The 57,671-nt window shown below is 49.6% G+C and carries 57 protein-coding genes and 1 riboswitch (2 of these 58 running past the window's edge); of the genes, 8 read left to right on the top strand and 49 right to left on the bottom strand.

All coding sequences use genetic code 11. The features are described 5' to 3' along the window. The 5 genes from QQK89_RS25000 to QQK89_RS24980 form a co-directional block, all read right to left on the bottom strand. A protein-coding gene (locus QQK89_RS25000) for a sensor histidine kinase (protein ID WP_284241436.1) crosses the window boundary here: on the bottom strand, positions 1-165 show its 5' end (the start). Its footprint begins 1,125 nt before the window's first position; the window shows 165 of its 1,290 coding nt (coding positions 1-165); it begins with the start codon at positions 163-165; the stop codon falls past the left edge of the window. A 34-nt stretch (positions 166-199) separates the two neighbouring features. Next, the gene (locus tag QQK89_RS24995; protein ID WP_284241435.1) at positions 200-850 is read right to left on the bottom strand and encodes an amino acid ABC transporter permease; all 651 of its coding nucleotides are present in this window, start codon (positions 848-850) and stop codon (positions 200-202) included. A 30-nt stretch (positions 851-880) separates the two neighbouring features. Then, positions 881-1,534, bottom strand: coding sequence for an amino acid ABC transporter permease (locus QQK89_RS24990; RefSeq protein WP_284241433.1), 654 nt, complete (start codon positions 1,532-1,534; stop codon positions 881-883). A 74-nt stretch (positions 1,535-1,608) separates the two neighbouring features. After that, positions 1,609-2,457, bottom strand: coding sequence for a glutamate ABC transporter substrate-binding protein (locus QQK89_RS24985; protein ID WP_284241432.1), 849 nt, complete (start codon positions 2,455-2,457; stop codon positions 1,609-1,611). A gap of 40 nt (positions 2,458-2,497) precedes the next feature. Continuing rightward, positions 2,498-3,226, bottom strand: coding sequence for an amino acid ABC transporter ATP-binding protein (locus QQK89_RS24980; RefSeq protein WP_284241431.1), 729 nt, complete (start codon positions 3,224-3,226; stop codon positions 2,498-2,500). Between the two features lie 302 nt (positions 3,227-3,528). Between QQK89_RS24980 and QQK89_RS24975 the strand changes: the two genes are divergently transcribed. From QQK89_RS24975 to QQK89_RS24965, 3 genes are read left to right on the top strand one after another with little or no spacing between them, the layout of a single operon-like run. Next, positions 3,529-4,788, top strand: a complete 1,260-nt coding sequence (locus QQK89_RS24975) for an ABC transporter substrate-binding protein (RefSeq protein WP_284241430.1) — start codon at positions 3,529-3,531, stop codon at positions 4,786-4,788. A gap of 29 nt (positions 4,789-4,817) precedes the next feature. Then, positions 4,818-5,780 (top strand): carbohydrate ABC transporter permease, encoded by a 963-nt coding sequence (locus QQK89_RS24970; protein ID WP_434481764.1) that lies wholly within the window; start codon positions 4,818-4,820, stop codon positions 5,778-5,780. A gap of 14 nt (positions 5,781-5,794) precedes the next feature. Then, positions 5,795-6,619 (top strand): carbohydrate ABC transporter permease, encoded by an 825-nt coding sequence (locus QQK89_RS24965; RefSeq protein ID WP_284241429.1) that lies wholly within the window; start codon positions 5,795-5,797, stop codon positions 6,617-6,619. Between the two features lie 52 nt (positions 6,620-6,671). Here QQK89_RS24965 and QQK89_RS24960 read toward each other — a convergent pair whose 3' ends face one another. From QQK89_RS24960 to QQK89_RS24930, 7 genes are all read right to left on the bottom strand, one after another. After that, positions 6,672-7,628 carry an NAD(P)H-dependent flavin oxidoreductase gene (locus tag QQK89_RS24960; protein WP_284241427.1) on the bottom strand — a complete coding sequence of 319 codons (957 nt, stop codon included), beginning with the start codon at positions 7,626-7,628 and terminating at the stop codon, positions 6,672-6,674. Further along, entirely contained in the window at positions 7,625-8,464 is an 840-nt protein-coding gene (locus QQK89_RS24955; protein ID WP_284241426.1) for an SDR family NAD(P)-dependent oxidoreductase, read from the bottom strand. Before QQK89_RS24955 ends, QQK89_RS24960 begins: the two co-directional genes overlap by 4 nt. Before the next feature lie 180 nt (positions 8,465-8,644). Next, positions 8,645-8,806, bottom strand: a complete 162-nt coding sequence (locus QQK89_RS24950; protein WP_284241425.1) for a hypothetical protein — start codon at positions 8,804-8,806, stop codon at positions 8,645-8,647. Next, positions 8,803-9,183 (bottom strand): FAS1-like dehydratase domain-containing protein, encoded by a 381-nt coding sequence (locus QQK89_RS24945; RefSeq protein ID WP_284241424.1) that lies wholly within the window; start codon positions 9,181-9,183, stop codon positions 8,803-8,805. Before QQK89_RS24945 ends, QQK89_RS24950 begins: the two co-directional genes overlap by 4 nt. Continuing rightward, on the bottom strand, positions 9,180-10,331 hold the full coding sequence (locus QQK89_RS24940; protein WP_284241423.1) for a thiolase family protein: 1,152 nt from the start codon (positions 10,329-10,331) through the stop codon (positions 9,180-9,182). Before QQK89_RS24940 ends, QQK89_RS24945 begins: the two co-directional genes overlap by 4 nt. Then, positions 10,328-11,797 (bottom strand): class I adenylate-forming enzyme family protein, encoded by a 1,470-nt coding sequence (locus QQK89_RS24935; protein WP_284241422.1) that lies wholly within the window; start codon positions 11,795-11,797, stop codon positions 10,328-10,330. The genes QQK89_RS24940 and QQK89_RS24935 overlap by 4 nt, the downstream gene beginning before the upstream one ends. A 213-nt stretch (positions 11,798-12,010) precedes the next feature. Next, positions 12,011-13,567: a HEAT repeat domain-containing protein gene (locus QQK89_RS24930; RefSeq protein WP_284241420.1), complete on the bottom strand. Its 1,557-nt coding sequence runs from the start codon at positions 13,565-13,567 to the stop codon at positions 12,011-12,013. Positions 13,568-13,718: 151 nt separating this feature from the next. Between QQK89_RS24930 and QQK89_RS24925 the strand changes: the two genes are divergently transcribed. Beyond that, positions 13,719-14,609, top strand: a complete 891-nt coding sequence (locus QQK89_RS24925) for an AraC family transcriptional regulator (protein WP_284241419.1) — start codon at positions 13,719-13,721, stop codon at positions 14,607-14,609. On the opposite strand, the gene QQK89_RS24920 is transcribed toward QQK89_RS24925, so the two are convergent. From QQK89_RS24920 to QQK89_RS24850, 15 genes are all read right to left on the bottom strand, one after another. Continuing rightward, on the bottom strand, positions 14,606-15,157 hold the full coding sequence (locus QQK89_RS24920) for a VanZ family protein (protein ID WP_284241418.1): 552 nt from the start codon (positions 15,155-15,157) through the stop codon (positions 14,606-14,608). The two genes, QQK89_RS24925 and QQK89_RS24920, sit on opposite strands and share 4 nt — an antisense overlap. 10 nt (positions 15,158-15,167) lie before the next feature. Next, positions 15,168-16,520, bottom strand: a complete 1,353-nt coding sequence (locus QQK89_RS24915; RefSeq protein ID WP_284241417.1) for a HAMP domain-containing sensor histidine kinase — start codon at positions 16,518-16,520, stop codon at positions 15,168-15,170. Continuing rightward, on the bottom strand, positions 16,517-17,212 hold the full coding sequence (locus tag QQK89_RS24910) for a response regulator transcription factor (RefSeq protein ID WP_284241416.1): 696 nt from the start codon (positions 17,210-17,212) through the stop codon (positions 16,517-16,519). The genes QQK89_RS24915 and QQK89_RS24910 overlap by 4 nt, the downstream gene beginning before the upstream one ends. A 114-nt stretch (positions 17,213-17,326) precedes the next feature. Continuing rightward, positions 17,327-18,268: an EamA family transporter gene (locus tag QQK89_RS24905; protein WP_284241414.1), complete on the bottom strand. Its 942-nt coding sequence runs from the start codon at positions 18,266-18,268 to the stop codon at positions 17,327-17,329. Positions 18,269-18,348: 80 nt separating this feature from the next. After that, positions 18,349-18,453, bottom strand: a riboswitch (purine riboswitch). Positions 18,454-18,570: 117 nt separating this feature from the next. After that, positions 18,571-19,434 carry an RNA polymerase sigma factor SigJ gene (gene sigJ / locus QQK89_RS24900; RefSeq protein ID WP_284241413.1) on the bottom strand — a complete coding sequence of 288 codons (864 nt, stop codon included), beginning with the start codon at positions 19,432-19,434 and terminating at the stop codon, positions 18,571-18,573. A gap of 41 nt (positions 19,435-19,475) precedes the next feature. Beyond that, positions 19,476-20,672, bottom strand: coding sequence for an NAD(P)/FAD-dependent oxidoreductase (locus QQK89_RS24895; RefSeq protein ID WP_284241412.1), 1,197 nt, complete (start codon positions 20,670-20,672; stop codon positions 19,476-19,478). 124 nt (positions 20,673-20,796) lie between these two features. Continuing rightward, entirely contained in the window at positions 20,797-21,117 is a 321-nt protein-coding gene (locus QQK89_RS24890) for a DUF1048 domain-containing protein (RefSeq protein WP_284241411.1), read from the bottom strand. Between the two features lie 12 nt (positions 21,118-21,129). Continuing rightward, complete coding sequence (locus tag QQK89_RS24885) at positions 21,130-21,477, bottom strand: DUF1048 domain-containing protein (protein WP_284241410.1); 348 nt, start codon at positions 21,475-21,477, stop codon at positions 21,130-21,132. Continuing rightward, the gene (locus tag QQK89_RS24880) at positions 21,474-21,782 is read right to left on the bottom strand and encodes a PadR family transcriptional regulator (protein WP_284241569.1); all 309 of its coding nucleotides are present in this window, start codon (positions 21,780-21,782) and stop codon (positions 21,474-21,476) included. Before QQK89_RS24880 ends, QQK89_RS24885 begins: the two co-directional genes overlap by 4 nt. Before the next feature lie 164 nt (positions 21,783-21,946). After that, on the bottom strand, positions 21,947-22,711 hold the full coding sequence (locus QQK89_RS24875) for a helix-turn-helix domain-containing protein (RefSeq protein WP_284241409.1): 765 nt from the start codon (positions 22,709-22,711) through the stop codon (positions 21,947-21,949). A gap of 61 nt (positions 22,712-22,772) precedes the next feature. Further along, entirely contained in the window at positions 22,773-24,533 is a 1,761-nt protein-coding gene (gene abc-f / locus QQK89_RS24870) for a ribosomal protection-like ABC-F family protein (protein ID WP_284241408.1), read from the bottom strand. Positions 24,534-24,932: 399 nt separating this feature from the next. Further along, positions 24,933-25,694 carry an SDR family NAD(P)-dependent oxidoreductase gene (locus tag QQK89_RS24865; RefSeq protein WP_284241407.1) on the bottom strand — a complete coding sequence of 254 codons (762 nt, stop codon included), beginning with the start codon at positions 25,692-25,694 and terminating at the stop codon, positions 24,933-24,935. Then, positions 25,684-26,679, bottom strand: coding sequence for a DUF1835 domain-containing protein (locus QQK89_RS24860; RefSeq protein WP_284241406.1), 996 nt, complete (start codon positions 26,677-26,679; stop codon positions 25,684-25,686). Before QQK89_RS24860 ends, QQK89_RS24865 begins: the two co-directional genes overlap by 11 nt. 327 nt (positions 26,680-27,006) lie before the next feature. Further along, positions 27,007-27,423, bottom strand: a complete 417-nt coding sequence (locus QQK89_RS24855) for an NUDIX hydrolase (protein WP_284241403.1) — start codon at positions 27,421-27,423, stop codon at positions 27,007-27,009. A gap of 126 nt (positions 27,424-27,549) precedes the next feature. Beyond that, on the bottom strand, positions 27,550-28,374 hold the full coding sequence (locus tag QQK89_RS24850; protein ID WP_284241402.1) for a phytanoyl-CoA dioxygenase family protein: 825 nt from the start codon (positions 28,372-28,374) through the stop codon (positions 27,550-27,552). Between the two features lie 127 nt (positions 28,375-28,501). On the opposite strand from QQK89_RS24850, the gene QQK89_RS24845 reads away from it, so the two are divergent. Further along, positions 28,502-29,395, top strand: coding sequence for a helix-turn-helix transcriptional regulator (locus tag QQK89_RS24845; RefSeq protein ID WP_284241401.1), 894 nt, complete (start codon positions 28,502-28,504; stop codon positions 29,393-29,395). Between the two features lie 39 nt (positions 29,396-29,434). On the opposite strand, the gene QQK89_RS24840 is transcribed toward QQK89_RS24845, so the two are convergent. From QQK89_RS24840 to QQK89_RS24755, 18 genes are all read right to left on the bottom strand, one after another. Continuing rightward, positions 29,435-30,283: an ATP-dependent DNA ligase gene (locus tag QQK89_RS24840; RefSeq protein ID WP_284241400.1), complete on the bottom strand. Its 849-nt coding sequence runs from the start codon at positions 30,281-30,283 to the stop codon at positions 29,435-29,437. Between the two features lie 93 nt (positions 30,284-30,376). Next, positions 30,377-30,598, bottom strand: a complete 222-nt coding sequence (locus QQK89_RS24835; RefSeq protein ID WP_284241399.1) for an alpha/beta-type small acid-soluble spore protein — start codon at positions 30,596-30,598, stop codon at positions 30,377-30,379. Positions 30,599-30,626: 28 nt separating this feature from the next. Beyond that, positions 30,627-31,328, bottom strand: coding sequence for a YetF domain-containing protein (locus QQK89_RS24830; protein ID WP_284241398.1), 702 nt, complete (start codon positions 31,326-31,328; stop codon positions 30,627-30,629). Positions 31,329-31,454: 126 nt separating this feature from the next. Further along, positions 31,455-32,258: an SDR family oxidoreductase gene (locus QQK89_RS24825; protein WP_284241397.1), complete on the bottom strand. Its 804-nt coding sequence runs from the start codon at positions 32,256-32,258 to the stop codon at positions 31,455-31,457. 86 nt (positions 32,259-32,344) lie between these two features. Continuing rightward, positions 32,345-32,572: a hypothetical protein gene (locus QQK89_RS24820; protein WP_284241396.1), complete on the bottom strand. Its 228-nt coding sequence runs from the start codon at positions 32,570-32,572 to the stop codon at positions 32,345-32,347. Between the two features lie 108 nt (positions 32,573-32,680). Beyond that, a complete protein-coding gene (locus QQK89_RS24815; protein WP_434481760.1) occupies positions 32,681-32,881 on the bottom strand; it encodes a DUF2188 domain-containing protein in 201 nt (66 codons plus the stop codon). A gap of 38 nt (positions 32,882-32,919) precedes the next feature. After that, a complete protein-coding gene (locus tag QQK89_RS24810) occupies positions 32,920-35,226 on the bottom strand; it encodes an ATP-dependent DNA helicase (protein WP_284241395.1) in 2,307 nt (768 codons plus the stop codon). A 108-nt stretch (positions 35,227-35,334) separates the two neighbouring features. After that, a complete protein-coding gene (gene nagZ / locus QQK89_RS24805; RefSeq protein WP_284241394.1) occupies positions 35,335-36,555 on the bottom strand; it encodes a beta-N-acetylhexosaminidase in 1,221 nt (406 codons plus the stop codon). A 90-nt stretch (positions 36,556-36,645) separates the two neighbouring features. Further along, complete coding sequence (gene ppsA, locus QQK89_RS24800) at positions 36,646-39,261, bottom strand: phosphoenolpyruvate synthase (RefSeq protein ID WP_284241393.1); 2,616 nt, start codon at positions 39,259-39,261, stop codon at positions 36,646-36,648. Between the two features lie 196 nt (positions 39,262-39,457). Continuing rightward, positions 39,458-40,150: a copper homeostasis protein CutC gene (locus tag QQK89_RS24795; RefSeq protein ID WP_284241392.1), complete on the bottom strand. Its 693-nt coding sequence runs from the start codon at positions 40,148-40,150 to the stop codon at positions 39,458-39,460. 38 nt (positions 40,151-40,188) lie between these two features. Next, positions 40,189-41,505, bottom strand: a complete 1,317-nt coding sequence (locus QQK89_RS24790) for a DUF4179 domain-containing protein (RefSeq protein WP_284241391.1) — start codon at positions 41,503-41,505, stop codon at positions 40,189-40,191. Then, a complete protein-coding gene (locus tag QQK89_RS24785; RefSeq protein ID WP_284241390.1) occupies positions 41,489-42,034 on the bottom strand; it encodes a sigma-70 family RNA polymerase sigma factor in 546 nt (181 codons plus the stop codon). The genes QQK89_RS24790 and QQK89_RS24785 overlap by 17 nt, the downstream gene beginning before the upstream one ends. A gap of 158 nt (positions 42,035-42,192) precedes the next feature. Further along, positions 42,193-43,263, bottom strand: a complete 1,071-nt coding sequence (locus QQK89_RS24780; protein WP_284241389.1) for a polysaccharide pyruvyl transferase family protein — start codon at positions 43,261-43,263, stop codon at positions 42,193-42,195. Positions 43,264-43,282: 19 nt separating this feature from the next. Next, positions 43,283-44,416 (bottom strand): glycosyltransferase, encoded by a 1,134-nt coding sequence (locus QQK89_RS24775; protein ID WP_284241388.1) that lies wholly within the window; start codon positions 44,414-44,416, stop codon positions 43,283-43,285. Beyond that, on the bottom strand, positions 44,406-45,134 hold the full coding sequence (locus QQK89_RS24770; protein ID WP_284241386.1) for a glycosyltransferase family 2 protein: 729 nt from the start codon (positions 45,132-45,134) through the stop codon (positions 44,406-44,408). The genes QQK89_RS24775 and QQK89_RS24770 overlap by 11 nt, the downstream gene beginning before the upstream one ends. 30 nt (positions 45,135-45,164) lie before the next feature. Next, a complete protein-coding gene (locus QQK89_RS24765) occupies positions 45,165-45,356 on the bottom strand; it encodes a hypothetical protein (protein WP_284241385.1) in 192 nt (63 codons plus the stop codon). Then, a complete protein-coding gene (locus QQK89_RS24760) occupies positions 45,353-45,733 on the bottom strand; it encodes a hypothetical protein (RefSeq protein ID WP_284241384.1) in 381 nt (126 codons plus the stop codon). Before QQK89_RS24760 ends, QQK89_RS24765 begins: the two co-directional genes overlap by 4 nt. A gap of 160 nt (positions 45,734-45,893) precedes the next feature. Continuing rightward, positions 45,894-46,115 (bottom strand): hypothetical protein, encoded by a 222-nt coding sequence (locus QQK89_RS24755; protein WP_284241383.1) that lies wholly within the window; start codon positions 46,113-46,115, stop codon positions 45,894-45,896. Between the two features lie 163 nt (positions 46,116-46,278). On the opposite strand from QQK89_RS24755, the gene QQK89_RS24750 reads away from it, so the two are divergent. The 3 genes from QQK89_RS24750 to QQK89_RS24740 are packed head-to-tail and all read left to right on the top strand — an operon-like array spanning position 46,279 to position 50,045. Next, positions 46,279-47,739 carry a spore germination protein gene (locus QQK89_RS24750; RefSeq protein WP_284241382.1) on the top strand — a complete coding sequence of 487 codons (1,461 nt, stop codon included), beginning with the start codon at positions 46,279-46,281 and terminating at the stop codon, positions 47,737-47,739. A 33-nt stretch (positions 47,740-47,772) separates the two neighbouring features. Continuing rightward, positions 47,773-48,921 carry a Ger(x)C family spore germination protein gene (locus QQK89_RS24745; protein WP_284241381.1) on the top strand — a complete coding sequence of 383 codons (1,149 nt, stop codon included), beginning with the start codon at positions 47,773-47,775 and terminating at the stop codon, positions 48,919-48,921. A 35-nt stretch (positions 48,922-48,956) separates the two neighbouring features. Then, positions 48,957-50,045 carry a GerAB/ArcD/ProY family transporter gene (locus tag QQK89_RS24740; RefSeq protein WP_284241380.1) on the top strand — a complete coding sequence of 363 codons (1,089 nt, stop codon included), beginning with the start codon at positions 48,957-48,959 and terminating at the stop codon, positions 50,043-50,045. Positions 50,046-50,117: 72 nt separating this feature from the next. Here QQK89_RS24740 and QQK89_RS29685 read toward each other — a convergent pair whose 3' ends face one another. The 4 genes from QQK89_RS29685 to QQK89_RS24710 all read right to left on the bottom strand — a co-directional run. Further along, positions 50,118-53,324, bottom strand: coding sequence for a fibronectin type III domain-containing protein (locus tag QQK89_RS29685; protein WP_349816746.1), 3,207 nt, complete (start codon positions 53,322-53,324; stop codon positions 50,118-50,120). A gap of 189 nt (positions 53,325-53,513) precedes the next feature. Then, entirely contained in the window at positions 53,514-56,168 is a 2,655-nt protein-coding gene (locus tag QQK89_RS24720) for an NPCBM/NEW2 domain-containing protein (RefSeq protein WP_284241379.1), read from the bottom strand. Between the two features lie 227 nt (positions 56,169-56,395). Continuing rightward, positions 56,396-57,487: a GerAB/ArcD/ProY family transporter gene (locus QQK89_RS24715; protein ID WP_284241378.1), complete on the bottom strand. Its 1,092-nt coding sequence runs from the start codon at positions 57,485-57,487 to the stop codon at positions 56,396-56,398. Beyond that, on the bottom strand, positions 57,484-57,671 hold the final stretch of the coding sequence (locus tag QQK89_RS24710; RefSeq protein ID WP_284241377.1) for a Ger(x)C family spore germination protein. The gene runs 973 nt beyond the window's last position; only the last 188 of its 1,161 coding nucleotides appear in the window; its start codon lies beyond the right edge, outside the window — the gene reads right to left on this strand; its stop codon occupies positions 57,484-57,486. Before QQK89_RS24710 ends, QQK89_RS24715 begins: the two co-directional genes overlap by 4 nt.

Raw genomic sequence — 57,671 nt, 5'->3', positions numbered from 1 at the left:
ATAAGACAGATGGTTCATTAATAGAAGCAAGAACAGAAAGACGCTGCTGCCAAGTCCAAAACGAAAGACTTCGCCCATGAACGGGTTGATCTTGAATTCCCCGGCAACCGCCACTACGATAGCAAACACGGTGATCTGCATACTTTCGGATTTAGAGATGGCCATAGGAATGACTCCTATCCGGGAGTTTTAAGGCCGTTTACCCCCATTTATTTTCGAGACGCCTCGCCGCAAGCGACAGCGCGTAATTGACTGCGAAATACATCATGGCTATAAGCGCAAGAATGGGTATCGTATAATTGTAATTTTGCGCGATAACAATCTTCGAATTGTGCATCAGCTCAGGCAGCGATATGACGATGGCGAGCGACGTATCTTTGAGCAGAGAGATGAATTGGCTCACGATCGGCGGCACCATACGCCTGAGGCCCTGAGGGAGCACGATATGCCAGACCGTTTGCGTGTAAGTAAGACCTGAGGAACGGGCTGCTTCGACCTGTCCTCTCGGGATGGAGTTAAGGCCGCTGCGCACGATTTCCGAGATCATGGCAGCTTCGAATAAGGCCAGACCAACAATAGCCGAGCTCATGACGCTTAGCTTGATACCGACATCCGGCATCGCGAAATAGGTGAAGAACAAGATTAATAGCAGCGGCAAATTGCGGATAAACTCGACGATCACGCCGAGGATGCGGGATACGACCGGAATTCGCATATAGCGAAGCGTTCCGGTAATGCTGCCCAGCACGAAGCTCAGCACGATTGCCACGAAAGCAACCCAGAGCGTAATGCCGAAGCCTTTCAATACGAAGATGAGATTATGGTAAGTAAAAGCACCAGCAATGTCCATCCGCCAATCCTCCTAATCGTTCAGACTTTTTTATTCGTTCTTAGCCAGCTTTCGTTCTAGCTGCAGCGCCGCGAAGCTTAAAGGAAGGGTCAATACGAGATACAAAACCGCGACGAAAATATAGGTGTCGAACGTTGCGTAGGTCTTGCTTGCCACCTGATCGCCATAATACATGAGGTCAAATCCGGCGAAAACGCCAAGAATCGACGAATTTTTAACGAGGTTAATGAATTGGTTGCTAAGCGGCGGAATGACGATTTTAATCGCTTGCGGAAGCACGACATGCCGCATCGTCAGCATGTACGTTAATCCCGATGCTCTGGCTGCCTCCGTCTGTCCCGATGGGATGCTCATAATCCCCGCCCGGATCGCTTCGGCAACAAATGCGGCGGTATAGACCATAAGCCCGGCCGTGCCGCAGATGAAGCCGCTTAACGTGACGCCAAGCGAAGGCAAGCCATAATAAAAGACAAACACGACCAAGAGCAGCGGGATATTCCGCACAAACTCGACGTAAGCTGTCCCGATCCACCTGAGTGGCTTGACCGATGAAATGCGGAATACGGCAATGATAGTCCCAAGAGCGAAGCTGCCGACTAGCGCCAAGATACTCGCCCAGATCGTGTTGCCAAACCCTTTCATATAAATTCCGAAATGATCCGTAAATATCGATAGGTCAGGCATGTAATCCCCTCCGTTATTCCAGATATGCAGAAGATGGGTGGCTTAGCGCCACCCATCCCGGTCCTTGCAGACTTCTATTCACCGGACGGGGACTTGCCGATCCATTTCTCATAGATCTTGTCGTACTCCCCGCTGTCATGCAGCTTCTTCAGTCCTTCGTTCACGCTGTTCACCAGATCCGTCTCGCCTTTCTTGATCGCGATGCCGTACGGCTCGTCAGTGAACGGCTCCCCGACCACCTCATAGCCGGGATCCTGGACGGCCATGCCGTACAAAATCGCGTTGTCGGTCGTCAGCGTATCCCCTTGACCGGCCTTGAGCGCGCTGAACGCATCCTGGTAGTTGTCGAACTCCAGGATCGTCGCGTCCGGTACCTTTGCTTTGATGTTGTCGACGGATGTCGAACCTTTTACGGCTAATACTTTTGTACCTTTTTTGATGTCGTCAATGCTCTTGATTGGACTTCCTTTCTTCACCAGAAGGGACTGGCCGGCCTTGAAGTACACGTCGGAGAAATCGACTTCTTTCTTGCGGTCTTCCGTAATCGTCATCGTAGCGATAATCATATCGATATCGTTGTTGTTGAGCATCGGGATGCGCGTCTTGGAAGTAACTTCCTTCAGTTCGATTTTGGTCTCGTCACCGAGGATCTCCTTGGCCAATGCCTTGGCGATATCTACGTCGAAGCCTTCAACGTTGCCGCTTGCAGGATCCTTCAGGCCAAACAGCTTCGTGTCGTATTTGACGCCAACAACAAGTTTGCCTCGGCTCTTTATTTCGCCAAGCGCTGAGGACGCTTCGGAATTCGAATCCCCGTTAGCGGTATTGCCGTCCCCTGCCCCATTATTGCCGCATCCGCTCAATAGCGCGGTAGCAAGGAAAGCCATTGCGATGCCTACCGTCATCCAACTCTTTTTCTTCATTGCCTCTTAACCCCTTTCAAACATCGAATAATTAATGCCATTAATGGCGTAGCACGCGATTGAGAAACAAACGCGCCCTCTCTTCTTGAGGCTGTTCGAAAAATTGCTCCGGAGGAGAAATTTCAACAATTTGCCCTTTGTCCATAAAGACGACGCGGTCCGCGACTTCCCGCGCGAATCCCATCTCGTGCGTAACGACAACCATTGTCATCCCGTCATGCGTCAAAGTTTTCATGACATCTAGCACTTCGCCGACCATCTCCGGATCAAGCGCGGAGGTCGGCTCGTCGAAGAGCATGATCTTGGGCTTCATGGCAAGCGCCCTGGCGATCGCCACCCGCTGTTGTTGACCGCCGGACAATTGTGAAGGATACGCGTTCTCCTTGTCCGCGATCCCGACTTTCTCTAAGTACATCCTGGCCGTGTCCGCCGCTTGCGGCTTGGGGATCCCTAGTGCCTTAATTGGAGCCAGCGTAATATTATCGATCACTTTCATATGGGGATACAGATTGAAATGCTGGAACACCATGCCAATTCCCCGGCGCAGCTTATTAATGTCGGTTTTACTATCGGTGACATCGACTTCGCTTACGATGAGACGGCCGCTCGTAATCCCCTCGAGCCGATTGATGCAGCGTAGCAGGGTGCTTTTTCCCGAGCCGGAAGGCCCAACCACAACGACAACTTCACCTTGGGCGATTCGAAGATCGATGCTCTTAAGCACATGAAAGTCGCCGAAATGCTTCTCCACTTGCTGAAATTCAATCAACGTCATCCCCCCTTTCCGTATTAGACAACTATAACGAAAACCTACGGGATCCTAACCAATCCGATATTTTTTTCTACAATTTTTGATTAAAACTAACCCAACATCCACCTTTAAGACCATAATCCCAGACGTCAAATAATCGGGTCTGGGCGATGTCCTACCATCGTCTCGTTTTGCTGGGAGCGAGTTCCAAAATGAATTTGATGCGTCTATAATGTTCCCTATGACAAACGCATTTCAAGGTTTTCATGAGGTGGTGATTGGCTGCAGTACCAAAATACCGTGATGGGAGGCCGAAAACGATGACAAAATACCGAGCATTGTCGATGTGTCTATTGCTTCTAGTTTTCATGGTTACCGGATGTTCTAGCGGGTCTTCATCCAACAGCAAAGTGAAAACGCTTACCCTTTGGTACTGGAACCGGAGTCTGGACGATAACTTGATTAACGAGGTCCAGAAGCAATTTCCGGGCATTCGAATCAACGCCCAAAAGATCGGGGGCGACTTCAAATCCAAGCTCAAGACGACGCTTGCTGCAGGCGGCGGCGGCCCGGATATCGTAGCTTTTAACGATTGGGTCACTGAGCTGTTCCCTAGCGCCGACCGATTCTACAACTTGTACGATCTCGGAGCGAAGGACATCGAGAAGGATTACTTGGACTGGAAATGGCAGCTTGGGGTCACGCCTAAAGGCGAAATGATCGCGATGCCGATCGATACGGGGCCGACAGCTCTCTTTTACCGGGCGGACTTGTTTAAGCAAGCCGGACTGCCTACCGATCCCGAAGAAGTTCATCGGATGATGGGCACTTGGGAAGATTACTTTGCCGCGGGCGAGAAACTTCAAAAGGCGTTAGGCGGCAAAGTGAAGCTGCTTGACAATATCGGACAGGTATATAACCAGATCAATTCGCAGTCGGATAAAGTTTATTTTGATAAGAACGAGAATTTCATTGGCGAAGATCCTTCCTCTTCTATGAAGAAAGCTTGGGACCTCGCGGTAAAAGCATCGCAAATGAACCTTCTGGCAAATGCGGGCACGTTCTCTACAGAGTGGAATGCGGCGATGAACAACGGCAAGATCGCATCGTTTGTTGGCGCCGTATGGAGTAAACAAATTTTGATGGATGCCGCTCCTGATACGACGGGCAAATGGCGTGTTGCCAGAGCGCCTGGCGGAGACGGCAATAACGGCGGATCTTTCCTTGCCATTATGAAAACAAGCAAATATCCGAAGGAATCTTTCGAGGTGATGAAGTGGCTCTTGAATCCAGATAACCAAGAGACTAGCTTCAAGACCCTTAATCTGTTCCCTTCCGCAACAAAGGCTCTTGATTCAGATGCCATGAAGAACAAAGAAGAGTTTTTCGGCGGACAAGCAACCGGCGAGATCTTTACCGAGTCCGCGCGCAACGTGAAGCCTTCTTATTTCGGAACGAAATATTCCAATTTGAACGGAATAGTGAACCGCGAGCTGTCATCGGTTGCCCTGGAAGGCAAGAACCCCGATAAGGCTTGGAAAGATGCGTTAGCCAGAGTGAAGAAGGAGCTGCTGCGTTAATACCATCCCGGCAATGGAGGTAGAATCTTATGAGTCAACCGTTACAGCAACGTACTCAATTCGATCCCGGCAGCTCCTTGCAGGTCCCGGAGCGCAAGCGTGGATTGGCAACTGAAATATGGAAGCACCGAAAGCAATACTTGGCCATTTCTCCTTTCTATATCTTGTTTGCCGTCTTTGGCTTATTCCCGATTCTGTTCTCGATGTATCTGTCCTTCCAGAAATGGGACGGTATCGGCGTCATGACTTTTAATGGCGTTAATAATTATCAATTTATGGTCACCGATCCCGAATTCTGGAAAGCGGTAGGCAATACGCTTCTAATCTGGATTTACTCGACCATCCCAATGTTGTTCTTTGCTCTTATTATTGCGTTTCTGCTGAATGCGTCGTTCGTGCGCTTCCGCACCTTCTTCCGAATCGGTTACTTCTTGCCCAACGTCACTTCGCTCGTTGCGGTAGCCATTGTGTTCAGCACCGTATTCTCCAACAATTACGGGCTGCTGAACTACATCCTGTCCCAGTTCGGAGCAGACCCGGTGGAATGGCTGAACAAAACCTGGGGCATCCAGCTCGCGGTATCCATCATGGTGATTTGGCGCTGGGTTGGGTACAATGCCATCATCTATTTAGCAGGTCTTCAGAGCATTCCTACCGTTCTCTATGAGGCTGCCAAAATAGACGGAGCGACCGGCATCCAGTCGTTCTTCCGCATTACGATCCCGAATTTGCGGCCGATCATTCTCTTTACCGTCATTACTTCGACCATCGGAGGCATGCAAATCTTCACCGAACCGCAGGTGCTCGTCGGCAACGACGGCGGCGTTAGCGGCGGAGGCTTGACCATCGTTCTCTACCTGTACCGGGAGGCATTCGTGAACAATTACTTCGGCTACGGTTCTGCCGTTGGCTGGGGCATGTTTATATTGATTGCTCTAATCTCCCTTATTAACTGGCGGGTAGTTCAGGGCGGCGGTGCCAAAGATGAATAAACGAGGTGATACGCATGGTTAAGAGGAAATCTGCTCTTCTGCTCTATGTCGGGCTTTTTATCGGACTAATTGTTTCTATCTTTCCTTTTTACTGGCTGGCCGTCATGGCCACGCGTACGACAGCGGAGATTTACAGCTTCCCGCCCAAGTTTTGGTTCGGGACGCATCTGATAGACAATTTGACGCGGGTATTCGATAGCGTGGATTTCGTCGGCGCATTTCTCAATTCGCTGTTTGTGGCTACCTGCAGCACCGTACTAGTGTTGTTTTTTGATTCACTGGCGGGGTTTACTTTCGCTAAATTCAACTTTCCGGGCAAAAAGTGGCTCTTTGTCCTGTTGCTCGCCACAATGATGGCTCCGTCGCAGCTCTCGCTGGTGCCTTCCTTCGTCATTATGGCGAAGTTCGGATGGGTAGGTTCTTTCAAAGCATTGATTATTCCCGGCATGGCCAATGCATTCGGCATCTTCTGGATCCGCCAATACGCGCAGGAATCCGTTCCATCCGAATTGCTCGATGCCGGACGGATCGATGGTTGCGGTTTCTTCCGGCTCTACTGGAACGTATCCCTCCCTATCCTTCGCCCGGCGCTATCCTTCCTGGGAGCCTTTACTTTCATCGGTTCCTGGAACGATTATCTCTGGCCGCTGATCATCTTGAATGACGAAAAAAAGTTTACGCTTCAGGTGGCGCTATCCTCCCTGAACGGTATTTATGTCACCGATTATGCCATGATCGTAGCGGGAACGCTGCTCGCGGTTATTCCGCTCATCGTCTTGTTCCTGTTCGTCAGCAAGCAGTTTATTTCCGACATTGCGGCTGGCGCGATCAAGAGCTGATTCATTTAACCAAAGAAACGCTGCCAAGTCATTTGGCAGCGTTTCTCTTTGATTACTTCCATGTTCCCCTAATTTTTTCAGCCTCTGCTATCATTCTATTCATTAGCTCAGACACCGTAGGGATATCGTGAATGAGGCCAATGACTTGACCTGCCCAGCCGAATCCTTCTTGTTCCAGACCTTCATAAATCCAGCGTTTGTTAACCTCTCCGCTTATCAGGTTTCTCAGTGCTTCATAATTGGGGGTAGCGCGTTCAGTTTCAAGAATTTTCTCGGCAAATGGATTGCGCACGACTCTTGCCGGAAACCCGATGGATGCTTTAATGATCGTTGTGTCTGCTTCAGATCGTTGCACCAACGCGGATTTATAAGAATCGGATGCGTCCACGCATTCTTGCGTAGCTATAAACCGGGTACCCATCTGAATTCCTTCTGCCCCAAGAGCATGGGCTGCCATCCATCCGCGTCCATCTCCAATCCCGCCTGCGGCAATGACGGGAATCCGAACCGCATCAACAATAGAGGGTACTTGAATCATGCTTCCTATACCGTCGCGTCCAAGATGCCCCCCGCCTTCATTGCCGACCACAATAACCGCGGATGCACCAAGCTGTTCCGCTTTTTGCGCTTGCCTTCTTGAGGAGACGAGCACCAACGATTTGATGTTGGTTGATTCCAATCGTTTAAGAATCGCAGTTGGATCGCCGCCTGTAACAGATACAACGGGGATGTTCTCTTCGGCAATGATCTCCAGTCGTTCTGTGCCAACCTCGCCATGAACCCCCATTGCCAAATTTACGCCGAATGGCCGGTCCGTTAAGGCGCGTGCGCGATGAATTTCCTGCTTGAGGCTATTGGCATCCGGAAGGCTCATCGCCGTGATTTGTCCTAACCCGCCGGCATTGGATACGGCTGCGGCAAGATCGGCATAACCTAAATAGGCAAGTCCGCCTTGAATAATCGGATAACGGATTTGCAGAAGTTCGGTCACGCGAGTGTTCCAATTCATTCTCTGCTTCCCTCCTGGTCTTCCCGTTGGCTGCTTCTCCAGCTATTGAAAAAGGCTTCAGGATCATTCAGCGACCAATCGATGGACGGCCTTTGCCATCGCGTCACCGTGGAGCCATTAATACCAAATAGTTCTCCTGTCATCGCTTCATCCGATTGCTGCAGAAGGCGTTCAACGAATTTCGCCACATGATCCGGGTCTCCTATCTTCCAATAAGAAGGGAAAGGTTCTTGACGGCGGGCGTATTTTTCAGTGAGATGCTCAATCACTGGACGTGTCATATCCGTTAGCGCAGCGGGTGCAATGGCGTTTACCCGAATACGATGATGTCTTAGTTCATCTGCGAGAGTCCATACCAGTCCCAATATTCCGGCTTTGGCAGCGCTATAGTTCACTTGTCCGACTGATCCCTTGAGTCCGGCTGTTGAAGTAACCAATAGGATATCGCCACCTAGACCAGCCATATAGGGCAATACCCGGCGAATGCAATAGAAAGCTCCGTTTAGATGGACATCAATCACGGAGTTCCATTCTTCGTCCGTCATATTTATGCATTTGCGATCTTGCAAATGACCCGCATTATGGACCAGAACATCAATCGAACCATATGTCCCCACGATTGCGTCAATCATCGCCGTCACTTGGACGGGGTTTGCGACATTCGCGCAAAAGCCTGAAGCTTCTCCTCCGCTCTGTTGAATTTCTTCAACTACTCGGTCAATGCCGGATTGCACCGTTCCGTTAACAGCAACCCGATAGCCGCTTTTTGCCATCTCTAGAGCTATGCTTCGTCCAATTCCTCTGCTAGACCCTGTAATTAATGCGGTTTTATTCAATGTCCAAATCTCCTCTCGCGGTGAAGCATCCACTAGCGATTAACATACCGTCGTCCCCTACAACCTTGACGTGAATCGCTTCATTCGAGGATTCAAATTCGAAGGACGCAACCGATTCCGATAAAAGCGGGTTAAGGAAGGTCATCCTAGTGGACTCAAGCCAGTGGGTTGGATTTTCTCTTAAATAGATAGAATGGGCCAACCCCATGATATACATGCCGTGTGCGATTGGACGATTGAAACCGGCTGACTTGGCGCTTCAACATCATAATGAATAGCAGCCGAATCTTGAGCTGCATCGCCATAATGCCGGATCGCATCCAAGGTTATTTTTTGCTTCATGAAGGATCCCCTATCGTGATTAATACCGTTTCTGCCGTCAAGATCGGTTTGTCTTTGCAGGTGCATGTAAGTGTATGAGTAAGCAACTCCAAGTTTCCGCTTCGACCGGACTTTGTTTCGACTTTAGTTAACGTCAACACGCAATCTAGCTGTGAGCCTGCCGTTAAGGGGGCGTTATAGGCAAAAGATTGTTTGCCGTGAATGTAGGTTGTCTTAGGGTCAAGCCATGGGACGTCTGCTATCTTCCAAAACGTAATTGGCATCGTAGCCGGAGCAATCCATGCGTCACGAATTTGCTGTAAGGGAGCTTCGATGCTTTGCGAATAAGCGATTACGGCCTCCAACGTAAGGTGATACGTGAAAGTAATTTGGATCACTCGGCCGCCTCCACCAACGTTGCCAGCCCCATTCCCCCGCCAATACCAAGCGTCGCGATTCCGCGTTTATAAGGTTTTCGTTGCATCTCCGCAAATAATCGCGTAACTAGAATCGCCCCGGATGCGCCGTAGGGATGGCCTAGAGCAATTGCGCCTCCGCCAATATTAACCTTCTCTAGCGGGATCTTTAGCTCTTGGATGGAAGCCAGTACCTGTGAAGCAAACGCTTCGTTAAATTCTACGAGATCCAGATCGTCTACCGTCAGCTGATGACGCTCTAACAAGCTGCGGACAGCCGGAACGGGACCAATCCCCAATACATTCGGATCTACGCCTGCTGCACGCGAATCTACAAACCGCAACACGGGCTGCAAATTCAGTTCCTTGCATTTCTCGCCCGACATAAGGAGAACGAGGGCCGCTCCATCATTCATCGGACAGGCATTGCCGGCGGTGACGGTGCCGTCTTGAAGAAATACCGGCTTTAACTTTTGCAGTTTCTCCATGCTAGTATCCGTTCGGGGACATTCATCCTCGCTGATCCCATTTCCATCGACATGAATAGGTACGATTTCCTGTTGGAATCGTCCCGTTAAGCGAGACCGGACCGCTTTCTGATGGCTATGAAGAGCATACGAATCCTGTTGTTCTCGCGTGATGGTATAGGCATGGGCGACATTCTCTGCGGCCACACCCATATCCGGATCGCCATAAGAATCTGGCGTAAAGCGGGCACGCGTATACAACTGCGGGGTTCCGGTCATCGAATGGGGCTTTTGCATTTTCCAAGGCGCACGGCTTGTGCTCTCGACTCCCCCTGCCAGGTAGATTTCACCGGCACCGCTCTGAATAAGCCTGGCAGCTAAGTTAATGGCTTCTAGGCCCGAACCGCATTGACGGTCGACCGTTACGCCGGGGACGGTTACGGGAAGCCCGGCTTCCAGGGCGGCTACCCGTGCCAGATTGCCTCCGGGACCAACAACATTGCCGATGATGACATCATCGATCATGCCGGGCGGCAATTTCGTTTCGGATATCACGTGCTGAATGAGCGTAGCCAGCAATGACTCAGGCTCAAACCTGCTAAGCACGCCTCCAATCTTGCCGATTGGCGTTCGTTTAGCCATGACCATAACGGCATCTGTCATCCCATCACTCTTTCCCAATCGTCTTTCATCGCTTGGCGCGCGACTTTTCCGCTGCTTGTATAGATGAATTTATCGACGCTAATCAGCTCTTTGGGCAGCTTGTGTTTGGCCAATTGCCCGTCGCATAACCGCTTGATTTCGTCTAGCGATAACGCTTGTCCTCCGCGCCATTGAATCATGGCGGTTACTTGCTCGCCCCAATACGCATGGGGTTTGCCAACAACCATAACTTCCCGCACATTCGGAATTTGCCGCAATACCGCTTCCACTTCTTCCGGAAAAACTTTCAGACCACCCGTTTTGATCATGTTATGCGTACGGCCCGCCAGATACAGATAGTGGTCGTTATCGGTATACATGTAGTCACCGGTCTTAAGCCAGCCATCCCGAAATACGTTCTCCGTCTCATCGGGCAGTAGATAGTAGCCGCTAAAGACCATTTCGCTGCGAACGTAAACTTGCCCGATCGTGCCGGCAGGCACCTCCTGGAATTGTTCATCGCGAATCGTAATGTCCACGCCGTCAAATGGTTTCCCGAGTGAACCTAACTTCTCTTTGTTGCTCGCATCCAAATAGCTGATATAACTCGCCTCGGAAGAGCCGTAATATTCATACAGCTTCGTTCCGGCAAATACTTGGCCGCATCTCCGTTTGGAAGCGCTGGACCATTGTCCGCCCGAACTGATCAATGCTTGTATGGAGGTAGTACCGGGCTGAGCCAAACGCAGCAAGGAATCAATCATGGAAGGAACGACAAATAAGGTCATACCGGTTACCGAGTCGCATACCTTCATAACTTCGGCAGCGTCAAACTCCGGCAACATATGAAAGGTAGCACCATTGAAAAGGGTTTGGACCAATACAAATAACGATAAGGAATGCACGAATGGTCCCGGAGCCATTGCTTGTTCCAGCTTATCTAGCCGGAACGCCCTCTTACTGGCTTGAAAACTTAAGATCCAGGATCGATGCGATCTCATGAATCCTTTGGGTACTCCTGTTGTCCCCGATGTATAGCCGATAAATAAGGTTTCATTCGGCTGTGCGGCAATAGCCTCGGGTTTGCAAGCGGCTAACCAGACATCGAAGCTTCCCTGCTGTTCATTCGAGAACAACAACCGCTCGTAATGGCTATGTTCTCCGGCTATCATTGCCGACAGGTCTTCCTCGCAGAAAATAAGATTCGGCTGACATTGATCAATCACTCTATGGATGTCGGACAAGCTCCATTTAGGATCTAATAACACGGGGACAAAACCGGCATACACCGCGCCAAGAAAAACCTCGGCGTACTCCAATCTATTCCTCGAAAGGATGGCGATTCGGTCGCTGGCAGAACGGCGATCCTGCAATCCATGAGCGATTCTTCTGATCCGCTCGGCTAACTGAGAATAGGTTAGGCGGTTCTGCCCGTGAGAGATAGCGATACGCTCCGGTTCTTCATTTGCCCGGTTTAAAATTGGCATTGCCAGATTCATCTTCAGTCACAACCTTGTTTATGTATGTTTGATTTGGATTATAATTCGGCAATCTTTAATTGTAAACCTATAATTTATAATTTAGGTTAACAATTAAAAATTCAAAATGCCATAAATCGCGATTCTGACACTCTACGGTTAGCCGCATTCTCCGCATAAAAAAAACGCTGCCATGTAAAATCGGCAGCGTTGTTCTTATAGTTAAAAGGTACTTGCTTGATGCGTGTCCGGGCACCAGCGTGCAGCCCGGTATTGCTTGATGAGCAGGTCTACCGCTCGAGGAGTCCGTATTGCTGTCAGCGCTTCGAAAGCGTAAGCTCTCGCATACCGGTCTTGGCTTCGAAGGCCAGACGCAAGGCCTTCAATGACAAGATCCGGGTCGCCGTGTTTTCCGATTCGCAATAAGGATAAGGCCGCCGTATAAGCAATTTTGTTCGTTATATAGTCTTGGTTTTGTACATAAGTGCTGGCGCTTCCGATTTCCTCGCTTGCGGTTTCCCGCGCAACCGCTTCTTCCAGCGCCCGGACTAATGCCGGAACCGTCTCGTCTGCCGGCTCGGCAATCATGCCAAGCGCTTCAACGCAATTGCGTCGCACCCACTCGCTATCATCATGAACCGCAACGATTATGGAAGGGACTGCCGTAGATGCATCTGATCCAAGCATTCCCAGCACGAACGCGGCCAGTGCTCTTCTATGCTCGTTCTCGTGGTTAAGCAACTCAATCAGTCCTGGAATCGCATCCTTGCCGGAAGCTTGAAGACCATAGGCTGCTCTTGTTGCCGTTAATTTAGATCCTTCCGCTACTTCCTTCAGCAAAGCAGCCGTGCCTGTTCCCCCGATATGTCCAAGGGCATAGACGGCATTTAGCGCTACATCCTCCGATGAATCGCGTATCAGCTCCGATAATTGGGGAACGGCTGCCGTTGCCGCATCGCCGGCAAAGCCGAGCTTGTCAGCTGCTTGGCTGCGAATAACCGCGTCTTCGCTCGACAATGCTTCGATCATAGTAGCGACTTCCGCTTGATTGCCCTCCGTGTTCTTGACAGTGTGCGCTTCACCCTTAAGCCAGGACCAAACATCGCTCCATAAATTCAAATGCGCATCAGGCGCGCTTGCAGGAAAATGAGGTGCGGCGTTTGTATGATTCCAGCTCGGAGCCTTCGGCTCGGATAGACGGACAAATTGGAACTTAAACATGTAACGGTCAAGATTGGACGTGTTAAGCGAAGCCTTATGCCACAAATCGAAGTGAACGAGTGCGATTGTACCTGCTTTTCCCGTTGGCAGCAGCGCCGGCTGGTTCGGGAACTTCTCATTGTATTGGGAACCGGGCATAATGGCCGTTGGTCCCATCTCTTCCGTAATATCCTGCGTGTAGTAGAACATCATAACCCACCATGGACGATGGCTGCGCATGGAAGACCAAAAGCCGTCTTTATGCCAATCCCCGCCTCCCGGCTTCCCGTTACCCGGCTGGTTGAAATGCATATGGCGATGCGGATGCATATAATAGTCAGGTCCTAGAACGCTAGTTAATGCGCCTTTCGCTACCGGCGTATCAAAAAAATTCTGAATGTCCGGTATGCGCGGCAAAATATTATTGCCTGGATTTCCTTCGTTTTGCAGGACAAAATCGATTTGATTCATAACGTTGCGATGCAATTGTTCCGGCAAATCATTATGAAGTACAAGATATCCGTTCGTAATAAACTGAATCATTTGTTCGTCATTGAGCAATTTCAATTCATTCGACATATTTGGCAGCCCCTTCATGAACAGGTATTTGTGATATATTTAATGTACCTGGAGGCGCTTCGTTTGTATTTAGCTTACAGTCATCTAGTTGCACAATAGTCAGGTGAATTGGATTACAATTATATGATTTAGAGAAGGAGAATCAGCCGCGATGGATTTTTCCAAGTTCCACCCGTATGTCTATTACGCTACGAAGTATCCGTTCTACCGCGGACAGACCAGTCTGAATCGACATGTTTACTCGAGTTCCATATATTTCATATCGGAAGGAAAAGGCCTCCTTCGTCTGCGAGGCGCCGAATATGAAGCTACGCCGGGTATGATGGTCTATATAGAACCCGGCCAGCCGCATGACTGGATCGCGGACGCAGAAGATCCCATGACGCATGTATGCTGTTATTTCGATTGGTATTATGTCGATCGTACAGTTGCCTTTGAGGACGAAGCTGCTCCCATCTGTTATGAACGGGAATTGCTGCAAGCGGACCTGCTTGGCGAAGCCTTTCCCTATCCGCTGCCTGAAATCGCAAACGTGGGAGCCTCGCTGTTAAGCTGGACCGATCTGTTGCAGCGTAGCTACATTTCTAACGAGCATACCAATGAACGGACTTTTTTGCGCAGCATGTCCGCCCAGAGCCAATTCAGCGAATTCATTCATCAATTCCTTGCGTTCTCGCTGCAAGATTCGTATATCCCCGATCCTCGGATCAGTAAGCTGTTAGAGCGAATAGAAGTCGAATTGCTAGGCGGTGCGGAGATCGAGCTGGAGCGTTATGCCGAAGAGATTGGCGTCAGCAGAGGATATTTCTTCGAGCTGTTCAAGCGGACAACCGGCTTATCGCCGATCCAGTACGTCAATCAGTTCCGCATTAGCCGAGCGAAAGAGGATTTGCGTTCCTCCAACCTCAGCATTGTGCAAATCGCGGACAAATATCATTTTAGCTCCGTCCATTACTTCTCCAGAACGTTCCGCAAGTATACCGGCAAATCGCCGCAAATGTTCCGCGGGTCGGAGCTAGAGCGGAATTTAGGAGAGTCTTAGAATCTCATCTTGATCATGAATAAGTAATAATAGATAATGGGCAATCCGATAACAGCAGATAACAAGGCGATTGTCATTCGCGCTCTCTCCTCTTGCCGCAATACTATTTTTAAAGTCTTGTACAACATAATGCCGAGCCATCCGCCAACGCTATTCAGAATGACATCGTCAATATCTGCTGTGCCAATGCCGAACAATCCTTGGATGAATTCAACAAATAGACTGACCAACACGATGACCAACAGATTGCTTGCTATTGTTTTATTGTTCTTCAATAAGGGCAAATAGACGCCAAGCGGAACAAAAATAACCATATTGCCAACTAAGTTCGCCGAGGCGAACCGTTTCAAGTTAGCGGAACTTCCTGAAATAAATTCGCTGATACTGTTAAAAGGAATGAAATTGAACGACCTTTCAACCGTCCTATGGCTATCAAAGAGATCCCCGATCGAAACTCGCGATAAGAATAAGATTTTGATTAACAATAGGGTGTAACAAATGAATACGGCATATAAAATAATGGTTGTTACTCGTTCGCGTATTTTCATAACGTCTCCTTTAAGAAATCTTCGGTAATGCCACCCAGAATAAAACGCCATCCGAGTTGTTCTCCAATCCAAAATCAACGTTCATGGCCTCCAACGTTTTGCGGACGATGGCTAGTCCCAAGCCGCTCCGTTCACTCTTTCGGCTTCTTGCTTTATCTACGCGAAAAAAAGGATCAAACAGCTTTGGCAGGATACGATCGTCAATTCTTGCGCCCGTGTTCAATACGCAAAGACGATAATCGTTAGCTGCCGATTCGGCCGATTCGCTCCATATTCGAATCTCGCCGCCTTCGGGCGTGTTTTGTACCGCGTTTAAGAGAACGTTTGAGAGCGCCTTTTTTAGCATTTTAGAGTCAGCAAGGATGGTTTGCGCATCAGGAATACCGATTACGATAGGTAGATTGTGTGCCTCCGACAACGTGCGAAAATGAGGAAGTATGTCCGCGAGGATCCGTTTGATGTCCAGCCGTTCCGGGACGGGAACGATTCTCCTGTCGTCCAGACTGACAATCTCCAGAATATCGGAAATCAATTTGCTCTGGGCGTCCATCATCTTTATGCATTCGCGCAAGTATTTCGGATGGTTGTTGTATTCGCCGATATTTGCAAGCATTCCTTCCAACAAAACGCTAGTTGCCGCAACGGGCGTCTTTAACTCGTGCGAAGCCGCGGAGAAGAAATAGCGCTGTGTCTCCTCCAACTCTTTCTCCCGCATAATCTCATCTTCTAATTCAGAGATGGTCTCTTTCAGCCTATCGTACATGGAATGAACATCGCGCGCTAAGTCGCCAAGTTCATCTTGACGCTCCGGCAAAGGCAGAACTTCTTCCAGATTCGCCATCTTGGCTGTATTGTCCGCTAACGCTTGGATCGGTTTGGTCATCTGCCGGGCAAAGACAAACGCCCCTATCACGCAGACGGCAAGCATGGCGATCAGCATAACAAGCACGCGTGGGATTAATGCATGGTATTTCACTGAAAACGCGTCGTCATTAAAAACATGGAGTATATATCCATTGCCAAGATAAACAATAAACGAATTGCCCTCAGTCTTTAGGTCTACTTCACGATTGTTTGCATTCGCGCCTGGTGTCACATAGGCAATATGGCCGGCTTTGTCCGTAATATAGAAACGAAACGTTTGGTTCCGTTCATGAAATTGGCTTGCGATCACCGCGATATCCGCGTTTTCTTGTGACCGGTTAATTAATTGCTCATAGGTACTGCTAATTTTCCGGAGTTGTTGTCCGGAGTAATAAGCCATAATCTGGGACGAGAACAAGGCCGCCGTCGCGCCGACCAACAAAGTCGAGAACACAACGGTGTAAATAAACACTTTGACGAATATACCGTTCCTCTTCATAATGGATCTTCCTCTAACGTATCTTCCTCTAACGTATCTGTCTCTAATCGGTAACCAACTCCGCGAACTGTCTTAATCATATCTTCAGGCAATTTCGCCCGAAGGTTCTTGATATGGGTATGTACAGTGCTGCCATCGCCGTCGTAATGATAGCCCCAAACGCGCGTTAAGATGATTTCATGCGATAAGGTTCTCCGTTTGTTCTGAACGAAGAGCATAAGGATTTCAAATTCTTTCAATGTGAGCGGCAGTTCGGTCCCCCTATAGATTGCTTTGAAATCCTCTGGCAATAAAGTGAGCTTGCCTAAGCGAATCTCTTTGGACAACGCGCCGCTTCGCCTAAGCAAAGCTTCCACCCTTTTTAACAAAATTAGCATTTTGAATGGCTTAGTCACGTAATCGTCTGCTTCCGCATCAAACGCCTTGATCTGATTGATATCGTCAGATAACGCTGTCAGCATGAGCACGGGTGTATTATAAAGCTTGCGAAACTCCCGCAATAGCTCATGGCCATTCATACCGGGCAGCATAATATCCAGAATGACAAGCTGATATCTATGGTCGAGGAAATGTTGATGCGCGTCGTTGCCGTCCATGCAGGCGTCTACTCTATATCCGGCTTCGCTTAAGAAGGTTTTGACGGTATGACAGATGTGCTCGTCATCTTCAACAAGCAATATTCGTATGTCCATATTCATCTCCCTTCTGAGTAAAGATAACCTATGAATCTGTAGTTTAACTGTATAAAAAAAGATAATGAACAGGTGGGTTCCCCCCCTTATTCATTACCTTTTACTAACAATGTATTAATTATAGATTGTTCTTGAACGGGAAATCCGGGACTTGTACAGTTCCGGCAGCGCTACGCCGATAAGCACGATGATGACGCCGAACCACTGCAATCCGCTAACATGCTCGTGAAGGACGATGGCGGACATCAGTACCGCTACCGGAAGTTCAGCCGCTCCAAGGATACCTGCCATATCCCCTCCGATATGAGGTACGCCTACCGCGAACAGTACAGGCGGAATAAACGCTCCAAAAAATCCTAACAATAATCCAAATACAAGTAATTGGCTCCAGAACAAGCCATTAAAAAGAAACGTTGGCGGGAACAATAGACAAAGCACAATGAATCCGCCTGTTACCATCCAAGCGCTCCGGTAAGCGGGATGCGCGTTTGGCACGGCTTTGCCGCTAAATAGAACAAACAGCGAATAGCTGACGGCGGACAATAGTCCAAGCACGATGCCGCGAATATCAACTCCGCTTGGCCCTTGCTCCAGGAATCCGGCAGCGATAATTGTGCCTCCGAATACGACGAGAAGCGTAATTAACGTAAGTTTATCCGGACGTTTGCGACTAATAAACGACTGAATAAGCACGCTGATCCAAATAAATTGAAAGAGCAATATAATGGCGAGCGATGCCGGGATATAACGGAGCGATTCATAATAGATCAGCCCGGTAACAACGGTTGGCGTGCCGGCAGCCATCAGAAGAATAGCTTGCTTCCACGTGATTCGTTGAAAGTTCTGTACGGGAGCTGCTTGACGCGGTTGCCGCGATGATCGTCTTTGTTGGAATTTGGTGAATAGGACAAGCAACCAGGAGAGGATAAAGCCCGTCAGAAGTTGGCTTCCTACAACCTCACCTAGTGTATAACCCTGCCCGTAGGCCAAAACGACAATCGTTGATAATATCCCATAACTCATTGCGCCCGCGAGAACGGCCACATAATATTTCATTGTTATTTTCCCCCTGCTTTCAAGTCAAAGTTGCATATATAGACACAAAAAAACCTAACTCCGACGCCGTAAGCGAGCTATTAGCTCCTTTATGGCTTCGTAGTTAGGAAGTTAAGGCTTCCTGTAGAAACCCTCGCCCTGTGTACTGTCCGCGAGGTTATACGAAAGGAATATGAAGAGATGCGTTTCCGCATCAAAAATGCTTGGTGACAACGTTACATATATTACATGTCAGGTGAGATCCTGTCAACCTATTTAAGGCCGTTAAATTTCGTCAATCCTTTATTCGCCAAAACAAATACCTAGACTCTCGCAAGCTTATTAGGGTTTCTAACGGCATACATGTTGGCAAGTTTGCCATGTCGGAGTTCTAAGAATAAAGCGGCTACGATCTCTTGGTCAGAACGGATTAGGATACAGGTCTCTCCATTAAGGGAAGCTACCTCGAAATAAAGAGTTTCTGGAGAATGATCCCGTATACTCCGAATTCCCCCCAGCAGAACGCGAGCAACAAGCTCCCGGGTTGCCACCGGATGCCTGAACGCTTGGACAATACCGCCTCCGTCGGCAACGAACTTGACGTCTTCAGCCAATAAAGACATGATATGATCAACGTTTCCTTGCTCTAGAGAGTTAAGAAACCGGCTTACCCATTCCGATTCGATTGCTTCAGCCGTGATGCTCTCATCCTCGGATATGCCCATTTTACTCTTTGCTCTGCTAAGCAGCTTGCGGCAATTTGCCTCTTGTTTGCCAAGCAGCTCTGCGATTTCCAAATAATCGAAACCCAACGCTTCGCGCAGGACAAACACGGTCCGTTCCGTTGGCGTTAGCCGCTCGAGCAGCACAAGCATGGCATAAGAAAGCAAATCCCGGCGTACGATCATCGATTCGAGCGGATCCGATTCCGGCGTTCTAACCGGTTCGGGCAGCCATGGACCGACGTATATTTCCCTTTTCTTCCGGGCCGATTTCTGCATATTGAGACAGCGGTTAGTTACCATTTTGCATAAATACGCTTTAGGTTCCTCCAGACGTTCGGGATGTACGCGGAGCGCCGTCACAAACACGTCTTGTACCGCATCTTCCGCATCGGCCGCGGAGCCCGTTAACTGGTATGCCAATGTGAACAATAGCGCTTTATATTGTCCGTATAGTTCCTCCATCTACCGCCCTCACCTTTATTCGATGTTGGTATTTATTGCCGTTATCGTAGCATACTGCCTTTATCCCACGCCAGACTCCTGATTTTCCATCCTAACTTCCCTGTTATGAACATATTCAGTCCCCATTTGCGAGCCCATACAAATCCTCTGTTCTCTCCTAATCCAATGCAATAGAAGTCCAAAATAGAGCTTGCGGATTTATGAATGGGCGCTGGGCGTCCCTCCAAATCGGCTACGACGATTTTACCCAGACGATCCGCTTGAAGTACGCCTTCTCCGGCTCTCATCTGATCTGCCTTTCCATTCTCCGGATCGATGATTCTCGCACAGTCGCCGATGCTGTATACGCCCGTTGCCCCTTTGACTCGATACGATTCATCCACTTCTATCTGCCCTTCGGGAGTAAGCGGCAACCCCATGCTTCGAAGAGCTGGATTTGGAATCAGACCAATTGTCCAAATGCATAAACCTACCGGCAGAGAGTCGCCATTGTTTAACTTCACCGCATGAGATTCGACCTGTATCACTTTACGGTTGTAATGGACATTCACGCCGTATTCCGTTAGAAGTTGACCTAATTTATAGCCTACTTTCTCGGGACCGTCCAAGAATAATCGGTTTTGTCCGCTTAATAAATGAACTTTGATATCGGAAGGATTAAGGTTTAATGACGATGCTTCCTTACGCATCTCAAGCACGAGTTCTGCGGATGTCTCTATCCCGCTAATGCCTCCGCCTGCAATGGCGACAGACATAAGACGCTTTTGTTCTTCGGGGTTAAATTCTACGGCAGCTTGCCGGAGGTTTGCGCGCCAACTCTCCCGTATGGCTACCGCCGCATTCTGGTCGGTTAAAGCGATGCCGCCATGGCGGGATTCCGGCTGCCGGACGATACTGCCTACCGATACGACCATAAGATCGTACCGGATACTCGATGAATGACCGTTCATATCCGTATAGCGAACTTGCTTGCGTTCGCTGTCCACGGAAGCAACTTCGCCTTGTATAAATTGTACATCTTCCAAGAACGAATAATGCTCCCATGGAATCATGATCTCTTCTTCGCCTACAGCAGGCCGGAACAGCAGCATTTTACGTAAATGTCCAGGCTGTTTGTCGATCAGAACAAATCGAATCTTGCGCCCTTCTGCCATCCCCCGGCTTTCATCTTTGATTGCTTTGAGCGAATGAAGCCCCACATGTCCGCCGCCGATAATGATGCATGTTAATTCGTTCATTTTACTTCAGCTCCCTTGTCGTTTTGCACATAAAACAACGTAAGGCACTGTTTTGTGACATAGAGATAATAAAAAAATGCAGCTGATCGATTTATCAGCTGCATGACGAACTTTTTGACTGCCCCTATTTTTTACTCTTGCTGTCAATCGCTTCTTGATAGATGTCAGCGTACGTTCTAGAATCCTTGATGAGCTCGTCGCAAAAAGCCGCTACATCCCTGCCCGTCACTTCGAGTACGCCTTTCCCCGATGCCGCGCCTTCTTCAAATAGTTCAACAATACCCGAGAGCAGCCCTGTTCCTTCCGTTAACTCAACGGGTCCAACCTTAAAGAGATATTTCTGCAGCTCCCGATATACGATCTGATAATCATTCGGAAGCGTTTTGACGCGCGCGACATGAGCACGCCATTCTCTTTTTCCTTCAATCAAATCTTTGATTCCCATTGTATTTGCCCCCTATTTGCCTAATTTTTTGGCAATATTATGGTTAAGTTGCTGCCGCCACTTGTCGCGGAAGGACTTTGCCCCTTCTTCGCCGGCTAGCGCGGAACAGAAGCCTCTAATATCGTCGCCCAGCACCTCTTGAACGCTTTGGCCATCCGCTGAAGTTTCTTCAAGAAGGCCAAGCACGCCATCCAGTATAGGAATAAGGTTGCGACCGGTGAAATCGGAATGCGGCCACAAATAGCCGTTAATTTCGACCCAAGCCGCTTGATAGTCAGCTGGAAGGTTTTTAACTCGCGCTTCAAACGACTTCATTTCTTTCGTCATGTCGCTGCCGGTAATTTTTTCCCAAAAGTTCATAGTGTCTTCTCCTTTAACTCATTCATTTTGGATGATACGAAATCCCACTTCTCCCAGAACTTCCGCAATTCCTCGCGTCCCGCGTCATTAATGGCAAAGAACTTGCGCGGCGGCCCCATGTCGGAAGGTTTCTTGGTAATCTCCACTAGCTTGTTTTTCTCCAGCCGGATCAGAATGGTGTACACCGTTCCTTCCACTACATCCGTAAATCCTAGGGCATTCAGCCGCCTCGTAATTTCATAACCATATGTTTCGTTGCGGCTAATAATATCTAGAACACAGCCCTCAAGCACGCCTTTGAGCATTTCCGTTAAATTTTCCAACTCAATCACCTTCGCTATTCAGTATCACTGGTATGTTGTATTACTTATTACCACTATAAAGTAACACGCAGTAGCTAAGAAGTCAAACAAAAAAAGCCGCAGGATTTGCGACTTTTTCTGATATCGATTTGTATCTATTGTGTTTCTCAAATTGTATTTGAACTCATAAACGGGGCAATGAAATGAAGAGCTCCGGCGCCCTCCCGTTCCACAATGGCTTTCGCACAGGCTTCAACGGCTGAACTGCTCATAAACGGGACGATCGCCATAAGTTCGGCAACACCGCCATGTTCAGTCGCGAATAGATTACGCGCGCACAAATCCATGACGTCTTTACTCAGGAACGGAGCGAGCGCCGCTAGTTCCGCTGCCCCATTGCCACCTGATTGAAATAGCTTTGTTACGCATTGGTCAAGAATGTTTGTACTTATAAAAGGAGCAAGCGCTAACAACTCTGCCGCTCTATACTCTTCAAGTTCTACTTGTTGAACAAGCTCATCGAGGAATGTCTGGCTGACAAATGGAGCTATAAACATGAGATTGCCTATGTTCACATTGGCTTGTGCGCGTGATACCAACTCTTGAACTTGTTCTGTATGCAGAAGAGGCGCGATGTCGGAGATCTCCTTCAGCGATACTTCTTCTTGTTGCAAGCCATTTTCCGTTGCAGGCTCCAGCACCTTTTTCAATAGCTGCGTCTCCTTGCTTTCGTCAAGGATTTCATCGATGCTAACTTCAAAAATAGCCGCAAGTTGAGGAAGTTTAGAAATATCCGGCATCGTTTCGCCTCTTTCCCAATTGCTCACGGCCTGGTAGCTGATGCTAAGACGGTCAGCCAGCATCATTTGAGACATTCCGGAACGTTTCCTTAAACCGGCAATATTGCGACCTACCTTGGACATATCAAACATGTTAGCACCTCTTCGTCATTTGGAATACAATCAGTGTAGCTTGTTCCTGCCTATTTGACTATCAAGTGCTGCTTGAGTTGATTCGTTTCTTCCGGGCGAGCAGCTGTTTATACGTTTCGTCCAGCTCTGCATACCGGATGTCCGTTGGTTTTAATAAGCTTAATTCCCCAAGCACCAACGCCATTTGGTTCGCTATTACGAGCTTCTCTTCTTCCAACTGCTGCTTGTTTATCCCTGTAGAAGTTTGCTTGCTTAGCGGCCGTTCGCGGAACGCTTCGTAGCCGGATTCAAACCGGTTAATTTTACTTTCTTGAAATACAAGCAGCTTCGTGCAGATTTGATCTATCAAATATCTGTCATGCGAGACCACAATCAGCGTTCCGCGATATTCCGATAATGTTTCTTCAAGCTGCTCGCGGCTTGCCAAATCAAGGTGGTTGGTCGGCTCATCCAGAATGAGCAAATCCTGCTCTCTCAACATGAGCTGCGAGAGCTTAATCCGCGTTCGCTCGCCAAGACTTAGCTGGGCAATAGGCTTCTGCAGCATTGAGGTATCAAACCCCATATTGGCCAGCAGCGTCCGCGCTTTCCCTACATCTCTGCGGATCTCATGATTCTCTTGCAGCAGTTCGAGAACAGTCCGCCGCTGGTCGAGATCCGTTACGTCCTGCGTCAAGTACGCGACTTTCGCGGTTGGGCTGATCCATAGCTGACCGGAGTCGACCGGCGTTTGACCCAGAAGCATTTGTATAAGGGTCGTTTTACCGCAGCCGTTTGGACCTAACAAGCCGATTTTCTCCCCGCGCTGCAAATAGAATGAGCTATCCGCAAACAAGGAACGTTCTCCATAGGACTTACCGATCCGCTGCGCTTCAACAATCCGTCGGCCGCGTTTGTCCGGCTGATCCCAAGCAAATGCCACTTTTGCTTCCTCGTTAGGCTTCTTCACGCCTTCGAATTCAATCTTTTCCAGACGATGGATGCGGGATTTGATTTGTTTATCCATGCTTTTTGCTTTGCTGCGGTAGAATTCCTTCACTCCTGCGCGCATTTCTGCCATTTTGCCAACTTTGCCGGCTTCACGATGCGCTTTCGCCGACCAATTCTTGAGCCGGTTAATCTCCGCTTCTATCTTCTGCTCGTATTTCTGCTGTTCTTCATATTGATGCAGTTGACTCTGGTAACGGCGCAACTTCTCTTCCCGATAGAACGTGTAGTTGCCGGGATAAGACGTCGATACGCCATCCTGCAGTTCGATAATACGGTCCACCGTCCGGTCGAGAAAATAACGGTCATGCGAGATGACGATCGTTGTGCCCTTATATCGTTGCAGCTCTTGAACGAGGAAATCGACACCGTCGAAATCCAAATGATTCGTTGGTTCATCAAGCAGCAGAATATCCGGCTTCGAGGACCAGATATGGGCGATTGCCAGCTTCGTCTTCTCTCCGCCGCTGAGTCCCGCCAAACGTTCTCCGTCCCACTCTTTCACCTTGTGAAGGCCGAGATAACTTGCCGTTTGCAGAAATTGCGCAGTTTCATCCGTTTCCGTTAAAGGGTCCATCATATGGCTGAAGGTACTAACGGTATAAGAGGTCGATTGCAGCAAATATCCGATGCGCAGCTGATCCCGGTGGAAGGTAAGCTTGCCTTCGTCCGGCTGAATCGAACCGAAGATCAGATTCGCCAGCGTTGTTTTGCCTGCGCCGTTCATCCCAACCAAGCCGACTCGTTCTCCGCTGGCCAGATCGGCATCGATGTTGGCGAGCACATCCGTGTCGCCGAAGCTTTTTTTAATTCCGCGTAATGTTAGTAGGGTCATTCCAATCACCACTTCTTGTTTAGTTGAACAACTGACAGGGTGAATGATTGCCGAAGACGTAAAAAAACCGCAGGGAGCTCCTGCGGCTAAGGATATACGGATATAGGCATAGCGTGAATACACCCCAATTAGACGCCAAAAATAGCATCAAACAAGGTGGCAGGAGTCGTCTCCAATAGACACACGTAACCTAATCCGCTCCGCGCATAGGCTGAGCTCTCATCACTTATCGTCATATTCGAAAATCATGATCGACAGGAAATTAGGTCCACATGATATCTGATTGGATACCTCCTTTGGTGTAAGTTAACTTATTATAGCATGGTCATTCTTTACCGGCAGCTTTCTGGCTGGGAAAAAATCAATATAGTCATTTATTATTCAAATGAGGCGCCTTGCTTATATCGTTGGCATGACGTTGCCGCCGCTGACCGGGATATACGCTCCCGTAATAAAGCTCGCCAAATCCGAAGCGAGGAAAGCAACGGCATTAGCGATCTCCTGGTCGGTACCGCGTCTCTTGAGCGGAACTTGCTGGATATAATTCTCGCTTTCAGCAATGCCGTTCGTGCGCTCGCGTTCGCTGATCGTCCAGCCCGGGGCAACTTGGTTGACCGTAATTTGGTGCTCGCCAACTTCTTTGGCCAGTACGCGATATACGCCGTCCATGCCTCTTTTGCCTGACACGTAAGCCGATTGCGTCGGGAAGTTTTGCATGGAACACTCCGTGTTAATGCCGATGAAACGTCCGGCTTTCTTCTCGATCATGGCCGGAATAAACGCTTTGGCAAGATAAACGCTTTGCATGACGCAGGATTCGAACTGGCTTGCGTAATCTTCGGCAGGCTGCTCCAACACGGAAGTCCATTTGTATTGCACGACCGCATTGGCGACAACAATATCGACATGTCCTACGCTTGATACTACGGTTTCCTTCAATGCCTCGATGGAGTCTTGTTTCGTCACGTCAGCTTTGACAATAACCACTCGTCTCCCCAGCGCTTCAATCTCGCTCTTCAATTCTACGGCTTTCGCTTCGTTGCTATGGTAATGCAAAGCAAGATCAGCGCCGTTCTCCGCCAGCGTTCGGGCGATAACGCGTCCAAGCTCCCCTGTCGCTCCCGTCACTACGGCAACTTTTCCGGTGAAATCAATCTTCATGCTTCATCCTCCTCATGTTCGCGTCCCAGCGCCATCTTGGGGAATTCCCTAACAGATGCACGCCGCCATACCACTCATTAATGCCGTTTAACGTAAGCCAGTCCTCTTCCCCATTCATTACCTTTTCCCCAAGCTCTGTCAATACAACTTTGCAGTCGCGTAGTGATGCTGCGGATTCCATATAGGTTGGAAAAGCCCCCAATCCCTGTACTTGCAGCAAAGGGAAAGGACCATGCGATAACTTCCGAAGTATGTACCAGTATTCCAGATCCGCCATCCCTAACGCATGCAGCTTATTTCCTGTCTCTTGAAATAATTCAAACGGACTTTGGGCTGCGGTATGTACCATCTCTAGCGTAGTTTGTTCCACGATGCCAAGACCGTTAAACGTAGAAGGAAACCTTGACAGATGCAGTTGAAAAGCTTCTCTCGCATAAGGCAATGCGGAGGTGTCTTGTTCCAGCAAGCGTTGCAGCAAGCTTGGATCCGGTGAAGCGTAAGCCTGCCAGAACGATTCGCCTAACGCCAATTCTTTAGCCCCGATCGGCCTCCATGTTCCCGCCAATGTGGCTAGTTGCTCGACATTTAGCTGGCCTAACCCCCGAAACGGTTCAATGCCCGGGAAATCGCCAATTTCCAACAAGCTAAGCTTTGTGTTTGACAAGGATTGTCCCGAGAACCAATGAAGTAAATAAGCTAGCATCGTTTGGTCGAACAAATCATGCTCGAACCATAATACGATCTCTTCATAGCTATGGAAATCTTCCAACAATTTCTTTTGCGCTTTGCTATTTCGAACAAATTCAGCATGCGGGATACCAAGCGTCTGCTCCAGGTATTGAGCTCTAGCAAAGCGATTGCCCCTGGTGGATTCCAAGCTATTAGGACCATGAGGGTAGAGCTCCCTCCACACAAGGATATCTCCTTGCACGATTCCTTGTTGCAGCGTATGGGCTACGGAGTCCCCGTTCACAATATGCAACATGCCATATTCCTCCTTTCTTCAAGCTACAGGTGCGGGAACTGTCAATATACTCTTTCGATCCCCTTTTTAAACCAATGGATAAATCCGCAACGGCCGCATGTCAACGTACTCGCCGAACGATTGGCGAAGTCAAGGTTAAAGAAAGTAAACAAAGCGGTATTTAACTGCGCGTGGCCCAAATCGAATTTATCGTGATGACAATGAACGCATAAGACCGGAACTCCGTTGGCGCTGTAGGAGCCAGGGCCTTTGTATTGTTTATAATTTTTAGCGAAAATCTTTATAAATCTCTTTGCTCCGTTAGACATTTTGCTTTACCTCACTCATTTAGCAGTCCTTAAGCGGTATCGAGAACTCAATATAAAAAGGATGGCATGCTTCATTCAAGCATAACTCAATCCGCTCTTTGAAGTTCCCCCAATGTACCATTTCCAGTGCTGTTTCGACCGGGAAATATCCGACCTCCAGCGATTCTTCCGTAGTCGTCAACTCTCCTCCGACCGGCTTTCCCAGAAATAAGGTATTACAGATGCTGCTGCCTACATTTTGAAAAATGCCGCAAAACTTGGTCACTTCAATCTCTATTCCGCTTTCTTCTCTCGTTTCCCTTATTGCCGCGTCTCTTAGCGATTCGCCTTGTCCGCCGGGCATCTCCCAACCTCTTTTAGGTCCTTTGATCAATAAGATTTCGTTGCGATCATTCAAGACAATCGCTGCCGCCGAAACGATATGTTTTGGAGTCATTCTTGTCCTCCTCTTAGCAGGAATAAATTCAGAGTACCACTAATTTCCTCTTTCTGTATACGGACTTTACTAGTAAACAAAACGAGCTTTGGTCCCAAATCGACCAAAGCCCGCGCGCATAGCTTATTATTTGCTGTATAACAGAGGGAAATATTCATTATTAAAAGGTTGTCCGTCATAAGGCCTTGGTCCGAGCAATCGAACATTATCGTGTCTGCCTTTCCCCTTCATATACGAGGTGTTCCCCGGCATAAGATGAGCGACGACTGACAGCCGCGGCTGCTCGGAAAAGTTGGGGCCGGAACCGTGGAACGTCAAGCCATGGTGGAAACTCGCCTGACCGGCTTTCAGAATACACGGCTCATCCTGCCATTCTCCCTTGGAGAATTTTGCCTGAAGACCGTCAAGATCCTGATTGAAAAACGTATCGCTCCCCTCAACCACTCCCCATTTGTGCGATCCCAGAATCGTTCTCATTCCGCCATTGTGGAGATCGGTATCTTGAAGCGCGATCCAGACCGTAACCATGCTCGTCGTGTTGCTGCAACGCCAGAAGGCATAATCCTGATGCCAGCCTACATTGCCAAGCTGCGTTTCTTCTCCTGCGGCGCTTGGTTTATAGATCACTTGATCATGCCATAACCGGATGGCTGATTCCCCAAGCAACTCGGCGGTCATGCGGCCAAGCTCCGGATGAGTGACGACGTGACGGACTTCATCATTAATCCACCAGCCGTTATCGTGCTTGCGCAAGGCCAATTTATTGTCCGGTAGGCGAACATCGTGCATCGGATAGCCATCCCCGTCGAAGTCGGACGACCAAATCCGTTCATGCGCTTGCCGTAGTTTCTCGATCGTGTCATCGTCAATCAGTTTTGGACTGATCCAATACCCATCGCGTTCAAAAGTTTGTTTGTCCGTGTCCGTCACTTCATAAGGAATAAATGCCATCCTAACACCTCTTCGCCATATTTGATTATTCCTTCTCTAAGATAACAGCAGAGAGAAGCTTTGACTTTCGGAAAACTATCGAATAGGATTTTATACAAAGATACAAATTTGAACAGGTGGTCATGCTATGGCGGTTCATAATAGCCGTACAAATCGTTGGGAATACGATACGCAGAAGTTGGATCAATCGGGCTCCCTTCAAGTACCGGAGCTGATTATGTTAGGCTATGACCATTTCACGGAAGCGATGCCGCTCTCTCATCATGAGCATGACGGAGCTTATGAATTTGTACTAACCGATAGCGGTAAAGTAACGTGGGAAGTAGACGGCCAATTATTCGAGACAAGGGCCGGCGAATTGTTCCATACACGGCCCAACGAACCGCATCGCGCGCGTATGGATTTCATGGAACCATGCTCCATCTGGTGGCTGATCGTGAGGAATCCTTCCTCATGCACTTCGTGGTTGGGATTAAGCGAAGACGAACTTCGGGAAATGATGGATAAATTAAATCACTTGCCGAGGATTGTGCGGACGAATACCCGGATGAAAATCAGTTTTGACAAATTGCGTCACGCGCTTGAAACGGAAGAACAGCCCTGGTTGAAGCTGAAAGTCCGGCATTATATGCTGGATCTCATTCTACTCATGACGGAGCCTTCACCGGAACCGCAAATCCCCGAAGATCTCCATGACGCGATGCTCAAAGCCGTGGAGAACATCCGGATGCAGCCCGAGAAGCATTGGGTCAATAAGGAGATCGCGGCTAGCGTTGGGGTTAGCGAATCGCATTTCTACCGGCTGTTCCGGCAAACCTTTGGCCAATCGCCTTCCTCCTTCGTGGAGCGCACCCGGGTAGAATATGCCGCGCAATTGCTATCCCATTCCCCTATTTCAATCACTCGGCTTGCGGCGGATCTGGAATTCAAATCCAGCCAGCATTTCAGCACCGTATTTAAGAAGGTAACCGGCGTAACGCCCAGCCATTGGAGAACCGCGCAGCGCAAATCCATCGAATAAACGTAAAAAGGCCTGATCTCTAATGGGATCAGGCCTTTGTTAGCCGGCAAAACTGACAAATTCAGGGCTTCTAAGCATGTTGCTTGAAGTCCAATCGCGAAACCTAACCTTTACTTTCAAGGTTGGCTTTACATAGACGAATCGTTTGTCTTGCCCCGTAATCATTGAGGATGCTGCTGTGTAGAAGGTTTGCTTAACGTCAGCGGGAATATCTCCGTCAATACAGCCGACCGTTTGTCCGTCATGCGCAATAAGCCAGCCAAATTCTTTCCGTTTGTATCCGCATATCGCAACCTCTGTGTATTGATAATTCCTTATGGCCAGCCATTCATCGGACCGAGCGCTTGCATAGGTTGAGTTTTTCCGTTTCGCTACGATACCGGTCAATCCTCGATCTTCAATAAACTGAAACAAGGCTTTGCCTTGCTGTTCAATCGACATGGCTAGATGGTAGAAACCGTTAGGCTGCAAAATTTGTGCTAAAAGCCGTTTGCGTTCGATCAGGGGTAAATGGGTTAAGCTTTGACCGTTTAAGTAAAGAATATCGAATACGAAGTAATGAACGGGATGAGTTCTGGCAGCTTCTTTTATTTTCGGTAATTTACTTAGTTGGAACCTCTGTATAAGGCCGTCAAAATCATGGGTTCCGTCATCCCGGACCATAACCGCTTCACCGTCAAACACGACATCCATGCCGTTATCCACGGGTACGTGAAACAGTTCCGGGTATTGTCTAGTCACTGCATTGTTATGTTTGGTGTACATATTAACTTGTCCGTTAATAAACGATAAGATCAGGCGATGACCGTTAAATTTCGGTTCAAATACGTATTCTTCGGAGTCAAACGATTGTTCCGCTTGCTCCGGCAACATCGGCGAGATGAACATAAGAATTCCCCTCTCATCTCACCATTATACCACCGTCAATTCCGTGAACCGATGGTAAGTCATGCGAGAGATGGAGGGGAATAACAGGACAACCTATCTTCTTGTGTTGAACGAAGCTCCGCTCAAGGATTGCTCAGCCATCTGAACAAGACGTTTCGTAATGTTGCCGCCGATTGTGCCGGCTTCACGCGTCATCAGATTGCCATTGTAGCCTTCGCTGAGCTGAATGCCGTGTTCAGTTGCGATTTCGTATTTCATTTGATTCAAAGCAGCTTTGGCTTGCGGTACAACTAAATTGTTGGATTGGTTAGCCATAATAGTCAACTCCTTCTTGGATGTAAATCTATTGTGTGGAGTTGCTGGAAATATATTCGTTCAACTGAAAAAATAATCCATCTTCCTCGGTCCATTCGGCATAATAAACTTCTCGGATATGGTCTACCCCTTGCTCCGCAAGCCTGGATTGCAGCCATTCCACGCTGCGGCCGATCTCCCGAAGCTCGCCGCGCTGCAGTGTCCCCTGCTCGATCAAGATGCGCGGAAGTCCGGCTTTGGGCACGGAGACGCGTAGTTCCGTTCTGGTCGGCGGTTCATCGCCGGGATTTCTCATCACGCTTAAGCTGCCGTTTGGCTCAAATACCGCATAAGCCACTTCGCGCACCGTGAATACGCCTTGCTCCCTCAGCAGCATGCCGATTTGATGCATGTCCAGCCGGTTGCGCTTCATCGCATTTACGTCGATCACCCCGTTGCGGATAATAAGATCCGGTTTGCCGCTAAGCGGCACGGATAGCCAAGGCATGAGCTGAACCGCCTTTTCCAAAGCAAGCGACAGCACCATCCATACGGCAAGAGCGAATACCAGCATTGAAAAATGCGCCTCGCGATCATAAATGGTATTGCCTACAAGCTCGCTCAGCATAAGTGACGAGACGAAGTCGAACGGTGTGAGTTGGGATATTTCCTTTTTCCCGAGCAGCTTTGTCATAAACCATAAACCGAAAAAAGCGGTTATAAGCTTGACGGAAATCAATGCGTAATCCATAACCATTCACTTCCACATTTCGTTTATGGTTATATACCCTGCTCATCCCGAGCTGAATCGAATGCCAAGTCGAATCTTTGTACAGCTCTTGCTTAACCGGGAAGCCGGATTCCTGATCACGATGATCTACAGGAGCGTCTCGGCCCCGTCGATATAAATTTCCGTGCCCGTAATATGGCTGGACTGGGCGGAAGCGAGGAACAGCACCAGATCGGCTACTTGTTCCGGTTGTCCTGGTCCGTGTTCAAGCGGTTGGGAACCTTCCGGGTACTCGACCGGAATGCTGATATCGTCCACTGCTTTGGTTCGGTGGGTATTCTCTCCGATATTCGTCTTGATTGCACCCGGACAGATGGCATTCACGCGGATCCGGTACCGGGCGAGCTCAAGTGCGGCCATCTTTGTAAAGGCTACCTGCCCGGCCTTGGATGAGCTGTAGGCGGACATGCCGAACCCGGAATATTTCCGGTTCCCGTTAATCGAGCTCGTCACGATGATGCTGCCGCCGTTTGTTTTCATATGCGGAATGGTGTTTTTCACGGCCAGGAAAGTTCCTCTGAGGTTGATACTGAGCGTTTCATCCCAAGCTTCCGGCGTTAGTTCCTCGATCGGCGCAAGCGTACCGTTAATGCCCGCATTGGCGAATAATACGTCAAGACTGCCGAAACGTTCTGCGGCGGCTCTGAACGCGGCTTCCATTCGGCCGGAATTGGATACGTCCACATCGTAAAATTCGGCTTCCCGGCCCATGTCGCGAATCTCCTGCTCTACATCCTCCGTCCGGTCGTCCATTAAATCAAATAAGCAGACATTGGCACCGGCGCGGGCCAGCTTGATTGCGGCAGCCCTGCCGATTCCCGAGCCTGCTCCCGTCACGATCGCCGTCTTGCCCGCCAGAATAAGTCCTTGTCCCTCATTCGTTTGTTGCATCGCGCACAACTCCTTTCAAAGATGGCATACATGGAAGAATAACCGGTCAACCTTTGTATACCCGTCTTTGAAAGGAATTACACTATTTATCCAATAACCTTCCCGAATCTCTCCAGCATTTCTTTCTGCAATTGGGCTAGCGCAGCGGATTGTTTGGCAAGATTCTCTGTATGTTTAAGTCGCAATTGCTCCACATATTCGTTGGATGGCATGTTCTCGATTAGAGCCAGCATATCCATTTCGGATTCACACCGGCGTTTTCTTCTCTCAATATGCCGTTCTAGGACGATCTCGGCCATCGATTTGTTCCCCATCGATTTCCACCTCCAACACAGTATATGCGTTGGCGCGAATAGGGGCTAACCGTTCTCCCCACGCAAAAAAAAGCTTAACCGTGTTTAAGTTAAGCTTTTTGGCCGATCTTAATGTCCTTTCTTGCGGATCCGCTCGTCGTGATTCTCGCCCCATTCCTTCGCTTTGGCGGTAGCAATGGATATTGCGCGGCCTTCGGAATAGCCGTCCTTCAGAAGTTCGTTCGCGATGTCGATCGCTTTGTTGCGGACCGGAGCCATGAAGTTTTTGAGCGAATCCGGATAATTGTCTTTGTCCCAAGGCATGTTCATTCCTCCTCCTCCGTCGTGGCATACCTTCTAATAGACCATTAGAGGGGAGTTGAATCATGAGATAAGGAATGCCGCCACTCGGGAGGCAATAGTCTGGCATACTGGGGCTGCGCATAGCGGTCATCAATCAGCAATAACGTTCCACGGTCGCTCTCGGAACGGATTAATCGGCCTCCGGCCTGCAACACTTTGTTCATCCCCGGGAAGACGTAGGCATATTCGAAGCCGTTTTTCTCCTGCCGGTCAAAATATTGTTTGATAATATTCCGCTCCGTTCCGACTTGCGGCAGCCCTACGCCAACGATCGCAACTCCGGTCAGCCGATCGCCGACCAAATCGATTCCTTCGGAAAAAATGCCGCCCATGACGGCGAATCCTACTAGCGTACCTTGATTGCCTGCCGCAAAGGAGGCGAGGAAGCTTGCTCGTTCCTCTTCCGACATATTGGATGTTTGGATAAGCGTACGAACTCCTTTGTCCTCATTCCCCTGTTCCATATATCGTTCATGCACGCCATTCATGTAAGCATACGACGGGAAAAACACAAGAATATTCCCTTGATGCCGACATGCCATATCGTGAAGCAAACCGGCGACGCGGTCCATCGTACGTTCACGGTCCTGATAGCGGGTCGACAATCGTTCAATTCGGACCTCAAGCTGCTCCGGGGCAAATGGCGACGGAATCGCAACGGAGTAATCCGTTTCCGCGTCGCCTCCTAACATGTCCATGAAATAAGGAAGCGGCGATAACGTTGCGGAGAATAAAATCTGCGCGCGGTATCCCTTGGCGTATTGCCGCAGCAAATGTGACGGAGCGAGGCAAAACAGTTTGAGCCGCACGTCGCTCCTCTCCAGCTCCGCATAGGTGACGTACCGCTCATCGTACAATTTAGCTATGCGCAAAAAATGCTGGCAGCCAAAATACACGTCAGCCAGAAGCTCATCCGAGTCTCCAGCCGCCAATTGCCGCTCCGCCGCGCTGACGAGCAACTCCAGGTGATCGACCAGCTGCTCAGGGAGATCAAGCTTGGTTGCATCGGCTTGATCATTCATGGTTTTGCGCAAAGCTATGAAATATTGATTCACCGCCTTCGCCGATTGATAGACGAGCGGACGGCTGATCTTACTTGCTCGCTGCAGCTCTAGAAAATCTGATTTCCTAAGCTCCGCCGAGTACATTTCACGTGCCCGGTCTACAAGGTTATGCGCTTCGTCGACCAACAGAGCGGTTTGTCGTTTCTGCTCTTCAAACAATCGCTTCAGGTTGACGCGCGGATCAAAAATATAATTGTAGTCGCAAATGACCGCATCAGCCGCATAAGCGGCATCTAGCGAAAATTCAAACGGGCACACGCGGTGTTTGCGAGCATACCGTTCGATAACCTCACGCGTCATCCTCGTTTCTTCGCTTAACATGTCTAGAAGCGCGCCGTTGACGCGGTCATAATACCCTTCGGCGTATTCGCAATACTCGGGCGTGCAGCGCGTTTCATCCTTGAAGCACACTTTCTCCTTGGCCGTCAGCGTAACGGAATGAAGATGTAATCCGCCATCGCGCAACATTTCTAATGCTTCTTCCGCAGCTGTGCGCGTAGTAGTGCGGGCTGTCAAATAAAACAGTTTCTGCAGCAATCCTTCTCCGAAAGCTTTCACGGCAGGAAACAATGTCGACATGGTCTTGCCTGTGCCTGTTGGCGCCTTGGCGAACAACTTGCGATGATCCGCGATCGTCTGATAGACGGAAGCAGCTAGTTTGCGTTGCCCGGACCTGTACGAGGGGAACGGGAAATTCAACAACTTAATGCTGGCGTCCCTCCGCGCGGCATGGCGGCTTTTTATAGAAGCGTATGGATAATAGCTGGCAACGGTATCGTTAATAAACTTTTCAAGTTCCGCAAACGTCATCGTACGTACAAAACGGTGAATTTCATCGGCTTCCACATGGGCATACGTCAGTTGAACCTGGATGGACTCGAGCTCCCGATCTTTCGCCACTATATATGCGTAACATTGAGCTTGTGCCCAGTGGACGGGATACGTCTCTTCCATAAGGGAAGGCAAACGTCCGGAAAAGGACTTGATCTCGTCGATCATCATCCCGTTCTCCGACTGAAGCAGCCCATCGCAGCGGCCATCGATGGCAAATGTCAAATTCTCGTATGCGATCTCGGCCGATAAGTAGACTTCTTTGGCATCCTGCTCGCCATACCCGTTCTGAATCTGCCGATGCATTCGCGTCCCTTCCGTTAAGGGTACCGTTGAGCGAAAGCCAACGTTTATATCCCCACTGCTATAGGCGTATTCAACAAGAGCCCGCACGGATAAATGAACCGTTTGTGTCATTTGCGTTTTCCTTCTCCCCATCGTGCAACCATAGTAATTCGACTATATCAAACGTATGTTCGCGAGTAAAGCTTGTTCAGCCAGCAAATCAAATAAACCATCCTCCCGTTAGGAAGAATGGTTTAAAGCAGCTTTAATATGCTCATTCAGCTTCTTTAAATTCCCTAGCGGAGTCGGCTGGTCCGATAACCGGTAGCTTTGCTTCAGCTTCACGATCCGATAAACGCTCTTATCAATGACGGATTGCGGGATATCGCCGTTTTGCACCGCGGTGGTAAGGGCACGAAGAACGGCTTGTTGCTCGGTCAACACATGTCCGACCAGAATCAAATCCGCGCCGGCAAGTACCGCATGAACGGATGCGGGACCTATCGGCATCACTTTTCCCACAGCCCCCATCGTCATATCGTCCGTTATAACAACCCCGTCGAATTTCAGTTCTCCCCGAAGAAGATCTTGAATGACCTTGCGGGACATGGAAGCCGGCAAGTTCGGATCAAGCTTGTTCATCAGAATATGAGCCACCATCACGACGGGAGCGCCCTTCTCGATTGCGGCACGGAACGGTACAAACTCTACGGAGCGAAGCCGATTAAGATCATGATCAACAACAGGCAAGCCGAAATGCGAATCAACCGAGGTATCGCCATGTCCGGGAAAATGCTTCACAACCGGGATCACGCCTTGCGATTGGATTCCAAGCATCTCCTGCACGCCCATGCTGCTGACGAGCTCAGCTGTGGAACCAAAGGCGCGGTCGCCGATCACCGGATTGTCGGGATTCGTATTGACATCAAGCACCGGCGCAAAATCCGTGTTCAGGCCAACGGCCGACATGGCTTCGCCCAATGAAGAACCAACCTGGTAGGCGTAGTCAGCATCTTTTGTACGCCCAACAGCCTTGCTGCTAGGAAACGTTGGAAATTCCTTCGGCAATCTGGATACCCGCCCGCCTTCTTGGTCCGTGCTGATGAGAAGCGGCAGCTTGGCTCCGGCAGTTTGGTTCAAATGCTTCAAATCATTCACAAGCTTGTTGGTTTGGGTAGCCGATACGATATTATTGCCGTACAAAATAATTCCGCCAACGTGACTATCCGCAATGAGCGACCGGATTGGCGGTTCTACCTCCGTGCCGTCCAATCCGACAACCACCATTTGGCCGATCTTCTCTGGCAAGCTCATCGATTGGACGAGGGTTGCAATCGGATCTACTTCAGGTTCTGTCACGGGAGCGGATGGGCTGGGATGTTTAGTCATACATCCGCCAAGAACAAGAACGATAAGCATGCATGCAGCTGCGGATACGCAGTAGATTCGATGTAATCGCATATTAAACTCCTATCCTATAATGGCGTCTAATAGTATACACCTGCAAGAAGCGGGATTATACGTTGTGCGAACAGGGTTGCTTCTAACAGGCTACCGCAAGATTTCGATATAGCCTTCCGTCCCATTCACGCGGATCCGATCTCCGTCTTTGATCCGTTTGGTCGCATCCTCCACCCCAACTACGGCCGGCAAACCGTATTCGCGGGCTATAACGGCCCCGTGGGTCATAAGTCCGCCAACTTCGGTGACCAAACCTTTAATAGATACAAACAATGGAGTCCAGCTTGGATCCGTAAAGGCCGTGACCAGAATATCCCCTTCTTCCAAATCCGCATCGTCCATCGTTACCATTACCCGTGCCCGGCCTTCAATCACGCCGGATGAAACCGCCAGCCCCGCAATCGCGCCGGAAGGCAGATTGTCGCGTTTGTACGAGCCAACAATGATCTCGCCGTCAGAGGTGATCATGCGCGGCGGAGTCAGCTTCTCATATCGTTTGTACTCGTCTTTGCGTTTGCTGATAATCCGATAATCTAACGCCGATGCGCGAACCGCTTCCTGCAGCTCTTCGAAAGAGAGATAAAAAATATCCTCCGGCTCTTCAAGTACATTTGCTTGTACGAGTTGTTCGCCCTCTTTGAGCAAAGCAAGCTTATAAATGAAATATCGATTGATCATCCCGTATTTCGGGTATTCCCGGTAGCCCATGAAATTCCTGATGAGATCGATTTTTTGTTTGGTTTCGGCCGCTTTTTGTTCCCCATCCGGCAATGTTTTGAGACGTGCGAGCAGCTCTTGTTCTTGGCCTGAAGCAGCTTGCAGGCCATGCTCGAATCTTCGTGAACTTTCACCCGGTTCAAAGCTTTTAATATTGCCAAGGATCAGCGGTACCAGAGTAAGCGGATTTTCGCTCCATCTTGTTCTTGAAATATCGATCTCCCCGGCGCATCGCATGCCGTATTTTCGAAGATAATCCTTAATGGCAACCTTGCAGATCTCTCCGCCTTCAAGCTTGATCAGTTCCTTCAAGAAATTCTCGTCTTTTGTGTGCTGGAGATACTCAATCACTTCCGGATAAGGCCGAATAACGTCGGCAACTTCTAATAATGCCAGACCCATCTCGGAAGTAATATTGTGGGGTACGGATTGCGCCAGCGGATCCGCTGCATGGGTTTCTCCAAGCCACTCCTCCATCTTGTCGTTGATCCACGCCGTCGCGTCCATTGCTGCCATAAATACAGCCGTGCTTTGCGGGTCAAATAACAGCTTTTTGAGCTGGTTTTGCATGTCGTCAACGATATACGCAAACAGCTCGGGTCCAGATTTGGACTGGATGTTTTGTCTTAATTGTTCGATCGAGTTCTCGGTTCTTGCAATTAGTTCATTAACAATTGACGGGTCTATTTCAGTTGAAGATGTCGACCCTGGTTGCTGGTTGGCGTTCCCCCGGTTGCCAGGCGGAGGACCCTGCTGCTCCATTGGCATGATTTTGATAAAGTCCCGCTCTATGATGGTAGCAAACGCGTCTTTCAGTAGCGGATCGGATTGCCCTAACGCTACGAGCCGATCCCTGCCGACTGTCGTTGAGAGAAGCGGAGTAATATCGACAAACAGCCGTCCGCCTGCGGTCCGCATAGGTGCGGGAGTCGTTAACAGGTAAAAGGATAATCCCAGCGGTTTCATGGCATCGGTCATCATTTGCTGGTGGCCGACAGAAATATAAACATGGTTTGCTTGATCCTTTGCTTCCGGAATGGGATATAACGTCGTGATCGGCCGGCTCTGCACCACATAGACATCTTCTTGGTCCAAGCACCACTCGATATCTTGCGGATAGCCGAAATAGGCTTCAATCTGTCTGCCGATACGCTCCAATTGCAAAATTTGCTGCTCCGTCAAAGTTTGCTTCTCTCTTTCAGCAGGATCGATCGCAAACGTCTCTGTTCCGCCTTCCGCCCGCCCGTAGATGGCCACTTGCTTCGCCGCTATCCGCTTCCCGACAATCTCCCCGTCTCGCACTTGATAACTATCGGCGGATACGAGACCGGATACCAACGCTTCTCCCAGCCCAAAGCCGGCATCAATGGACACGATCTTCCGGTTAGACGTAATGGGATCCGCTGTAAATAAAATGCCTGATGCCTGCGGGAAAACCATTCTTTGAACGATAACGGCTAAGTAGACTTGCCGGTGATCAAATCCGTTTTGCATGCGGTATACAACCGCGCGATCTGTAAATAAAGACGCCCAGCACCGGCTAATATGTTGCAGAACGGATTTCACACCGACGATATTTAAATAAGTATCCTGTTGTCCGGCAAAAGAGGCATGCGGCAAATCTTCGGCGGTTGCGCTGGAGCGAACGGCATAAGCATGGTCCTCTCCAAAGCGGTTAAGGTAGGCAGTGACGTCTGCCGCCACTTCGGAAGGAATTTCAATCGCCATAATGAGTTGCCTGATCTGCTTGCTGATTTCGCTTATTTGTACACGATCGCCTGCTTTAAGTAGAGATAAACGGTCCACAAGATCATCTAACTTGCCGTTGTGTTGAAGAGCTTGTCGATACGCTTCCGTTGTGACGATGAATCCATCCGGTACCCGTAATCCTTCGATTTTAGTTAATTCTCCAAGATTTAATCCTTTTCCGCCAACAAGCCGCAGCTCCGTTTGATCCATTTCCTGAAAGCCGAGAACCCGTGTCTTCATTCCGCATCTCTCCTGACTAATGATTTGTTAAAAATGTTTGACAAGAGTTCCACCAGCATGGTACAATTAATTTGTAAGATATATAAACTACGTCTAAATTTGACTTTACAGTCGTGAATTGATTATAGCATTACGTTTGTTTCCATGCAATAAAAAGAACCTGGACCATTTGGTCCAGGTTCTTTTTGCATTCCGCTTACTTCATGTTGTGTACGTTATCCGCCAGCGCACGCAGCGTCTCCTTGTCGATCGGAGACAGATTGGATTTGCCCAATCGAACGGCTGATCCGAAATGGACTTCCTTCACTCCGGTCTCCTGTATAAACGCGGTGATACCTTCGGTTGTCAGGCCGCTACCGGCCAAGATCGTCAGACGGCTGCCGCTCGCTACCGCAACAAGTTCCTTCATTTCTTTGACGGATAACACCGCCGGTTTGGGACCTGCAGAAGTCAACACGCGCGTAATTTGCGGGTATTTCATGAGCGTTCGAAGCCCCTCATGCTGATCGGCCAGCTCATCGAAAGCACGATGGAACGTCACTTGGAGGTTGCCAGCGAGCGGCAGCAGCCGCTCTAGCGCATGCTCGTCAATCTTCCCCTCCGGAGTTAATGTGCCAAGCACAACGCCGGCTGCCCCGGATTTCACGATAGCCTTGATCTCCAAAGCCATTGTCTCAATTTCCTGTTCGGAGTAGGCGAAGGTTCTGCTGTGAGGGCGCACCATGACAAATACCGGAATACGGACAGTCCGCACCACCTGTTCAACCAGTCCGATGCCCGGTGTTAATCCGCCTTCAGTAATGGCGGTAATAAGCTCAAGCCGGTCTGCCCCACTCTCTTCCGCGCGGAGCGCGTCGTCCATGCAAGTTGCTATAACTTCTAGTAACATCTATTTACCTCCGGCAATCCTTCGTTCTTATTCTGCCTTTATTTGTTTCCGACAGGGATCGTGAACGATTTATTATATGTCTTAATATAATGGAAACCGCTCAATAGTAAAGCTTCAGGTTTGTCCGTTGTTTGAACGGAATAGGTCTGCTCCCATAAAATGTTGCCGTTTCCGAGATCCCAAGGACAGGACATCGAGATCGAATGGACGGGAACGCTTTTTCCCCCTGCTTGTACGGCCAAATTTTGTTTGTCCAAAATCGTGAATTGCTTTCTAGCGATAACGATATCATATCCGTTGGTTGTTTTGGTTACGCTGCGGACCCACAACTTCTCGCTGCCCACCTTGATGGAACGGTCGGATGGCGCCGCGAGCGATATCGGTTCCGTCATTTTCTGGTACCCGGCGAAGTTTTCGAGCACGACTTCGATAGATTCAATCTGATCCGTTGGAAGAACGTCGTAGTTAATCTCAAAGGATCTATCACCAATCCTTTGCGCACGGTATCCAAAAGATTCGACTTCCTTCCCATTTACTAGTAGCTTGGTTTTACCGGGGAACATAGGAAATCCATCGTTATTATCCAATTCGTAATGGCCTCTAATAACCGTTGCCGTAGGAGAAGCGGTGATCGTATCATAGTGAACCGCTCCTTCATCGACGGGTACCGATAGATCTAATTTTTCCTTGACCATACTCTTCATTGCTTTGTTCGCATTAAATTTGAAGGTGATCGGATATTTTTCTAGCGTACCATTCTCAAGCCGCTGACTGAAATAAGCGGTTAATTTACGCGATAATGGACTTACCTTCTCAAATTTGTTGACCCCAAGAAATTGTGTATGATCATCGCTTAATCCACCGCTGCCTGTAACCATCCTGGAATCCGTCAGAAATCCTTTTAACTGTAAGACATCATAATCTATAAACTCACCAACTTTAAAAGTCTCATCTCCCGGAAGATCAATCGTGTAATACATCAGAAACTGATTGTCGTCGGCTATAACGCCGTTAACGGTAATGGTTGTGCCGTCTTCAAACGTTTTGCTTTTGTTAACGGTTTGTCCGTAGCCTTGCTCGGCAACCTCGGCAAAGTTAAGCGAAGACAATTCCATCTGGTTTAGCAGCTTGCTTCCGTAATACGCGAAGGCCGGATATTGATAGGTTGAAACAAGAAGAATGAGAGCGGCGGCTGCCGATAAGCTCCAAGTCAAAATTTTGTTTTTGTTCTTCTTCCCTTTTCGTTCCGGAATACGATGCAGCGCTTGGCGCAGCCGATCCTCTAGCTCCTCGGGTGCTTTGATCTGATTCAAGTTTTGTTTGTGCATACGCAATTTCTCATCGATCGTACTCATAACGATCACCTCCGATAATTCCTTTTAATTTCCGAATGCCCTGTGAAATTCTTGATTTGATCGTACCAAGCGGCGCGCCCGTCATTTCCGCAATGGTGTGATACGGCAAATCATGCACATACCGAAGCTCGATGGCCTCTCGTTGATAATCGTTCAGGTGCGACAGCAGCGTCTGCATGTCCATCTCGTCTTCCGTACTTCGGTACGGATTCACGTCCGATAATGTCGATACTTCCGTATCTTGCTCTTCTTCCAGCGGCAGATGTTTCTCTTTCTTCCGGTGCAAAGCTTTGCACCGATTAACGAGAATCGTTTTGCTCCAACTATAGAAGGCTTCGCCTTTCTGAAGCTGATCGATTTTTTCATACAAGGTTACGATCATATCCTCCATCGCGTCCATCGCATCATGCTCATTGCCCATATAGGAGTAAGCAAGGCGATAATAAGCGTCCTGATCGGCCATAATCAGTTGTAATAAAGCATCTTTGTTGCCCTTTTGGGCTTGTCTGACCAGACGACTTACTTTCATGTTCTCTCCCCTTTCATAGATAAGAGCATGCAGAAGGTTAAAAAGTTCATTTATATAATAAAAATATTCCTGATCATTATTCCCAATAAAAAAAAGCAGCCGGTTGGCTGCCTGAACAACTTAACTATATAGCTTGTTTAATCGGTTGTCACGAGTGATTAGAACAACCCTTCGCGGAAAGGCGTAACGAGCGATTGATAAGCGGCTTGCCGCCCTTCCTCAAGCTTGCTGGCATACCCTTCTCTCCAAGCCGCCGCGGCCTGGGCTTTTTGAATTAGCTTAATACTCAATTGCGTATCATCCGCGCTTACGATCCAATCCGCCAAACCAAGACCATGCATCAGATCAAAGCTCTTAAACCGGTAACCGATACAGACAAAAGGAACGTTCGCCGCTGCGGATAGTAAATTGGCATGCAGCTTGAAATTTATCGTTGCCGTGAAGCTGCTTAACAGCTGTACATAATCCGCAGCCGAATAGACCTTGGGATCCATCGTTACTCGTTCGTCATGGCCAATCTTACCGTAGAGTCTGGCCAAAGCCTCTTTATCCGGTCCCCATACCGAATACAGGTGAAGGTTATACCCGAGCGCAAGCAGAGTACGTCCGGCTTCGGCAAGCGCGTTCTCCACCTTTTCCTCGCTGCCGCCGTAGATCCGGTTATAGGAAGTGCCCCAGTTGATGCCAATCGTCCGCTTGTTCCCGATTTGGACGCTTCTGTCTGACCTATCGACCGGGTTCAATGCGTTCATCAGCATGGCGGGATCCCCGCTGATCGAGATCTTATTGGAATAGGCGCCAAGAGATTCTATATAATCAACCGTCCACGGCCCGCGCACGCCGCAATAAGCATTATGCTCCATAATCGCTTTCAGCTTCTTGCTGTATGGCGCGGTCTCAAGCGCGGCCGCCGGCTTCAACCGTCCGTCTGCAGAAGGCAGCCATTGATGGAGACGGTCATGTCCGCTGCCCCAGAACACGATGTTTTTCCCAAGCTCAAGCGCTTCATGAACCAGGTCGACGTAACCGGGAACGATCAGCGAGCCGCCACCGAGAACAATCGTGTCGTATTCGTTTACTTTCTTCCATTCCACGTTCGGCAAAGAGGGGATGACTTGATATTCGTCTTTCTTCAGATGGGTCTCCGCCAGCTCGTTGAACATCTCCCACATCCACTCGTCCCCCAGATTGTTGAACCCGATCCACCCTAAATACAATACTTTTCGCATCTTTGCATTCTCCCCATTCCTAATTCGTTTGTGCCAGCAAGGTTTCATACAGTTCTTTCATCTGTAACGCTTTGTCGCGGATGTGAAAGTTCGCCCGCGCCCACGCTTGTCCTTGCCTTCCAATCTCCTCCAATTGATCCGCGGAACCAAGAAGTCCTCCGATTGCTTCTCCGATCCGCTGCTCGGTGGGACGTTCCTTCGAGTTATGATCGCCAAAATAATAAAGCCATGCTTCGTCATAAACAGCCTGCTCCACTAATCCAAAATAGCCGTGATTGCCTATCGCGAGGACGGGTTTGCCGCAGGCCATCGCCTCCAGCGCCACGCGCCCGGTTCCGACAACCAGATCGCCAATATTGTAGTAGTCGTGCATGCGCATCTGACTTCCTACCAAATGGATGAACGCGGTATTGCATTCCTGATTCAAGGTTTCTGCCAGCTCGGTGATTACGGATGCCTGATTGCCCGATCCCACGATAATGACATGAAAAGGAGCAGAGCCGCTTAGGCGAATCGAACGTGCCGCCCGCAATAGCATGGCGCATACAACCGCTTTGTCCCATGCCAGCCGGGAAGCATACACGATCACTTTTTCCTCCTCCGGTATACGAAGGCTAGCTTTCAATGCGGCAGAAGATTCGGAACGGAATTGATCGAAATCAATGCCGTTCGCAATCAGATGGGACGGGATGCCTAGAACATCCAAATAGGCTTGTACAGGAAAACTAACGCTTACGAAAATGCATCCCGCAGCTTTCAACTGTTGAAGCTGCTCGGGCGGATAATACGCTCCGTGCACCGTAAATACAACCGGGATGCCTAGCTTTCTCGCTGCTTCCGCCGCATACAGCCCGGATGGCGTTTGATGAATGTGGACGATATCAATCTTGCGGCTGCGCATGATTTGCATAAGCGCGCGTTCCGCCTGCTCCTGTTGCTCTGGGTCAAGCAACTGTTCCGCTGTGAGCCCAACGCGATAAATCGGGCAGCCAATGCGGGCGAAGGATTCATACATGACGCCGGTTCCTCCCGCGTAGACCGGCATGATGCCAATGGCCGGAAAAGATTTGACGAGGCTAAGCACATAGGTTTCCGTTCCGCCAACAGCCAGGCTGTCCATGACCATGAGCAACCGGATTCGATTACGCGTCATAATCTTGTTCCTTCTTCGGCTTGCCGAAATAGTCGCGCGAGCGTTGTTTCGGATGCTTGCGGTAGTAATACAGCACCTCGCGCAAATTGTCCACGTTCCTTGCTCCCGGCTTGATCACTTTTGCAATAAACTCGTAATCTTCAGCTCCTTCAATACGTCTTGTATGCCCGCCGATCCTGTCAAATACAGTCCCACGGAACATCGCGGTACCGTGGCAGATGCAATGTCCGCCTTTTTCATACACCTTCCCGATCTGATCGCCGTATTTGAGCCAGTGCACAGGCTTCAGAAGCTCTGGACTCCCGTCTTCAAACACTTCGTAGTTGGTGCCTAGCAGATCGATATGCGGATGGTTGTTCAAATAACGGACCTGTCTTGCAAAACGCTCCGGATGAGACCAATCGTCCGCATCCTGAATGGCGATAAACTCGCCTTTGGCTAAATACATGCCAGCCGTTATAGCCCCCGCATAACCTGCATTCCGAGGCAGCCGCAGCGTATAGATTCCTTTGCCTTCCCTTAAGTTAGGCTCGTTCTCGTTCAGCCAATTCATCATATATTCGTAAGATCCGTCCGTTGAAGCATCATCGATTAGAATGACCTCCCAGTTCGGATAGGTCTGATTAAGCAGGCTTGTCAAGCAATCCTTCAGAAAGGGAAGCTTATTGTAAACCGTAATGACGATGCTGACGAGTCCCGGCACGCGCTCTAATGACACTTGCCTCTCCTCCCTTGTTATCTTCATTTATTAAAGCAGTCTTATATAAGAAATAAACCGTAGCTGGATGATCGCATAACTGCCGCTCTCATACCCGAACACCTCGGACGTGCGGAGCGTCACCGCCGAACCGTCTACCGACACAATTGTGCCGCAGATCGTTTCAAGCGCCGTCGCGATTTGAACCTCCATGTTAACCAATGCTTGCAATTCTTCAATCATCGTTCCACCTGCTTTCCCGTCAATTGAAAAGATACCAACTGTTCAAGCGGCACCATTACGCTTGTCCCCCCATGTTCACGAACAATCAGATATTCGCCGCTTACTTTTGCTATGGTTCCTTCAACGGTACCCGCCGGGGTTAACAGCTCTGCTGGCCGGCCTGTGTACGGATCAAACACTTGCTTCAGTTTGTTGAAGCTGTTGGCGCCGGATCGTTGCCCATCAAGATAAGCTTCGGCAAGTTCCTCTCGCAATGACTGTCGCAGCTCAGCTATAAGCGCAGTTGCGTCAAACCGGTCGGATGACCGTGACTGCAGCAGCTTGGCTAGCCCGTCGAAATATTCTTTCAGTTCTCTCTCGTTTACGATAATTTTCATCGCTTCACCGTCCTCCTATCCATCTCCAAATCTATTAATCTTTATCTTTACTAACGTATACAGTTTAGAGGCGATGCGATTGAGGCATTACACCAGCTGTTGCGAAAATTTTCTTTAGCTGTCAAATAAAATAAGGACATGTCCCTCGCGGGACATGTCCTTATTTCGCAAATTGCTGCCATCCGGGTACAACTTTGACGGCGTTTATTCGTTCTTCCCATTCAATAAACCGTTCTTCCCGCAGACGTTCGAGCGCTTTCCGGATTTGACCGGGTTCCCGCTGTGCGAAACGCGCCAATTCCGGAATCGAGACGGGCGTGTTCTGATGTCCGTTGCGGTTATACAAAATCCGAAGCAGCTTGCGTTCGGTATCATTCAACATTTTGAATCACTGCCTTTTTTAATGTTTTAGAACATACGTTCCTATTATATAACAGACATACGGATCCAATGCAAGTACAAATGACCGTTAAGTATGCTTCTTCGGCGATAGGGTATAGTATCAAGAAATACTAATCAATTCCAGCGGTAGGTGTCCAAACCCCATGCCATCAAACGATAGTTCGCCTTCACCCAAAGAAGGTGTACGCTTGGTCGGTCCTCATCTTGGAGACAACGAACAAACGTTAAAATCCATATTTGAACATTGCTCCGATATTGTATTCCGCCGCTTAAGTTTGCGTGGTGACGACAAGCTTCTCCTGGTGTACGTTGACGGGATGATAGATAAAGAACTCGTTCAATCCAGTATGTTGAAGCCTCTTCTTTACCATGGAGTTCCACAGGGACTCGGAGTTCTCGACAGCCTGGCGCAAATGTGCGAGCAAGAGCTTGTCGCCGCGCTGGTGGCCAAGAAGGTTACCGCTTTCGAAGAATGTACGGAGTTGATTCTAAGGGGTCAGATCGCTTTTCTCGCGGAAGGGGAAGCTTCTATTCTACTGGCTGACGTCTCGCAGTTCGAGACCAGATCCATTGAAGAGCCTTCCAACGAAGCGGCTTTGCGCGGAAGCCGTGAAAGCTTCACCGAGCAGATCAGAACGAATACGACCATGCTCAGGCGGATTATCGTGACGCCGGATTTGAAGATGGAATCTTTCCATGTCGGCAAATTGACAAAGACGGAGGTAATTCTCGCCTATATTGAAGGTCTTCCGTCCCCCACTTTGCTTGATGAAGTGCGGACTAGAGTCAAAGCTATCGATATTCAAGGCGTCTTGGAATCCGGCTATATCGAAGAATATATCGAAGACACCGGATATTCGCCGTTTCCGCAAATCATGAGTACGGAACGTGCTGATGTCGTATCGGCGGGGCTGATGGAAGGGAAAATCTCCCTACTTGTGAACGGAACTCCCAACGTGCTTGTTGTGCCGATGACGTTCTGGGACGGACTCCAGGCACCGGACGATTATTACGAACGGTTTATGTATGTCACGATGAACCGGTGGATCCGTTATTTATTTGCTTTATTTTCGCTCCTCTTCCCGTCCATTTATATTGCGCTCACCACATTTCATCCCGAAATGGTACCGCCGAAGCTGATGCTCAACATTACGGGGCTGAGAGAGCAGTCTCCATTCCCGACGGTCATTGAGGTATTTATGATGGAGTTTATGTTTGAGGGATTAAGGGAAGCCGGCATACGGCTGCCGCAGCAAATCGGACCGCTCGTCAGTATCGTGGGCGCTTTGGTTATCGGACAAGCGGCTGTAGAAGCGGGGATTATCTCCGCACCAATCGTAATCGTTGTTTCTGCAGCCGGTATTTCGTCATTTGTCATTCCGCGTTATCGATTTGGCTATCCGATGCGCATGCTTAGGTTCCCTTTGCTCGTCATGTCCGGTTTGTTTGGACTGTTTGGTTTGGCTCTTGGCTTGATCTTGATTTTGTCCCATCTGATTCAACTGAATCCGATGGGAACGCCATATCTGGAGCCGCTTGCTCCAACGAAGAAAAACAAGCTGAGAAATGTGCTCTGGAGAAGACCGAGAAAACGGATGAGTTGACCTGCATCCCCGAATGGTAAGGCGGTTGAATGGATGAGAACGATAAAAGTCACAGTTTGCTTATTGTTGCTAGGTGCCATAACAAGCAGCTGCTGGAATCTGAAAGAACCGAACCAATTAGCGATGGTTATTGGCGGCGGACTTGATATTAACCAAGACGGACGTCTGGAAGTCAGCTCGCAAATTGCCATTCCTGCGGGCTTCAGCAGTCAGGAAACCGGCCCCGGCAAAAAAAGAAGTTATGCGGTCGTTAGCGCGACCGGCAAGGATTTCATGGACGCGGGTCAAAATTTGCAGGCACAGTTGTCCCGTACGTTGTTTTATGCCCATCGCCAGACGATTCTGATTGGGGAACGAATGGCGGAGCAAGGATTAGCCGATCAGGGAATTGGCAAGTATCTCGATATGATCGTGCGTAATCCGAAGTCGGAAATCAAGTCTGTCATTTGGATTGTGAAAGACGGAATGGCCAAGGATATTCTGAAGACGGAACCTCTCTTTGATCCGCTCATCAGCACCGCACTTAGCGGCGTTCAGCTGTCGCTAGGGATCAAGCCTTATTATTATCGGGAGTTTCTCAGCGATTACTTGCCTCATGGCGGAGCCTTATTAATGCCGGCGGTCAGCATCCAGCCTTCCGGCGGGAAATTCAACTATTCCGGGGCGGCGATACTGAATAAAGAAAAGTCGCTGAAGTTGATCGGGTATTTGAAGCCTGAAGAGTCGTATTATGCGAACTGGATCAAAGGGCGGCAAAGAATGGTTACGGTTACCGCCGCAAACGACCAAATTAATGGCAGCATCAGCCTAAGAGTGAAGCCAAGTAGGCACATCCGAGTGACGAAAGATTCGAAAGGTCTGCGCGTTCATATTGTGCTGCACGGTACCGGAACCGTCGTGGAGAACAACTCTCCGCTTAATCCTGCTACCGCCAAAGATCTCAAGACGGTTCAGAGCAGTCTGAGCCAAGAAGCCGGGCAGGAAGTCAGCAAGCTGATTCAAAAAGCCCAGCAACAATACAAAGCAGATATTTTCGGAATCGGCGAACTGGTTCATCGCAAGTACCCCGGCGATTGGAAAAAGCTGCAGGATCATTGGAATGATACGTTCAGCACGCTTCCCATCACCTCTGAGGTGCAACTTAAATACGAGGACCCTGGACAAACGAATTCTTCCATGTGAGTTTTATAGATGCGGTTATGGAATGGAGCGAAGGTATGAAAATAACGGGATGGCAAGTATTCTGGATCGTGGCAATTGTAGAGGTAGTCATGGCCGTCTGGCTCCGGATCTCCCCAGCTATAGAAATGGCTAAGCAAGACGCCTGGATGTCCATGCTTATTTCCTACGCTATTGGCGGAGTTATCACCTTTCTGGTCGTCAAGGTTAGCATGCAGCATCCCGGCCGGAGTCTGGCTGAATTCAGCCAAGACCTGCTCGGGCCATGGCTTGGCCGATTGCTGCTCCTCCCCTATTTCACGGCATGGTTTATTTTATCGGGAGATGTTCTTCGTTCCTTTGCGGATTTCATCCATCTCGTCTTGTTGGACAAAACGCCAGTGTGGCTCTTGATGGTGCTGCTTATAGGAGCTGCTGTTTATTTGACGGGTACAAGCGGAATTACGGGAATCGGACGTTTTTGCGAAATTGCGGGACCCGTGACAATCCTCACACTGCTCGTTAGTTTCCTTCTTAATGCGGCGAATGTGAAGTGGAACAACTTGCAACCTCTTGTCGGCGATGCCAAATTAACGGAGATCATAACCGCCTCCTTAGCCCCGTCATCTTTTCTGGCAGAATCGTTTATGCTTCTGGTCTTGCTTTCCTTTCTTACCAGCTCGAAGCACGTTATGGGCAAATCGATGCTAAGCGTCGGGTTAACCGGCATGATGCTCTTCTTGAGTACGATCATGGTGCTGTTGGTCTTTGGCCCGACGGTTGCGCAAGAACTCAGATTCCCTTACTTCATGCTGGTTCGTTCCATCAACATCTTGAATTTCATCCAGAACGTCGATATTCTGGTCCTCTTTATATGGATCTTCGGGGTATTCGCGAAAATCTCGCTGTATCTGTTTATCACCAGCTATGAATTGGGGAAATGTCTGCGGGTGAAGTCATGGAAACGCCTGATGTGGTTCAGCGCGCCTCTTATCTTTCTTATCGCCATGTGGATCCCGAACGAAGCAGCGATTGTGCTGCTGCAGGATTTGTGGGAAATGATCGTCATTCCCGTATGCGCCGTTGCCATTCCATTGTGCTTGTTAATCGTTACTTCCGCAAAGAAAAAGATGTTGAAAGCGGAGTAACCGGGCCGATCCGTCACATCTTAAAAAATAACCGCAAGCGGCTTCCGCGCCGCTTGCGGTTTATTGCAATGCTTATTGAATCGGCGCCAGATTAGCTCCGCCGATCACGGAATACGTTGAGCTTCCGGGCGTTTTCCAGGCTACGGCGACATGGTCGTCGCCGCCTTCTTCCTTATGCAGCACTTCAACGTAATAGCGTTGGCCAGCCGTTAACGTGATCTGGCCGGATTGCTGGCCGGTATTTTGCGTCCAGCTGAGCGGATTGACCCAATCGACAACTTCCCCGATTTGCGTTTTGTTTGCGGGATTATCATTCGTGCTGAGGTACAAGACGCTGTTGTTGTCACCAGCGATTGAGAACTGGTAGGTGCCAGACACGCTTGGCACGATATAACCGCGGATCCGCGTGCCGTAATTATCGCCCCAGTTCGACGGAGCTTGGAAGCTTGTGAGCGAGCTTGTTCCGGTAGGAGCTGTTCCTGTTGGAAGGCTGGTAATCGTGCTGCCTGTTATATTCGTCCAATACTCGCGCGTAATGGAACCTGTTGGCGTCTGACCGCCGGAAGCGCTAGTCGTCACGTTAAGCACAGAGCTGGCGGCCGAGACATTGCCGGCTGCGTCCTTTGCTTTCACGGTGAAGCTATATGCGGTGCTTGCGGTCAACCCCGTAACATTGTAGGTAGTGGCACCCGTCGTAGTTCCGGCAAGCGTCGAGCCGTTATACACCTCGTATCCGGTTACGCCAACATTGTCCGTCGAAGCCGTCCACGACAAGCTGACGCTGGTTGCCGTCTTGGATGGCGAAGTAAGCCCCGTCGGTGCCGTAGGCGCTTGCGTGTCGCCTGCCGGCGCGCTTGTTGTAATGCTTAGCGGCGAACTCGCAGCCGAGACATTGCCAGCTGCGTCTTTGGCTTTTACCGTGAAGCTGTACGCCGTGCTTGGCGACAGCCCCGTTACGCTAAATGTAGTCGCCCCAGTTGTTGAACCGGCAAGCGTTGAACCGTTATAAATGTCATAAGCCGTCACGCCAACATTGTCCGTTGAAGCCGTCCATGATAGATTAACGCTGGTTGAAGTTTTGGATGGCGAAGCGAGGCCTGCCGGAGCTGTTGGCGCTTGCGTATCGCCGCCACCACTACCGCCGCCAACCGCCATGTTTACATCGCAAGTTTTATATTGTCCTGGAGCCGGGTCGCCAAAAATGTTGTTGCCGCACATTACGCCGTTCGTATAAGTGCCATAATTGTAGAGTCCTGCCGCGCCATAACGAACTTCCTTGGTACCCGTGAAGCTGCACATATTGTTCTCGCCTGCGCAAGCGACCCATACCGGCGTAGGGATGGAGCTAGTTGTGACACTGATTGCGCTGCTCTGACCCGATGTGTTGCCCGAAGCGTCCTTCGCCCGTACGGTAAAGCTGTATGCCGTATTCGAAGTCAAGCCGCTTACGGTAAATGCGGTTGTAGTAGAGCCAACCGTCGAACCGGCCAATACGCCGTCTTTGTAGATGTCATAGCCGGCAATGCCTATATTATCCGTTGAAGCCGTCCAAGTCAGGGAAACGCTTGTATCCGTCTTCGAAGGAGACGACAGATTGGTTGGCGTTGTTGGAGCAGTCGTATCCGGCGGTCCCGCAATAACCGTAATCGTCTGCTCTTTCACGCTGGCACGGCCGCCATTATCCCATACGCCAAGAATAACTTGGTAAGTTCCAGGCTTCTCATACGTATAGGTCGGACTAGCCGTTGTGACCGGCAAACCTTCGCCGAGATCCCACAGATTCTCCACAATCGTGCCGTTATCCGACGACGTATTCGTAAACGTCACGGATTGACCGAGCTGAACGGTGAGCGGAGCCGTGAAGTTAGCAACCGGCTTTGGATCGCTGAATCCTCTGCTCGTAAGCTGGGTATTCGTGCTATTGCCGCTTACCGTATTGTTGCTCCACTCCAGATTTGCCGCAGAGGACGGATATTGATCGATGGAAGGTCCTCCGTTGTTTGTGATGGTGTTGTTAATAAAGCTGAGGCTATCCGTACCGCCGGCGGTCGTAATTTCGATCGCTTTGCGTCCGTTGTTCGTAATTGTGTTGCTGTCGAACGTAATGTTTTTCGTATTGCCGTGGATACGGACGGCATTGCCGTCATAACCCGGATAAGCTGCAGCCGGATTACCGGATGCCCCGTTCTTAAACGTATTTTTGTAGAAATATTGGAATTGTTCCGTCTGACCTGTGCCTTCGCCTTGCAGCTGCATGCCCCACATGACCATGTTCTGTACGGTGTTGTAGTTCCATAACTGGTAACCGGTGCCCGGCGATTGCTGGATCCCTACCTGCTGCCCGCCGTCCACGATATTGCCGGATGTAACGCCGTGATCTACCATCACTTCAAGCCCCATGTTGCCTACCGTCGTGCTCGAGCCGACATAGTTGTTGCGGACGGCAATATAAGAAGAGCGCACCGTGCTGATCCAGTGGTCTACCGTATTGTTCTCAACGAGGGAGTAGTTGACGTCAGTATGGAGCTCGATGCCAAGCCCTTCCATCTGTTGACCGGTTCCGGTTACCGTATTCCCGCGGACGATGGCATGAGGGCTGTTGTCGTTCACGAAGATCCCGCCGCGGCCCGTGTCGGCGACATAGTTATTCTCGATTAAGGCATAATCCGAACCCCAGCCTACGCGCACGCCGCCGCCCCAGTCCGAATTGACGCCAATGTTGGTAACCACGTTATCCTTAATGGTCAGATTGTCCGTGTTAACCCCGTATAACGCAAACGGGCCAAAGCCGGAGGACATACCAAAGTCCTTTACTTTCAAATTCAATATTTTGTTGCCGCTTCCGTTCTCAGACACGACGGCGGACTGCGGAACGGTACTGTTATTGGCATCAAGCGTCATCGAGGAAACTTCGGCACCGGACAAGTTGTATAGGGAGAAGAAGGTATTGGCTGTCGTAGAGTTGTATTCAATAACCGTATTGTCCCGGCTCTGGCCGGTGAGTTTGACGCCGGACTTCAAGCTAACAGAGCTGCCTAAGTAGTACGTACCATTAGGGACATACACCGTGTCGCCGCTAGATGCCGCATTGACGGCAGCTTGGAATGCCGCACTGTCATCGCCCGTATCCGTGCCGTTCGCGCCGTAGGACGTTACGTTAAGCGTTGCCGCGTAAGCCGGAACCGCCGGGATGATCGGAAGCAGCAAAGCGACCGTACATAAGATACTTACGACTTTTTTGTTCGTCCTGGAAGTCCTGAATGACTTCGCTAGTTTCATGATTTCACTCTCACTTTCTACAATGGAATGATGAGATCCATACCTGCCTGCAAAAGAATGCCATTTCCTTGCGCTTGCCGTTATGTACCATGCCTCACCTCCCTTCAAGAAAGGATGCGGGAGACCGTGACCGCTTCGTTCGAAGCGGTCACCCTCCCCTTATTCACGTGAATGCCGCTCTCCGGCTAACTACTCGCCGATCCCGTATTGGATGCGCGCGTTCCCCCAATCCGCATGGTCCCAATCGGTGCCATTGCCGCCGTCCGTGACGATCAGCTTCAATTGTTGCGCGCCGCTAATATCGAGATCTATCAATGCCGTTTCGGAGGTTGCCGTCATGTTGCCGCTATCGTAAGCAAGGTTGCCGTCCAGCCAAACTTGGAAGGACACCTGGCCGTTTCCGTAAGTTTCATCGTCTACGCCAACCTCTGCGAGAAAGCGATTATACGCGCCCCCAACGGTGTAGATAATCTCCGATGCCGCATGCGTGCCCATTCCTTTGGCGTATTCAATCCCATTAAGCGTGATCGGCCTGCCGTCGGAAGATTTATCCCTCATAATATTGCCCCAGCCTGCCGTTCCGCTGTCCCAAACATAATCGCTTAAATACACGTCGCCTGCCGGTGCAGCCTGAACAGCGGTGGCTGGATCGCTGGCGTCCGAAGTATTGCCTGCGGCATCCTTCGCCTTCACCGTAAACGTGTTAGATGTTCCCGGCAGCAAGCCAGTTGCTTCATAACCGGTTGATTGCGCTCCGGTCGTCGTTCCGATCTGATGGCCGTTTCGGTACACTTCATAACCCGTGACCGCCTTATTGTCCGTCGATTCCGTCCAACTGAGGCTCACGCTTGTTGCTCCGCTTGCTATAGCGGTCAGTCCGGCCGGTTGGACAGGCGGCACGGCGTCAGGCGCTTCTGTTGTAACCTGAATGGCCTTGCCCATTGCCGAAACGTTGCCTGCCGCATCTCTGGCGCGCAGCGTTATGGTATACGTGGTAAGCGGAGACAACCCGGACACCAGATAAGTCGTTTCTCCTGGAGCGGTAGATCCAGCTAGCGTTCCGTCTACATACACGTCGTAGCTGACGACCCCAACGTTATCCGAAGCTGGAGTCCAGCTGAGCGCAATGGTTTCATCGGTTTGCAAAGGCGACACGAGACCGCTTGGCACGGATGGCGCCTGCGTATCCGGTTTGCCCGGGCGGACCACTATAACACGTTCTTTCAAGCTAGCGCGTCCTTCGTTATCCCACACCACTAAGGTTACGCGATACGCGCCAAGCTGGTCGTACACGAAGGTTGGTTGCGATTTTTCGCTTGGCAGTCCAGCACCAAAATCCCATAGCTGATGCGAGATGGATCCGTTATCCTTCGATTTGTTCACGAACGTAACCGGCTCGCCGACGCGTACGATCGTTGGCGCTTCGAAATCCGCCGTTGGCTTCGGATTGGTGAAGCCGCGTGAAGATGGCTGATCGTTGCTTCCATTGCGTAGAACGGTATTTCCTTTCCATTCCAAATGCCCGGCTGCTGCAGGATAAGGATCAACCGCAACGCCTTTATTGCCGACGATCAGGTTATTAGTGAAGCTGAGCCGGTCGACGCCCGCCGCTCCCGTGAACTCGATGCCTTTGCGCCCGTTGCCCGAGATGAGATTGCTATCAAAGGTTAAATTCTGCGAACTGCCGTGAATCCGTACGCCGTTCCCGTCATATCCCGGATACGCCGCGGCAGGGTTGCCCTCCTGCGTATTGATGAAGCTGTTGCGGTAGAAGTATTGGAACTGTTCCATTTGTCCCGTGCCTTCACCCTGCAGCTGCATCCCCCACATGACCATGTTCTTGACGACGTTATACCCCCACAGCTGATAACCTGTGCCAGGCGATTGCTGAATGCCCACTTGCTGACCGCCGTCCACGATATTGTCCGTTGTTACCGCATTGTCCGCCATGACCTCCAGGCCAATGCTGCCCACTCTGCCGTCCGTCGGTTTGACAATATTGCGGCGAACCGCAATGGTGTCGGAGCGAACCGCGCTGATCCAGAAATCAACAACGTTGTCTTCAATTATGGAATTGTCCACGTTGGTATGAAGTTCAATGGACAAACCGTGCTCTTTCAATCCGGATCCCGTTATTTTGTTCGACCTTATAATCGCTCCGGGACTATCGTCGTTGATGAGAATCCCGCCGCGACCCGTATTGGAAATCACGTTGTTCTCGACTAATACGTTAGAGGAACCCCAACCCGCGCGAACGCCCGCGCCCCAGATGGAAGCGGTTCCAATATTATTGACAACGTTATTGGTAATGCTGACATGAGTTGAACCCACAACATATAGCGCATGAGGGCCAAAGCCTTCCGTCGCGACAAAGTTCCGGACATTAAGATTGTTCATCTTATTGTGGCTGCCGCCTTCGGAGACAACGGCTGACATGGCAACTCGGTTTCCACTTGCATCCATCGTTAAATCCGATACCGATGCGTTCGTCACATTATGCAAATAAAACATGTATGTATCCGCTTCGGAGGTGAATTGAATGATTGTCTTATCCCGTTTCTCGCCTCTAATCGAAACATCCGATTTGCCGTTCACCGTGCCTGACAATTGGTAAGTGCCTTTTGGTATGAGAATGGTATCGCCCGCCGAAGCCGCATCAATCGCCGCTTGAATGGCAGCCTTGTCGTCCAGTCCATCCTGGCCGTTCGCGCCGTATGCGGCTGCCGAGATGATGTTGCCTCCGGCTGACGGGGACGAAGCGGCTGATACTTGTAACGGGAACGCCGCGGACATTAGAACAAGCGACAGAAACATGCCGGTCACCGTCCGTCGTTTAAATTTCATCACGGGTATCTCTCCTTCGCGATTAGAATGAGCGGAGGACGGTCGATCCCGCTTCCGCATTTCTATCTTGCCTCATCCCGCTCCCGATAGAAACTGTTCATTTCTCGAATTACAGCACTCGGCTTCTGTATTTCACGTTAATTACTGTATTTATTGTTTAGTATAGAACTGTACAAAACAAAGAAAAGCCCGCAGGATCGGCCTGCGGACTTGCCTCTTCTTATTAGTTAAGATGTTGCCAGCTTTTTGCCTCTGGCCAGACTGACAAGCAGAAACAGAATCGGGAAACCGACGATAAAGATCGGAAAGATATAAGTGATCCACACATGATTCGCGTAGTCCATCATTCCGAACACATTGGCTGGTATTAAGGATATCGCAAAAATAATTGCGGCAACGATTCCGATCATGATCCGCCAGTTGCGAACCCCGAACAATTGAGCTGTGCCGTAGCTGTTGATGAACAAGTAAATGGCTAACTTTACGAAGACGCTGAAGATCCATATAAACATGATCCAGACGTCCATATTCTGTATGAATTCGAGATAATTAATAAACCGAACCATGCTGAAATACGGAAACATCATAGTGGATCCGATATTCGTTCCGAACGTGCCGATCACCATCAAAGAGGTAATAACGGCGATTAAGGATGGAATACAAATAGCCAGCAGCGTTGGCTTCAGCATCTTTTGCGTGTTGGCGATAAACGGCGTCAGCATCATAATCATCATGGATTCTCCAAGAAACGATGCATTAACAAATGAGCCTTTAATAATAGGCATCACTCCCGAGTCCGCGAACACCGGAAAAATAAGCGTTGGATGCAAATTCGGGATATTTAAGGCAAACGTAATGGCAATCCCGATCAGCAGCAAAGGCCCGGCCATTTCGCTGAAACGGCCGATTGCTTCCACGCTGCCTGCGTAGTTGATGTACACCATAGCCGAGACCATTAGAATAGCAATGATCCAAATAGGCGTGTCGTGGAATAGATATTGCTTAATAAACAAGGAGAAAATTCGCAATATATCCGCGGACACCGAGAACCAAACCGCAATATATAATAGGCCGATCAGCTTTCCGACCCAAGTCCCAAACAGCCTTTTGGCGAAATCCATGAGGGTATGCGAGGCATGGCGCCTACAGAGCAGAACAAGAATCATCGTAACAAACAGTCCAATGCCTCCGGCTACGATAAGCGAAATCCAGGCATCTTGTTTGGCAATTTCGATCGTCGGCGCTACGGTCAGCCAAATACTCATCGAAATTTCGAGAGTCGTAAACATCCAAAACAGCTGCCAAACCGAAATCTTCATGTCTTGTCTCCTAATCCCGGGATGCGCTTGCCAACACCCCCTGTATTCTGAATTTTCAACTTGACGGTAACCGCTACTTCAACGGTTGGGAATAGCTCATCCCATTTCCCGCGGATTTCTTTCCATTTGTAAGGATGCTCCCGGTGGAATTCTTCTCCGAAGCCAAACACGTCTTGCCCGAACT

Source organism: Paenibacillus glycanilyticus, assembly GCF_030161375.1.
GTDB classification, from domain to species: Bacteria; Bacillota; Bacilli; order Paenibacillales; family Paenibacillaceae; genus Pristimantibacillus; species Pristimantibacillus glycanilyticus_B.
The sequence above is the reverse complement of the archived record's forward strand: the minus strand, read 5'-3'. Positions and strand labels throughout refer to the sequence as shown.

Coding starts and splice junctions, on each gene's coding strand:
- QQK89_RS24810 (WP_284241395.1), bottom strand. CDS start 35,226: ATGACACAAACGGTTCATTTATCCGTGCGGGCTCTTGTTGAATACGCC.
- QQK89_RS24930 (WP_284241420.1), bottom strand. CDS start 13,567: ATGTCGAATGAATTGAAATTGCTCAATGACGAACAAATGATTCAGTTT.
- QQK89_RS24950 (WP_284241425.1), bottom strand. CDS start 8,806: ATGAAGCAAAAAATAACCTTGGATGCGATCCGGCATTATGGCGATGCA.
- QQK89_RS24715 (WP_284241378.1), bottom strand. CDS start 57,487: ATGAAGATTTCGGTTTGGCAGCTGTTTTGGATGTTTACGACTCTCGAA.
- QQK89_RS24925 (WP_284241419.1), top strand. CDS start 13,719: ATGGATTTTTCCAAGTTCCACCCGTATGTCTATTACGCTACGAAGTAT.
- QQK89_RS24765 (WP_284241385.1), bottom strand. CDS start 45,356: ATGATTGAAGAATTGCAAGCATTGGTTAACATGGAGGTTCAAATCGCG.
- QQK89_RS24840 (WP_284241400.1), bottom strand. CDS start 30,283: ATGTTCATCTCGCCGATGTTGCCGGAGCAAGCGGAACAATCGTTTGAC.
- QQK89_RS24775 (WP_284241388.1), bottom strand. CDS start 44,416: ATGACGCGTAATCGAATCCGGTTGCTCATGGTCATGGACAGCCTGGCT.
- QQK89_RS24790 (WP_284241391.1), bottom strand. CDS start 41,505: ATGAGTACGATCGATGAGAAATTGCGTATGCACAAACAAAACTTGAAT.
- ppsA (WP_284241393.1), bottom strand. CDS start 39,261: ATGAAGACACGGGTTCTCGGCTTTCAGGAAATGGATCAAACGGAGCTG.
- QQK89_RS24965 (WP_284241429.1), top strand. CDS start 5,795: ATGGTTAAGAGGAAATCTGCTCTTCTGCTCTATGTCGGGCTTTTTATC.
- QQK89_RS24825 (WP_284241397.1), bottom strand. CDS start 32,258: ATGCAACAAACGAATGAGGGACAAGGACTTATTCTGGCGGGCAAGACG.
- QQK89_RS24845 (WP_284241401.1), top strand. CDS start 28,502: ATGGCGGTTCATAATAGCCGTACAAATCGTTGGGAATACGATACGCAG.
- QQK89_RS24750 (WP_284241382.1), top strand. CDS start 46,279: ATGCCATCAAACGATAGTTCGCCTTCACCCAAAGAAGGTGTACGCTTG.
- QQK89_RS24760 (WP_284241384.1), bottom strand. CDS start 45,733: ATGAAAATTATCGTAAACGAGAGAGAACTGAAAGAATATTTCGACGGG.
- QQK89_RS24815 (WP_434481760.1), bottom strand. CDS start 32,881: ATGAACATGCCTTGGGACAAAGACAATTATCCGGATTCGCTCAAAAAC.
- QQK89_RS24975 (WP_284241430.1), top strand. CDS start 3,529: ATGACAAAATACCGAGCATTGTCGATGTGTCTATTGCTTCTAGTTTTC.
- QQK89_RS24940 (WP_284241423.1), bottom strand. CDS start 10,331: ATGACAGATGCCGTTATGGTCATGGCTAAACGAACGCCAATCGGCAAG.
- QQK89_RS24860 (WP_284241406.1), bottom strand. CDS start 26,679: ATGTTGCATATTGTGAACGGGGACTCCGTAGCCCATACGCTGCAACAA.
- QQK89_RS24875 (WP_284241409.1), bottom strand. CDS start 22,711: ATGTTTGATATGTCCAAGGTAGGTCGCAATATTGCCGGTTTAAGGAAA.
- QQK89_RS24910 (WP_284241416.1), bottom strand. CDS start 17,212: ATGGACATACGAATATTGCTTGTTGAAGATGACGAGCACATCTGTCAT.
- QQK89_RS24905 (WP_284241414.1), bottom strand. CDS start 18,268: ATGAAATATTATGTGGCCGTTCTCGCGGGCGCAATGAGTTATGGGATA.
- QQK89_RS24820 (WP_284241396.1), bottom strand. CDS start 32,572: ATGGGGAACAAATCGATGGCCGAGATCGTCCTAGAACGGCATATTGAG.
- QQK89_RS24880 (WP_284241569.1), bottom strand. CDS start 21,782: ATGCTCAAAGGCGTGCTTGAGGGCTGTGTTCTAGATATTATTAGCCGC.
- QQK89_RS24920 (WP_284241418.1), bottom strand. CDS start 15,157: ATGAAAATACGCGAACGAGTAACAACCATTATTTTATATGCCGTATTC.
- QQK89_RS24755 (WP_284241383.1), bottom strand. CDS start 46,115: ATGTTGAATGATACCGAACGCAAGCTGCTTCGGATTTTGTATAACCGC.
- QQK89_RS24890 (WP_284241411.1), bottom strand. CDS start 21,117: ATGGGAATCAAAGATTTGATTGAAGGAAAAAGAGAATGGCGTGCTCAT.
- QQK89_RS29685 (WP_349816746.1), bottom strand. CDS start 53,324: ATGAAACTAGCGAAGTCATTCAGGACTTCCAGGACGAACAAAAAAGTC.
- QQK89_RS24835 (WP_284241399.1), bottom strand. CDS start 30,598: ATGGCTAACCAATCCAACAATTTAGTTGTACCGCAAGCCAAAGCTGCT.
- QQK89_RS24850 (WP_284241402.1), bottom strand. CDS start 28,374: ATGGCATTTATTCCTTATGAAGTGACGGACACGGACAAACAAACTTTT.
- QQK89_RS24960 (WP_284241427.1), bottom strand. CDS start 7,628: ATGAATTGGAACACTCGCGTGACCGAACTTCTGCAAATCCGTTATCCG.
- sigJ (WP_284241413.1), bottom strand. CDS start 19,434: ATGGAGGAACTATACGGACAATATAAAGCGCTATTGTTCACATTGGCA.
- abc-f (WP_284241408.1), bottom strand. CDS start 24,533: ATGACCCTACTAACATTACGCGGAATTAAAAAAAGCTTCGGCGACACG.
- QQK89_RS24720 (WP_284241379.1), bottom strand. CDS start 56,168: ATGAAATTTAAACGACGGACGGTGACCGGCATGTTTCTGTCGCTTGTT.
- QQK89_RS24990 (WP_284241433.1), bottom strand. CDS start 1,534: ATGCCTGACCTATCGATATTTACGGATCATTTCGGAATTTATATGAAA.
- QQK89_RS24895 (WP_284241412.1), bottom strand. CDS start 20,672: ATGAACGAATTAACATGCATCATTATCGGCGGCGGACATGTGGGGCTT.
- QQK89_RS24785 (WP_284241390.1), bottom strand. CDS start 42,034: ATGAAAGTAAGTCGTCTGGTCAGACAAGCCCAAAAGGGCAACAAAGAT.
- QQK89_RS24780 (WP_284241389.1), bottom strand. CDS start 43,263: ATGCGAAAAGTATTGTATTTAGGGTGGATCGGGTTCAACAATCTGGGG.
- QQK89_RS24745 (WP_284241381.1), top strand. CDS start 47,773: ATGAGAACGATAAAAGTCACAGTTTGCTTATTGTTGCTAGGTGCCATA.
- QQK89_RS24915 (WP_284241417.1), bottom strand. CDS start 16,520: ATGAAGAGGAACGGTATATTCGTCAAAGTGTTTATTTACACCGTTGTG.
- QQK89_RS24970 (WP_434481764.1), top strand. CDS start 4,818: ATGAGTCAACCGTTACAGCAACGTACTCAATTCGATCCCGGCAGCTCC.
- QQK89_RS24935 (WP_284241422.1), bottom strand. CDS start 11,797: ATGCCAATTTTAAACCGGGCAAATGAAGAACCGGAGCGTATCGCTATC.
- QQK89_RS24985 (WP_284241432.1), bottom strand. CDS start 2,457: ATGAAGAAAAAGAGTTGGATGACGGTAGGCATCGCAATGGCTTTCCTT.
- QQK89_RS24855 (WP_284241403.1), bottom strand. CDS start 27,423: ATGACTCCAAAACATATCGTTTCGGCGGCAGCGATTGTCTTGAATGAT.
- QQK89_RS24885 (WP_284241410.1), bottom strand. CDS start 21,477: ATGAACTTTTGGGAAAAAATTACCGGCAGCGACATGACGAAAGAAATG.
- QQK89_RS24865 (WP_284241407.1), bottom strand. CDS start 25,694: ATGAAGATTGATTTCACCGGAAAAGTTGCCGTAGTGACGGGAGCGACA.
- QQK89_RS24995 (WP_284241435.1), bottom strand. CDS start 850: ATGGACATTGCTGGTGCTTTTACTTACCATAATCTCATCTTCGTATTG.
- QQK89_RS24740 (WP_284241380.1), top strand. CDS start 48,957: ATGAAAATAACGGGATGGCAAGTATTCTGGATCGTGGCAATTGTAGAG.
- QQK89_RS24830 (WP_284241398.1), bottom strand. CDS start 31,328: ATGGATTACGCATTGATTTCCGTCAAGCTTATAACCGCTTTTTTCGGT.
- nagZ (WP_284241394.1), bottom strand. CDS start 36,555: ATGCGATTACATCGAATCTACTGCGTATCCGCAGCTGCATGCATGCTT.
- QQK89_RS24795 (WP_284241392.1), bottom strand. CDS start 40,150: ATGTTACTAGAAGTTATAGCAACTTGCATGGACGACGCGCTCCGCGCG.